Here is a 54,525-nt window from a genome sequence, read left to right as displayed (position 1 = left end):
AGCAAGATCGGCATCATTGATGACATCGCTTACCAGACCAACCTGCTGGCCCTCAATGCCGCCATTGAAGCCGCTCGTGCCGGCGATCATGGCAAGGGTTTCGCCGTCGTTGCCGCCGAAGTGCGCAAGCTGGCCGAACGCTCCCAGGTAGCCGCCCAGGAAATTGGTGGCCTGGCATCGTCCTCGGTCAAGCAGGCCGAGCGGGCTGGCACACTCTTGACCGAAATGGTTCCCACCATCCGAAAGACCTCGGATCTGGTTCAGGAAATCGCATCGGCCTCCAGCGAGCAGTCTTCCGGTGTCGCCCAGATCAACGGCGCCATGGGGCAACTCAACCAAGCCACCCAGCAGAATGCCTCGGCCTCGGAAGAACTGGCGGCAACGGCAGAAGAGCTAGGCTCACAAGCTGAACAACTGCAACAAACCATGATGTTCTTTCGGCTTGACGATAGTCAGCGAGGTCGAGCCGGCTGGTAATGCTGAGGCCAGTCTTGGCCGCAACACCTGAGGACACCATCGCTAGCCAGACGGGGGCAAACTGCCAGTAAACCAGAGTCAGGCGGCGACAACGAACTTGCAGGGCCTGCCGCACCCAGGAAGCATGGAAGCAAATGGATTACAGCAAACTTTCTACTCAGGAAATTGAGCGCCTCGCCCGGACCATTCATCCCGGGGCCTGGGCAATCGAACCTGATCGGCCGCTGGCCACGCTGCTTGGCTCCTGCGTTGCCGTTTGTCTGTTTGATCCGCAAGCTCGAGTCGGCGGACTCAATCATTTCATGCTGCCAAGCATCCGACGTAGCAGCAACGATGATATCGACTCGTTGCTGTCTGGCGCTTACGCCATGGAGTCGCTACTCAATGGACTGCTGCAAAAAGGGGCAAAGAAAGTGCGCTTACAGGCCAAGGCATTCGGGGGTGGAACCATCATTAACACGTCCGGACCATTGATGAGCATCGGTAGCCGAAACGCTGACTTCACCAAGGAATGGCTGAATCGCGAGGGTATCCCGCTACTCGCTTCGGATTTTCTCGGCCCTTGGTCGCGTAAAGTCCTTTTCGTTCCCACCACCGGCGATGCTTTCTGCCGGCGCATGGTCACGAACATGGCAACAGCAGAAGTCATTGCCAGAGAAGAAAAGAGCTACGCGGAGACTCTGGTTCAGAAACCCAAAACCTCTGAAAAGAAAATCGAGTTGTTCTGATGGCCGAACCCAGTCCCATCACCGACCAGGAATTTGCCCTTTTCCAGCGGCTGATCTACAAGATTGCCGGCATAAGCCTGAGCGATGCCAAAAAGATATTGCTCGTCGGTCGTCTGACCCGACGCCTCAAGGTTTATGAGCTTGGCAGTTTCACGCAGTATTACCGGATGCTGGCTACCGGCGAGCACCCTGAAGAACTGCAGACGATGGTCGATCTGCTGACCACCAACGAAACGTATTTTTTCCGTGAGCCCAAGCATTTCGCTTTTCTGCGCGATGAAATCATCCGCAAGCGCAACAGCCCCGCCAGCTTCCGAGTGTGGAGCGCGGCCAGTTCGAGTGGCGAGGAAGTCTACACACTAGCCATGGTGCTTGCCGACAACCTGCCCAACACGCCGTGGGAAATCGTCGGTTCCGACATCAGCACCCAGGTGCTGGCCAAGGCGGCGACCGGTCACTACTCACTGGCCCGCACCGAAGGCATTCCGCCGGGGTACCTGACGAAATACTGTCTGAAGGGCGTCCGCTCCCATGCCGGAACTTTCCTGATTGCCCCCGAGTTGCGAAAAAAGACGCACTTCTATCAAATCAACCTGATGAACCCGATTGATGCAGAAATTGGCGAATTCGAAGTCATTTTCCTGCGCAACGTCATGATTTACTTCGATCCACAGACCAAGACCAGAGTGGTGCACAATCTTCTGCCACGCCTCAAATCCGGTGGCTACCTGATTATCGGACATTCGGAAACACTGAACGGCATCACTGATCGCGTCGAAGCGATTCTTCCAACCATCTATCGAAAGCCATGAGTCAGCAAGCTGTCGGGATAAAAACGGTATTTCTCAACCCTGGAGACTTTTACTTCGGTGGGAAAGACGCGCGCATCTCGACTTTGCTCGGTTCATGTGTATCGATCACCCTGTGGCACCCAAGACGGCACATTGGCGGTATGTGTCACTACATGCTGACAGAGCGCAAGCGTCCGGCCAATGCCAAGTTGGACGGCCGCTTCGCCAGTGAGGCATTCGAACTTTTCCTGCAACACGTGGAGGCAGCAGGAACGCGGCCCAGTGAATATCAGGCCAAATTGTTCGGCGGCGCCAACATGCTGGCCGATCCATCCGGCAAGCAAATGGATATCGGCCCGCGTAATGTGGCCCACGGGCGACAACTGCTGGCCGCGAACCATATCGCGCTAATGGCCGAACATGTAGGGGGCAGCGGACGCCGAAAATTGCATTTCGACATCTGGAGTGGCGATGTTTGGCTGGCCTTCCCGCAAGGCTCGAATGCCGAGATCAGGAGCCCCTATGGCTGACAAGATCAAAGTCATGATCGTCGACGATTCGGCCCTGGTCCGTCAGGTCGTTGCCCAGGCGCTGGCCAGCGACCCCGGCATCGAGGTCATTGCAACGGCGGCCGACCCGCTCTTTGCGCTGCAAAAGATGAAAGTCGCCTGGCCGGATGTTCTGGTCATCGACATCGAGATGCCGCGTATGGATGGCATTACTTTCCTGAAAAAAATCATGGCCGAGCGCCCAACGCCGGTCGTCGTCTGCTCATCCCTGGCCGAAAATGGCGCCCTGGCGACATTCGAGGCGCTTGCAGCAGGGGCTGTGTCGATCATCACCAAGCCCAAGGTCGGGCTGAAAAGCTTCCTCGAAGATGCTTCGAACGATATCGTGCAGGCGGTGCGCAGCGCGGCCCGGGCCAACATGCGGGCAGTTCGCGCCACGGCCATCGACCGTCCAAAGCTGACGGCCGATGTCATGCTCAGCGCGGGCAGCAACCGGACACTCGAACGCACGACCGATCAGGTGGTTGCCATCGGTACCTCGACGGGTGGCACGCAGGCCCTGGAAGCAGTCCTGACCAAACTGCCAGCCACTTCGCTGGGCATTGTGATCGTCCAGCACATGCCGGAAAAATTCACGGCGATGTTCGCCGAGCGTCTGAACAGCCTCTGCCAGATCGAGGTGCGCGAAGCAAAAAATGGCGATCGGGTCATCCCCGGCCTGGCGCTGATTGCACCCGGCGGACGGCACATGATGCTCAAACGCAATGGCGCGCAATACGTCGTCGATGTCGCCGACGGGCCGCTGGTCAATCGCCACAAGCCCTCGGTCGATGTACTTTTTCGTTCCGTCGCCAAATTCGCCGGCGCCAATGCCCTTGGCATCATCATGACCGGAATGGGCGACGATGGCGCTCGCGGCATGAAGGAGATGCATGATGCAGGCGCCAGGACGATTGCCCAGGACGAAGCCAGCTGTGTCGTTTTCGGCATGCCCAAGGAGGCCATCAAACTGGGGGCCACGGATCAAACCATTCCGATCGACAACATCCCGGCTGCAATCATCAGCTACGGCGTGGGGCACTGAGAGAAAAGACATGGACAATCAGGTAGCGTTAGACGCACTGGTAGCGAAAGCTGCTCTCGGCGACATGGTGTTTCCCACCCATGCCGACATTGCATTGCGAGTTCGGCGCGCACTGGACAATCCGGATTGCGCCATCAGCGAATTGAGCAAGCTTATTTCGGCAGAGCCGATACTTTCCACGAAGGTGGTCAGTATCGCCAATTCGGTGGCCTACAACCCCTCCGGGCGTGCCGTCAGTGATGTGCGCAGTGCCGTGTCACGGCTTGGCTTCACGACCTTGCGCTCGATGGCTACGGCGGTCATCGTGCGCCAGATGGAGGGAATGGCGCACTCTTCCGAGCACCTTGCTCTGGCTCATCGACTGTGGGAACACTCGGCTAATGTTGCTGCACTGGCCAGGGTGATCGCACGCTATGTAACCAAGCAAGACCCTGAGGCGGCCTTTTTTGCCGGGATCGTGCATGAGGTCGGTGGCTTCTACCTGATCTCTAGAGCTGCGGAGTTTCCCGGACTGCTGGAGAACGGCCTTGAGGCCTGGCATAACGATACCGAAGCAAAACTGGGTCATATCGTATTGCGCGCACTGGATGTGCCTGAAAACATCCTCGGCGCAATCGAATCGCTCTGGGGTGGCTATCTTGCCATGCCCGCCACATCGCTCGGCGATACCCTGCTTCTGGCGGACCAGCTTTCACCAGTCGAGTCGCCATTGGCCCAACTCTCTGGAATGGGCAAGCAGGGAATGCTGGCTGACATTGAACTATTGGTCGATGGAGAAACACTGACAAGCATATTGGCAGATTCAGCTGAAGAGCTTGCATCGCTTACGGCCACCTTGAATAGCTAGTATACGATGGGTCGATTTCGCTAGATCGAAACGCCCAAATGGACCATTAATCTCGTCATAATCCATCTTTCCACCCGTCATCTCATGGCTTTGCCGAATTTCCTTTGAAGATGTTAGCTGAACGCAAAAAATTGATTCAGTCGCTGTTTGACGAATACATTGAGATGTACGCGTCACGGGATCAAAGGCTGGCGGCCCGTTTTAGCCAAAACTTTAGCGGCTACGCAGGAAGTAGTGACCAACTCATCACCGACACGGATGAGTGGATAAAGGTGACCCTGCTGGATTTTGAACAAATACCCCAGCGTATAGAAATTGAAATGCTCGACCTCTCGCTTCAGGATCTCAGCGACGATGTCGTATCGGCAACTGCCTTTTTTCACATTCATTTGCCAGTTCCCGAGTCGTTTTTGGCGCGGGAAACCGCCCGTCTGGTCCTTATTTTCAGGCGTGAAGATGGCAATTGGATGATCACGCATAGTGGCATTTCGATCCCGTTCGGTCTCGCTGAGCGTGGCGAGGTCTATCCGATGCAGCGCTTGAATGAACGGAATAGCGAACTTGAAGCGTTGATTGAGGAGCGCACCCACGAACTGAAAATAGCAATCGACGAGCTGGCTCAATCACATGAGCAATTACTTCAGTCGGAGAAGCTTGCCTCGATTGGCCTTCTGGCTGCTGGCGTGGCCCACGAAATCAATAACCCGATCGGCTATGTAACTTCCAATTTGGGAACATTGAATGCTTACACCAGGTTGCTCCTGGATATCGCTGTTGAGCTCGAATCGTGGATTGGGGCCGGTGCGCCACAGGGAGAAGCCCTTTTCGCGCTGAAACAGCGACTTGATGATGCCGAGCTTGACTACCTCAGTAATGATCTCGATTCCTTGATCAAGGAATCCCGCGATGGGCTAGAGCGCGTGCGGAAAATTGTTGCTGACCTTAAAAGTTTTGCGCGTCTTGATGGTACCGAACTGCAACTGGCTGATATCAACGTTGGGCTGGACACCACCCTTAATATTGTCTCGAACGAACTCAAGCAAAAGGCCAAGGTCGTATGCAATCTGGGCAAGCTTCCGCAGGTACGTTGCAATCCTGGCAAGATCAACCAGATATTTATGCACTTGCTGCTAAATGCAGCTCAATCGATTAGCCAGTTCGGGACAATAACCATCACGACGAAACATCAGAGTGACTGGGTCACGATCGCAGTTAGCGATACGGGAGTCGGCATACCCGACAAAAATATCAAACGAATTTTTGACCCGTTTTTTACAACCAAGCCGGTCGGCAAGGGGACTGGCCTTGGGTTGTCCATATCCTGGGGGATTGCGTGTGACCATGGCGGTCGCATTGAAGTGGATAGCACGCCAGGCGTTGGCAGCACCTTCACCCTTTATCTCCCAATATCTGGCCCGGATGTGGCTCCGGGTGAAGCCCTTAAGGACTCTCGTCAGTGAGTGTTTGGCGGTGGCAACATAGCCACGTGCTGCTCAATTCCGGGGGACATCAAAGCCGCTACGGCGCGGTGCCCAGAGTTCCCCGACCATCTCCCGGCAAGCCTTTCTGCAGCGTCATCTCGCCAGTTCAGCGCAACTCCCAATAGCTCGGCCGACTATAGGTTTCCTTGAGCAAATCAATGAATAGCCGTACCCGCAGCGGCAAATGCCGGCGCTGGGGAAAGACGGCGTAAATACCCATGGGCGGGGCTTGCCAGGCGTCGAGCACCGAGGTCAGTCGGCCTTCCTTCAAGTCCTGGCCGACTTCCCACAGCGAACGCCAGGCCAGACCTCGGCCGGCCAGCGCCCATTCGTGAAGGACGGCGCCATCATTGCATTCAAAACTGCCACCCACCTTGATGGTGTCGACCTGCTCACTGGCTGGATCGCGAAAGACCCAGCCGCGCTGCTGGCCGAGTGACAGGCATTCGTGCCCGACCAGATCGGCTGGCTCACGCGGCACGCCGTGAGTAACCAGATAGGCCGGGCTGGCGACGACCATGCGGCGCATTTCGCCGAGACGGACGCTGATCAGGCTGGAGTCGGTCAGCTCACCGATGCGGATGGCGCAGTCGATGTTTTCATTGACCAGATCGACCAGCCGGTCGCTCAGGTTGAGATTGACCCGGACTTCCGGGTTGGCCAGCATGAAATCGCCAACCAGCGGCGCCACGTGCTGCCGCCCGAAGCCGGATGGCGCCGAGATGCGCAGCTGGCCGCTGGCCTTGACGCTGCCAAGCGACACGGCCGCTTCGGCATTGGCCAGATCGTTGAGGGTCTTCTGGCAATCTTCCAGGAAGGCCTGGCCCTCGAAGGTAATGGTCAGCTTGCGCGTGGTGCGCAGCAATAATTTGACGCCGAGCCGCGCCTCCAGAGCATCGAGACGGCGACCGATAATCGCCGGGGTGACGCCCTCGACCCGGGCCGCCGCCGATAGACTGCCCCGAGTAGCGGCCGAAACGAAGGCTTCGATCTGTTTTAGGCGGTCCATTTCATACTTTAAGTAAAAGATGAATTGATTCTATCCGCCTTTCAAGTCTTATAGAAGAGTCTTAGAATTCGCTGCAGCGCAACATCCATTCATCACTCACTCAGGAGTTCTTCATGGCCCTCAACCTGCCCCAAGGCGTGCAAATCACCGGCCCGATCAAGCCGGGTTACGAATCGGTCCTCACTTTCGAAGCCCTCGAACTGGTCGCCAAGCTGCACCGCGCCTTCGAAGCCCGTCGCCAGGAACTCCTGAAAGCCCGCGTTGCCCGCCAGGCCCGCATTGACGCCGGCGAAATGCCTGACTTCCTGCCGGAAACCAAGGCCATCCGCGAAGGCGACTGGAAGATCGCCCCGCTGCCCAAGGCCCTGGAGCGCCGCCGCACTGAAATCACCGGCCCGGTCGAAGCCAAGATGATCATCAACGCCTTCAACTCCGGTGCTGATTCCTACATGACCGACTTCGAAGACTCGAATTCGCCCAACTGGGACAACCAGATCGTCGGCCAGATGAACCTGTACAAGGCCATCCGGCGCGAACTGTCGTTCAAGAACGAGAACGGCAAGGAATACAAGCTCAACGACCAGATCGCCACCCTGCAGATTCGTCCGCGCGGCTGGCACCTCGATGAAAAGCATGTGCTGGTCGACGGTCAGCGCGTCGGCGGCGGTATTTTCGACTTCGCCGTCGTCTTCTTCCACAACGCCAAGGAGCAGATCGCCCGCGGCGCCGGTCCCTTCTACTATCTGCCGAAGATGGAAAGCCACCTCGAAGCCCGTCTGTGGAACGACATCTTCGTCATGGCCCAGGACCATATCGGTCTGCCCCAGGGCACCATCAAGGCCACCGTGCTGATCGAAACCATCCTCGCCACCTTCGAGATGGAAGAAATCCTCTACGAACTGCGCAACCACTCGGCCGGCCTCAACGCCGGTCGCTGGGACTACATCTTCTCGTGCATCAAGAAGTTCAAGAAGAACAAGGACTTCTGCCTCGCCCAGCGCAGCGCCATCACGATGGAAGTGCCCTTCATGCGCGGCTACGCCCTCGCCCTCGTCCAGGCCTGCCACAAGCGCGGCGCCCCGGCCATGGGCGGCATGTCGGCCCTGATCCCGATCAAGAACGACCCGGTGGCCAACGAAAAGGCGCTGGCCGGCATCCGCCACGACAAGACCCGCGACGCCAACGACGGCTTCGACGGCGGCTGGGTTGCCCACCCGGGCCTCGTGCCGATCGCCATGGAAGAATTCGTCAAGGTGCTGGGCGACAAGCCGAACCAGTGGGAAAAGCAGGTCAGCGGCAACTTCGGCCCGGCCCAGTGGCTCGACTTCCAGCCGGAAACCCCGATCACCGAAGCCGGCCTGCGCAACAACATCAACGTCGGCATCCATTACCTCGGCTCCTGGCTGGCTGGTAACGGCTGCGTGCCCATCCACAACCTGATGGAAGATGCGGCTACCGCCGAAATCTCCCGCTCGCAGGTCTGGCAGTGGGTGGTTTCGCCCAAGGGCATCCTCGACGACGGCCGCAAGGTCACCGTTGAGATGGTTCGTCCGATGATCGCCGAGGAACTGGCCAAGGTGAAGGCCTTCGTCGCTGCCCAGGGCGAAGACACCGCCAGCTACGAACAGGCTGCCGTGATTTTCGACGACATGTCGCTGACCCCGGAATACCCGGAGTTCCTGACCCTGCCGCTGTACGAAGCGATGGCCTAAGCTGTCCGACAGGCACAATCGACCGCAAAGCCGGTCAACATCGAGAAAACGCCGGGACTCCCCGGCGTTTTTTTATGGCCGCAATTTTCTGCGCGGGACACGCCAATCGGCGGCGCCCCTGAGACGCTATCGATGCGCCCGTTCTGAGACCGGCAAGGGTTGTTAAGCCCTCTATCCAATACCAGCTGTACAAGATCAATCGACTTTTTGATCCATTATCAAAACATAAATTGAGCAATACACTGAACGCCTTCTGAAACATCGTGAAGGCTGCCCGTGATTTCCGCCCTCTCTGCCCTGCTCGTCTTTCAGCTCGCTGGCGAAGTACTGGCCCGCTCGCTCAACCTGCCCATTCCCGGCCCGGTCATCGGCATGCTCTTGCTGTTTCTGGCTCTGGTGCTGCGTGGCGGCCCGACGGAAGGACTGCAGACAACCAGCCAGAACCTCCTGCAACATTTGTCGCTGCTCTTCGTGCCGGCCGGCACCGGGATCATGGTGCATCTCCACCGGGTATCCGACGAATGGCTGCCACTATTGGCGTCTCTCGTTATCAGCACCCTTGCCACCCTGATTGTCACGGCACTGGTCATGAAGCTATGTCAACGCACACCAGCCACCGGAGAGCCGTCATGACCGACGAGATCAGCCAGATCTGGGTCTATCTCTCAGCCTCGCCACTGCTCGGCTTGACCATCACCCTGCTCGCCTATCAGGGTGCCTTCGCGATCTACCAACGTACCGGCAACAATCCGCTGGCCAATCCCGTGCTGATCGCCGTTTCCGCTTTGGTGATTTTTTGACCATCACCGGAACCAGCTACGAGACCTACTTCGCCGGCGCCCAGTTCGTTCATTTCCTGCTCGGCCCAGCCACCGTTGCCCTGGCTATCCCGTTGTACCTGCAATTCCGGCGGGTTCGTTCGATGCTGCTGCCGGTCCTCGCCGGCCTTCTCGTCGGCAGCCTGACCGCCATTATTTCAGCCGTCCTGGTTGCCCGCCTTCTCGGCGCCAGCACGTCCACCCAGCTTTCGCTCGCTCCCAAGTCAGTGACGACACCAATCGCCATGGGCATCGCCGAACGGATTGGCGGCATTCCGTCGCTGACGGCCGTGCTCGTCATCATCACAGGCATCCTTGGCGCTGTCGGCGCACGCTATATATTCGATGCCATCAAGGTGCGCGACCCGGCGATTCGCGGCTTTGCCATCGGCATCGCCTCGCATGGCATCGGCACCGCGCGAGCTTTTCAGGTCAATGAGCAAAGCGGTGCCTTTGCCGCGCTGGCCATGGGCATGAATGGGGCGCTCACCGCCTTGCTGGTGCCGTGGATCGCCAGCTGGCTCATATGAATGCGCCAAACCTAGGGTAAGTACCTATGGCCGATGCACGCCGGGGAGCGAAGAATTTGAGCATGCTCTTGCGCCCTCCTTCTCCGCAGCCGAAAAACACCCGGCTCTGGCTCGCCCCCTATGTCGCGATCGGCGTTTTTGCCCTGGCCATGCTCGTGCTCACCGCTCTCCTCCAATGGCGAGAGCTGGATACCGCCCGTTCTGCCCTCGAAGGTGACATGCACTGGGCAGAACGGACCATCGAAAACCGCCTGCGGGCGCATCAGGACTTCCTCGCCGAACTGGGACGTGATCAGGAGTTCAAGCAACTCACCTACGAGTCCTTCCAGGTCCGGGCCGGGCGCTATACCCGCGAAGCGCCTGAAATCCAGGCGATCATCTGGGTCGATACGGATGGCAAGGTGGAATGGGTCGCTCCCAACGAATCAACCGCTGTTTTCGTCGGCGAACAACTGACCGGCGAGCGCCTGGCCGCCCTTCAGGAAGCCATGCGCATCCGCCGACAGGTCGTTTCGGCCGACTATCGCGACGCCACCCAGCGCCCGGCGCACGACATTGTCCACCCGGTACAGCGTGGCAGCGGCGATCTCGGTGCCTTCATCGCCCTGCAATCGCTGGAAACCTTGCTGCGCACGACCTTGCCCACCGTCTTCACGACCCGCTACAACCTGACCGTGGTTGACGCACAAAACCGCGAGGTTTTGAGCAACACCTCGGTCAAGCCAACCGACCGACAGATTTCCGGCCAGATCAGTCTTGAACTGCCGAACAACCGCCTCGGCCTGAATATTGTTGCCTACCGCGCCGGCGGTGCCTGGTTGCCCTATGTTCCGGTGACGCTGATTCTCGTCCTGACGCTGATCGCCACCGTGACGCTGATCCAGCTCCGCCGGCATGCCAAGCGCCGGGCTGCTACCGAAGAGGAACTGCGCGCTGCCTACGCCTTTCGCCAGGCCATGTCGCAATCGCTCATCACCGGCCTGCGCGCCATTGACCTGGAGGGCCGGATCACCTTCGTCAATTCGGCCTTTTGCCGGATGACCGGCTATGAAGAAAGTGAGCTGGTCGGCATCAAGCCCCCCTATCCCTACTGGCCGCCGGAGGAGTTCGACCATCTGCAGCACAACATCGATACTGCCCTCGCCGGGCTGGCGCCGGCCAGCGGCTTCGAGATGCGCATCATGCGCCGGAACGGTGAGCGCTTCGACGTCCGCCTTTACTTCTCGCCCCTGATTGGCACCGATGGCCAGCAAATCGGCTGGATGGCCTCGATGAACGACATCACCGAGCCAAAGCGGGTTCGTGTTGAGCTGGAGCGCGCCCACGAACGCTTTGTCACGGTCATCGACGGCCTAGATTCCGCGGTACATGTCGCCGATGTGCAGAGCGGCGAAATCCTCTTCGCCAACCGTGCCTTCCAGAATATTTTCGGCTTCGACAGCGTCGGCCTCGACTCGGCCGAGGTCACTGCTGCCTGCCGCCCATCAGCCGATATGCTGGTTCGCGATCCGAATGAGCTGGTAGTCGACGAACTACCCTGCGAGATCTACGACGGAGAGCTCCAGCATGCTCTTTCTGGCCACTGGTACCATCTCCACGAACGCGCCATCCGTTGGGTGGACGGCCGCATTGTGCGGGTCCAGATCGGGGCCGACATTACCGACCGCAAGCACATTGACGAGGTCAACCTGCAACAGCAAAAACGCCTCGAACAGACCTCGCGGCTGATTACCATGGGTGAAATGGCCTCCTCGCTGGCCCATGAACTGAACCAGCCGTTATCGGCCATTGCCAATTACTGCGCCGGCTGCGTCAAACGCATGCAGGCCGGCAACTACAAGCTCGAAGATCTGCTGGCCGCCATGCAGAAGGCTTCAGACCAGGCCGAGCGGGCCGGCAAGATCATTCGCCGGATGCGCGACATGGTCAAAAAAGGCGACCCCAACCGGCAACCCATTGCCCTCGAAGAACTGGTCGATGAAACCCGTGCCTTCGCTGACATTGACGCCCAGCGAACCGGAACACAAATCGTCGTCGACCTGCCGGAAAATTTGCCGAAAATTGTCGTCGACCGCATCATGATCGAACAGGTACTGCTCAATCTCTTCAAAAACGGCATTGAGGCCATGAGCGATGTGCCGGTCGAACGCCGGCAGCTGACCTTGCAGGCGCATCGCCTGGACGAACGCCTACTGGAGATCACCGTGGCTGACCATGGGCATGGGTTGGATGAGGCGGACTGTGAAAAGATTTTCGCCCCCTTCTACACCACCAAGGCGGAAGGCATGGGCATTGGACTGGCGATCTGCCGTTCGATCATCGAGTTTCATCAAGGCCGACTGTGGGTAGAACCTCGTCGCGAAGGAGGCTCCATATTCCATTTCACCGTCCCGATCGAGGAAGAAAACGAGGATAACGATGAGTGAACTGAAGCAAACGATTTACGTCGTCGATGACGACGAGGCCATGCGCGACTCGATGACCTGGCTGCTGGAAGGCGAAGGCTACGTCGTGGCCTGTTTCGACTCGGCCGAGAGTTTTCTCGGTGCCCGACATGACGGGATGCGTGGCTGCCTGATCCTCGATGTCCGGATGCCGGAAATGAGCGGCCTCGAACTGCACGAAAAACTGGATGCCCTCGGCTCGCAACTACCGGTCATCTTCGTGACCGGACATGGCGATGTGCCGATGGCCGTCTCCGCCCTGCAGCGGGGGGCCTGCGATTTCATTGAAAAACCCTTCCACAACGAAGACCTGCTGTCACGCATCGTCCGGGCGCTCGAACTCGACCGCCAGCTATCCGCCCGCCGTCAGCGCGACGGGGCGATCAGCCACCGCCTCGATCAGCTGACCCAGCGCGAACGTGAGGTCATGAAACTGGTCGTCGCCGGCAAGCTCAACAAGCAGATCGCCGATGAACTCAACATCAGCATGAAAACGGTCGAGGCCCACCGGGCGAGGGTCATGGAAAAAATGGGGGTGCGGACCCTGGCCGAACTGGTCAAGTCCGTGATGACCATCAACTAGTCGGGCAAAAGGGCGAAGAAATCAGAGGGGAATGATGTCGTCGCCGCCAGCGCCGAAATTACCCTCGAACTGCTTCAACTGACGCACTTCCTTGCGACGCATCAGCTTGTCCTGGACCTTGGGCGGCAGATCGGTAAACAGGATGAGATCCTTGGCGATGAGCAGTTCGATGGTGTCCTCGATGACCCGGACGAAATCCCGGTCCAGCACATCGAGTTCATTCTGTCGCCAGCGCTCGTGAATGAATTGCAAGACCTCGGGATTATCGGCCGACATGGCTTCTCTGGCCTCACCCAGCGGCATGGGATGCAATTCACAGACTTTGCCTCTACCATCTCGCGCCACGTAAAGCATGCCGACTCCCCTCTCTGTTATTCGACCAAGTCTGCATGAGCTGATCGCAATTTGCAATTAAACCCAGCTGGCGCGACAAAAACTCAATAATTTTTGACCGGCACTTTGGCTGGCATTTTTGGTGTCCCGAAATAGGTCGCAGGCGGCGCTTTGAAACCCGCCGGCTTGCCACTGTCATCATACACGATGGTCGCCGATTGCTCCTGCGGCTTCTTGCGGCTGGCGGTAATTTCCATCGTCGCAGCCCGCGCCGGCTTGGCGCGATCCATTTCAGCGCGCACGATACGCATCCGCTCGGTGGCGATACGCTTGTCGATGGCGGTCGGCGACATACCGCGTTCAACCAGTTTCTCGCGCATGCTCAGCAATTCCTCCAATTCCTTCGAGCTGCGCATTGAACGGACTGGCTCCCCCCATTTTTCCTTGGGCTGGCTCACCGCAATATTGAACTCCTCGGGATTGCTGACCATGCGGGCGATTTCCAGACGATCATGGCGCATCGCCCACTCCAGTGCGCCATCACCCCAGTCGTTCCGGGGCGTGCGATCAGCCCCTTTTTCGATCAGTTTGCGGGCGAGTGCTGTCTTGCCTTCATAGACCGCCATCATCAGCACCGACGAACCATTGGTGCTCTGGGCATTGATGTCAGCCCCCTGGGCGATGAGAAAATCGGACACCTCGGCATGCCCGGCAAATACCGCGTAATGCAGGGCCGACCATTTCCGGCGCGGTGCATTGATGCGGGCACCATTGTCGAGCAACCACTTGACCACCTCGAGATTGCCGCGCCAGGCAGCCAGCGCAATGGCCGATTCGCCATTGGCGTTCAACTTGTTGATATCAGCGCCACGTGCCAAGAACAGGCGCATCAGATCGAGTTTGCCTTCCCAGGCACCGATCATCAGACCCGTGCCGATTCGGCTACCCATGAAATCAGGCGACATACCCTCATCGAGCCAGCGTTCCGCCTGCCTGACATCGCCAAGTTCCATGTTGATGGTAAAAGCCACCGGGTCCGGCAAGGCTGAAAAAACCGGTAGCGAAGCCGTCAGCAGCAGCCCCATCGCGCTTATCATTGCAAACCGTCTTTTTACAGTTAGTCTCATTGCGAGTCTCATTGCTTTTCCATTGCCTCTGGCCAGCCCTCATTTTCTCATGACCCGGATCGATTACCGGCTTTTTGCGGCGCTGGCGTTGTCGCTGCTCCTGCATATATTGCCCCTGTTGCCAGCCATTGACTTTGGTCCGAAGCCGCCACCCTCGCCCCCCCCGATGAACGCCGAGCTACGGACGCCCGCTGCAACCCCACCGCTGAGCCTGCCGGAGCAACCCAAACCAAACAGCGAAGCGCCGACCAGAGAAGCCAAACCGCCTGCCAAATCAAGTAACAAAGCGGCCAACCTGCCGGCAAAGACGTGGCCCCAAGCCGTCCGTGAACATCTCAAGAAACTCGACCAGGCCGGCCAGTTCTATCCACCCGAAGCCATCGCCCGAGGACTGGAAGGCGAAGTGCAGATCCTGCTCATCATCGATGAAGCCGGCAAGGTCAGTGCCGCCCGGGTTGAACAGGGTAGCGGCCACCCCCTGCTCGATGAGGCCGCGTTGCGCGCCGTCCGTTCGCTCCAGTCCCTGCCGGCCGACGCGCCGCGTCAGGTCGTCCTGCCCGTCCGTTTCCGGCTGCGCTAGGGGCGGCTAAACCGCACCGACGGCCCGCAAGGTGACAATGCTTTCCGGCGAATAGCCGAGACTGCCCAGCACTTCATCGGTATGTGCGCCGAGCGCAGCCCCCAGCCATTCGGTACTACCCGGCGTTTCCGACAGTTTCGGCACGATGCCGGGAATCCTGAACTCCTTGCCGTCCGGCAGGCTGGCCGATTCAAACATCTGACGGGCGATGAATTGGGGATCGGCAAACATGTCCACTGCCGAATAAACGCGGGACGAAGGCACTTCCGCCGCCGCCAGGATGGTCAGCACCTCGGCTTCGTCGTGCTCGGCAGCCCAGCTGTCGATCAGTGCGTAAATCTCGTCGCGCCGAGCATCGCGCCCGGCATTGTCAGCCAGTGCCGAATCATCGGCCAGATCAGCGCGACCGATGGCCCGCATGAAACGCCGGAAGATAGCGTCGCCATTGGCCCCAATCGTCACATGCTTGCCATCCCTGGTGGTATGGGTACTTGATGGGGTGATGCCCGGCATGATGTTGCCGGTTCGCTCGCGCACGAAGCCGAAGACGTCGAACTCCGGGACCATCGACTCCATCATGGCGAAAACCGCCTCGTAGAGGGCCACATCAACCACCTGCCCGGCCCCGCCATTGACTTCGCGATGACGGAGCGCCATCAATGCGCCAATCGCCCCCCACAGCGCAGCAATCGAATCACCGATGGAAATCCCGGTGCGCACCGGCGGACGGTCGGGAAAGCCGGTGATGTAGCGCAGACCGCCCATCGACTCGCCAACCGCACCGAAACCCGGCTGATCCTTGTACGGCCCGGTCTGCCCGAAGCCGGAAAGACGGACCATGACCAGCCCCGGATTGTCGGCTTTCAGGGCCTCCCAGCTAAGACCGAGCTTTTCCAGCACGCCTGGTCGAAAATTTTCGACCAGGATATCGGCCCCGGCGATGAGTTGGCGGACAAATTCACGCCCCTCGGGATGTTTGAGATTGGCCGTCACCGATTTCTTGTTGCGTCCCTGCACCGCCCACCACAAGGACGTACCTTCGTAGAGCTTGCGCCACTTGCGCAGCGGGTCGCCACCATCGGGAGACTCGACCTTGATCACCTCGGCACCAAACTCGCCCATGATGCGGGTACAGAACGGCCCGGCAATCAGCGTCCCGAGTTCGACCACCTTGAGGCCGGCCAGCGGCTTTTGCCCCCCATCTCCTTGCGCCCCTGTCATCTCAAGGCTCCCAGTGTTCTATGTTCAGTTTGTGCCCGAACAGGCGGTCGACCGTGGCGATCACCGTGGCCGGCGCACCGCTCGTCGCCACCGTCATGCGGCCTTCGCCGCCGCCGAGCAGGCTGCCCGCTGCCAGCAGGCGTTCAAGCTGACGCGCCACTGGCTCGCCGGTATCAAGCAAGGTCGTCCCGACCGGCATGCGCTGGGCAATCGCCGCTGCCACCCACGGGTAATGCGTGCAGCCGAGCACCACGACATCCGCCGCCGCAGCGGCCAGCGGTGCCACAAATGTATCGAGCAAGCTGGCTACCCGCGGGCTGTCCGGCCCCTCGGCCTCAATCGCTTCGGCCAGCCCCGGACAAGCCTGGGCAATCACCCGATGCTGGTTGGCATGGTTGCCGACCAGCCGCTGAAACCGCTCGCTCTCCAGTGTCCGCGTCGTCGCCAGCACCCCGATGACCCCACTTCGGGTCAGCGCCACCGCCGGCTTGACGCCCGGCTCCAGGGCCACGACAGGCAAATCGACGGCCGCCCGAATCGCCTCAGCGGCAGCTGCCGTCGCCGTATTGCAGGCAATCACCAGCGCCTTGGCCCCGCGCCGTACCAGCGCCCTGGCGATCAGCACACCACGGTCGCGCAGGAAGGCCTCGGGGCGGTCACCGTAGGGCAAAAACCGGGTATCGGCAAAATAGAAGAAATCTTCCTGCGGCAGCCGCTCGCGCAAGGCGCTTAGTACCGTCAGGCCGCCGAGACCGGAATCGAAAACGGCGATGGGATGGGAAGTCAAATGGGCATCCAGAAGTTGAACCAATGCCTGTTCATCAATATTGTCCGCTGACCATTCGAGGCAGACACTTGGGCTGGCGAAACCGCCCCATACCAGGGGCGATCATCGCCAGACACCGGCTTAGTAGGTCAACACCTTGACGTTGCCCTGCAGCATGTAAGCAGCCACTTCGGGCGGCTTGGCAACACTGATCCCCTCCAGCAGGTCAGTCGGCTTGAGATCAGCATTGGGCAGGAACAGGGCGCAGACTTCAACCTTGGCTCCGGCTTTCATCAAAGCCTGGAGCATCTGGTTGGGGGTAACGTTCCTCGGCTTGAGAACGGTGCCTTCCTTCCCCTTGACGGCGAGTTGCCCGCCTTCGCTGCAGAGCAATACGCGGACGCCAGATTTCTGCTCCTGTGCCTGGGTGGCCAAAACGAACGCCATGCCCTGGGTTTGCGCATTCCCCGAATTGACCATCACCAGCAAATCAGAAGGCGCATCGGCCAATACCGGCTGAGCAAAGGCAAACCCGACGGCCAGCGTGACAAACAGTTTTTTCATGGTGCACTCCCGTTGACTGAGAAAAAGATAAATGCCGTCGCCGATCATATGACATTTACCGGCAGAAATAGGCCGCGCTTCGACATTTTACGCCCCCCCGGATTCGGCTGTGAAGCGACGGCCAGCCGCCTTCAGCATGCGGTCATAAAGCACCACATTGACTGTCGCAGCGAGATTCATGCAGCCGTGCGTCGGAATGTACACAATATCGCGACACCACGAGGTAACGTTCTTTTTGAGGCTGCCATCCTCCGGGCCGAAGATGTAAAAGGCGCGTTCGGGGTGCTGATATTCGGTGAGCGGTTTGGCATCCGGATGCACTTCGATGGCGACCGGGACACAACCAAAGGGGATGACCTGCTGCAGGTCATCGACACCGATCAGCGGCAGTTGCAGGTGAACCTGCTTGGTGTCGGTACGAAACTCGACGGCGCGCTCATACCGTTTGCCGGTATAGAAAACACTATTGACGCCGTAGCAACCGGCGGCGCGCATGATCGAGCCGACGTTTTCCGGGCCTTTTGGGTTGTAAAGGCCGATGCATGAATAGCCGGTGTAGCTCTGCACGGCCTGTTTTCGGGTGATGGTTTCCATGTGCTTATTCGGGCTGGCGAAATTCGTCGGCAATCCAGGCTGTAGCGCTGGCAGAACTGAGCTTGAAGTTCGGCCCGACACGCACCGCAGCCAGTGGTTCACCATCGGCATCTTCGGCCGACAGCGTGGCGTAGGGATCATCTTCGTCGGGAACAATGTCAAGGCTGACCAGAATCGGCCGGCCGTCGGCCTCGATGGTAAGTTTTCGGTGCAGCTGCGCATAGAGCTGATGTTCGTGCCGGCGCAGGACCTCCGAGGCGGTCTTGATCAGGGTCTGAAAAGCCGAAACATCGAGCGGCTTGGGGTTTTTCTTGTCGCGCCCCATGGTCCACGGACCGACCAGGGCCGGTTCGGCCTCGCCGTCCTTGATCATTTCAACGGCCCAACCCTCGTCCTCTTCATTCTTGATGACGCGGGCCGTCCAGCCGTTGTTGCGCCACAGGCGCGGCTCATTGATGACGTCGGATGCTTCGGCGTCGACAGTTTCGATTGTTGCGATGTGAGTCATGCCCGAATTGTACGTCCCGACCGGGCGTCAACGCCCAACTACAGCGCGCGTGAAGCCTGACTCGCTTCGATTTCAAGATGACAGGGGGCCAGCAGCAGATGCGCCAGATGCTCCGGATCGTTGGAGCCCATGCGTTCGGCAAAAGCGCTCAGCCGTACATCGTTGGCCTCAGCCAGGGCGACCAGCAGCAATCGTGCAGCTTCGCGCGGATTCGCCCCACCCGGCAGGTAGCCCGGCCAGTCCTTGTAATGAGCCAGCAACTGGGCCTTGTGATCGAGATAGAGCGGAGAAGTCAGCGTGTAGTCGAATTCGGCCTGCCGGGCTGCGATCTCGGCATCGATTTCGGCATCGGTCTGCTGATAGCGGGCCTTTTCGGCGTCTGTCCAGTGTGGTTTTTCGCCGTGCTTTTCGCGCAGGGTGGCGAAAGTGCTGTCGAGGACGATCTGCGAATGGGTGGACGCATCCCGAAAGACATGCACCATGTCCTTGCCGTGTCCTTCCTTGCCCACATAGCGCATACCGGCCGTGATGCGCCGGGGATTGAAACGGAACTGACGGGCGCAGGCAGCCCGCAAGAGGTCGAACAGTTCGTTGATTTTGGCCGGATTCACGGATATTCCCCTGTATTTATTGACGACGGCAAGATACCGCCTGGTGGGCAAGCTGACCGGCCCATTGTCTGCCGACAGCATACGCTTCCGATCAGCCGCCCCGGACGCCAAGCCAAAAAAAAGCGAAGACCGGTCGGGTCTTCGCTTTTTCTGGTCCGGCGCGCCAGCGCCGGGAAAGTCTGCTCGCTTAGCCGCGAGCCGCCTTCAGTGCGGCATTCAGCGTCGGGCTCGGACGCATCACGGCCTTGCACTTCTCGGCATCAGCCTTGTAGTAGCCACCGATATCGACCGGCTTGCCCTGCACCGACTTCATCTCGGCAACGATCTGGCCTTCGTTGTCGGACAGCGTCTTGGCCAGCGTCGCAAACTTGGCGGCCAGTTCCTTGTCCTCGGTCTGAGCAGCCAGTTCCTGCGACCAGTACATGGCGAGGTAGAACTGCGAACCACGATTGTCCAGTTCGCCAGTCTTCGGCGACGGCGACTTGTTGTTGTCGAGCAGCTTGCCGGTAGCGGCGTCGAGGGTCTTGGCGAGAAGGACGGCGCGCTTGTTACCTTCCTTGATGCCGAGTTCTTCGAGCGAAACGGCGAGGGCCAGGAATTCGCCCAGCGAATCCCAACGCAGGTGGTTTTCCTGGGTCAGCTGCTGGACGTGCTTCGGAGCCGAACCGCCAGCACCGGTTTCGTACATGCCGCCGCCGTTCATCAGCGGAACGATGGAGAGCATCTTGGCCGAGGTGCCCAGTTCCATGATCGGGAACAGGTCGGTTAGGTAATCACGCAGGATGTTGCCGGTCACCGAGATGGTGTCAAGGCCACGGGCGACGCGCTCGAGGGTGTAACGCATGGCGCGAACCTGCGACATGATCTGAATGTCGAGACCGCTGGTGTCGTGATCCTTGAGGTACTTCTGGACCTTCTTGATCAGCTCGTTTTCGTGCGGACGATAGCTGTCCAGCCAGAAAATGGCCGGCATGCCGGACTGGCGGGCACGGGTCACGGCGAGCTTGACCCAATCGCGGATCGGCGCATCCTTGACCTGACACATACGCCAGATGTCGCCCTGTTCAACGTTTTGCGTCAGCAGCACTTCGCCGGTAGCGTTATCGACGATGTTGGCGATGCCGTCTTCAGCAATTTCGAAGGTCTTGTCGTGCGAGCCGTATTCTTCGGCCTGCTGGGCCATCAGGCCGACGTTGGGGACGGTGCCCATGGTCTTCGGATCGAAGTTGCCATGCCATTTGACGAAATTGATCATCTCCTGGTAAATGCGGGCAAAGGTCGATTCCGGCATGACGCACTTGCTGTCGTACTGCTTGCCGTCAGCGCCCCACATCTTGCCGCCCTGGCGGATCATGGCCGGCATCGAGGCGTCGACGATGATGTCGTTGGGCGAATGGAAGTTGGTGATGCCCTTGGCCGAATCGACCATGGCCAGACGCGGACGGTGTTCCTGACAGGCGTGCAGGTCGCGGATGATCTCGTCGCGCTTGGATTCCGGCAGGTTCTTGATCTTGTCGTACAGATCGACCATGCCGTTATTGACGTTGATGCCCAGCTCGGCAAAGGTCTTGCCATGCTTTTCGAAGGCTTCCTTGTAGTAAATCTTGACGCAATGGCCGAAAACGATGGGGTGCGAGACCTTCATCATCGTCGCCTTGACGTGCAGCGAGAAGAGGATGCCGGACTGGCGGCAGTCTTCCAGTTGGGCTTCGTAGAAGTCGCAGAGTGCCTTCTTGCTCATGAACATCGAGTCAATGATCTCGCCTTCAAGCAGGGAGAGCTTCGGCTTCAACACGGTGGTCTTGCCACCCTTGGCGATGATTTCCATGCGGACTTCACGGGCCTTGTCGAGGGTCATCGACTTTTCACCGTGGTAGAAGTCGCCGTGTTCCATGTGCGAAACGTGGGTCTGCGACCATTGTTTCCATTCGCCCATGGAGTGCGGACGCTTCTTGGCGTAATTCTTGACGGCGCCCGGAGCACGGCGGTCGGAGTTGCCTTCGCGCAGCACCGGATTGACTGCGGAGCCGAGACACTTGCCGAAGCGGGCCTTGAGGGCCTTTTCTTCGTCCGTATTGGCGCTTTCCGGGTAATCGGGGATCTTGTAGCCCTTTTCCTGCAGTTCCTTGACGCAGGCCTTGAGCTGCGCCACCGAAGCCGAGATGTTGGGCAGCTTGATGATGTTGGTTTCCGGCAGCAGGCAGCGCTTGCCCAACTCGCCAAGGGTATTCGGGACTTTCTGATCGTCCGGCAGGAACTCGGAGAATTCGGAGAGAACACGTGCCGACACGGAGATGTCAGCCTTCTCGATTTCGATGCCAGCCGGGGCTGTGAAACTGCGCACGATGGGCAGGAATGCACAGGTTGCCAGCAGCGGTGCCTCGTCCGTCAGCGTGTAAATGATCTTTGATTTTCCACCAGCCATGTATATCCCCTTGCAATGGATTGAGTTATTGGCGCCAGTCTTGCCGGCCCCTTATAAAAACCGAAGTACAGCAGGAAAACTTCAAGTATCGTCGCCCTGCGATTCTCAGTCAACGAAACGACATTTCACGTTGCGGTGCGGGCCTTTTTTGGCCGGCTCCATGCCCACTTATTCGGCACAGAGAACCCCATCGCCGGTGGGCGATGTCGGCGATTTTTCTTCTATTCACAGCACCTGCATTTATGTAATATTTTGTGCACTGCAAAACAGGCACAAATAAAAATATCATTATAGAATGTGCGGGATATTTTCCCGCACCAACAGGAGTAACAGCATGCCGTTAACCATAGCGGTCGTCAGCGAACGGGCACCAGGCGAAAGCCGGGTTGCTCTGGTTCCCGAGACGGCCAAGAAATTCGCCGCTTTAGGCGCCAAGCTCCTGATGGAACAAAGCGCTGGCACGGAAAGCCACTTCCTCGACTCGGCCTATCCGGAAGTCACCATGGTGGACGGCATTGCCCAAGCCTACGGCGCGGCTCAACTCATCTTGCGCGTGACGCCGCCGTCGCCTGAAGAGATTGCTGCATTGCCGGAGGGCTCGGTCCTCATCGGCTTGCTCAAACCCTTCGAAGACAAGGCCCGTCTGGCGGCGCTGAATGCCCGCAAGATCACCGCCTTTGCCCTTGAACTGCTGCCGCGCATCTCGCGCGCCCAGAGCATGGACGCCCTGTCCAGCCAGGGCGCCTGCGCCGGCTACCAGTGCGGCCTGATTGCGGCCGCCCGCTGTACCAAGTTCTTCCCGATGCTGACCACCGCTGCCGGCACCATCCGCCCGGCCCGCGTTCTTGTTATCGGTGCCGGCGTCGCCGGCCTCCAGGCGATTGCCACCTGCAAGCGCCTCGGTGCCATGGTCGAAGCCTACGACGTGCGCTCCGCCGCCCGTGAGCAGATCGAATCGCTCGGCGCCAAGTTCGTCGATACCGGCGTTGCTGCCGACGGTACGGGTGGTTACGCCCGCGAACTGACCGCCGAAGAGAAGGCCCAGCAGACCGAGAAGCTGGCCAAGGCCGTGGCCATGTCGGACGTGGTGATCACCACCGCCGCCATTCCCGGCAAGAAGGCGCCGATCATCATCACCACCGACATGATCGCCCGCATGAAGTACGGCGCCATCATTGTCGACATGGCGGCTGAATCGGGTGGCAACTGCGCCCTGACCCAGCCGGGCGAACACGTCGTCGCCAACGACGTGAACATCCACGGCCCGTTGAACCTGCCGTCGCGCATGCCGACCCACGCTTCCGAGCTGTACGCCAAGAACATCTACAACTTCATTTCGCCGTGGATCAAGGATGGCGAACTCAATTTCGACTGGAGCGATGACGTCGTCGCCGGCACCTTGCTCTGCAAGGATGGTGTCACTGTCCACAGCGTGGTCAAACAAGTGATGGGAGAAGCGTAATGGACGGCTTGCTCGCGCTGTATATCTTCATGCTCGCCGCCTTCACCGGCTACGAGATCATCGCCAAGGTGCCGGTCATCCTGCACACGCCGCTGATGTCCGGTTCCAACTTCGTCCATGGTGTCGTTGTCGTCGGCGCCATGATCATGCTCGGTTCGGCCGACACGCCCGTCCAGCAAGCCATCGGCTTCTTCGCCGTGGCCCTCGGCGCAGCCAATGCCGCCGGTGGTTACGTCGTGACCGAACGCATGCTCGCCATGTTCAAGAAAAAGGAAGGCTGATCATGACGATGCCTGTTTACGTTCAAGGTGCCTGGTTCCTCGGCGCGCTGCTCTTCATCTTCGGTCTCAAGGGCATGAGCTCGCCGGCCAGCGCCCGCAAGGGCATCATCATCGCCGGTTACGGCATGCTGATCGCCATTGCCGGCACCTTCTTCATTCCCGGCCTGCAGAACCTCGGCCTGATGGCCCTGGCCCTGGTCTTGGGCGGTGCCGCCGCCTGGATCTCCGGCCAGAAGGTCAAGATGACCGACATGCCGCAGATGGTCGCCATCTATAACGGCATGGGCGGCGGTGCTGCCGCCGCGATTGCCGCCATCGAGTTCGCCAAGGGCGACGCCCACAGCATGGCGACGACGATCCTCGCGGTCGTCGGTGCCCTGATCGGTGCCGTGTCCTTCACCGGCTCCTGCGTTGCCTGGGCCAAACTGCAAGGCGTGCTCAAGAAGGCCCATCGCCTGCCCGCCCAGAATGCGGTCAATGTCATCCTGGCCCTGATCGCCATCGGTCTCGGCGGCGCCATGGTCGTCATGGCCCCGGCCCAGCCCGAACTGATCTTCGGCTTCTTCATCGTCGCCCTGGTCCTCGGTCTGATCGTCACGCTGCCCATCGGCGGTGCCGACATGCCGGTCGTCATTTCGCTGTTCAATGCCTTCACGGGTCTGGCCGTGGGTTTCGAAGGCTATGTCCTGGGCAATCCGGCGCTGATCATTGCCGGTATCGTCGTCGGTGCGGCCGGTACGCTGCTTACCCAACTCATGGCCAAGGCAATGAACCGTCCGATCTCCAACATCCTGTTCACGCCGATGGTCGCCAGCGGCCCGGGTGAGGCCATCACCGGCAGCATGAAGGAACTCTCCGGTCTCGATGCGGCAGCCATGATGCGCTACGCCTCCAAGGTCATCATCGTGCCGGGTTACGGCATGGCCGTGGCGCATGCCCAGCACAAGGTATGGGAAATGACCTCGATCCTAGAAGAAGCCGGGGTCGAGGTGAAATTTGCCATCCACCCGGTGGCCGGGCGCATGCCGGGTCACATGAACGTGCTGCTGGCTGAAGCCGGTGTGCCGTACGACAAGATCATGGACCTGGAAGAAATCAACGGTGAATTCGCCCAGACCGACGTCGCACTGATCATCGGGGCAAATGACGTGGTCAACCCGAGCGCACGAACCGACAAGTCCAGTCCGATCTACGGCATGCCCATCCTCGATGCCGACAAGGCGCAGAACGTCATCGTCATCAAACGCGGCAAAGGCACGGGTTATTCCGGCGTCGAAAATGCGCTGTTTTACACCGACAATTGCCGCATGCTCTATGGCGATGCGCAACCGATGGCCGGCGAGATCATTCAGCATCTCAAGGCCATGGGCTAAAACCACCAAAAGTGATATTCAGCTCAAGAAACAGTATCAGATTTTTGTAACGGCCGGGCTCGCCCGGCCGTACAATATCGGGACATGACCTCCCCGAAAGCGTTGAATGAAGCGCATTGATGATCTTCTGGTCTGGCTTGCAGCAACCGTGTGCCTCGGACTCTGGCTGTGGTCGCTAATAGCCGGTCCGGTGTCGCCACACTTCCTCATGTTCCTTGCCATCCTGCTGGCCGGAACCATGATCTTTTCTCATGGCGAGCGACGCCGCTGGAAAGATAATCAGCAATCCTACGTTACCGAACTGAAGGATGTGATGTCCGAGTATCAGGTGCTCTCGGATGAAGCCATGTCGCATGCCGAACTGCAATTCACGGCACTTGAGAACGAGATGCGTGACGCTCAGGAAATCATCCGCGCGTCGGCCAACAAGATTTCCGGCAGCCTGAACGGCCTTCAGTCGCAGTCCTCCGACCAGCGACAAATCCTTCGGTCGCTGATCAGCGAAATGCTGAGCATGACCGGCGCCAGCGACAGCAGAACGCTTGAACAGGCCAGCCTGCAGCACTTCTTCGACGAAACGAACCGGCTGATTGCCGAATTCGTCAGCAAGATGTCGCAAGTGAAGGAAACCAGCCAGGGCATTTCTGCCAGCTTTGACGAAATGCAGGAACGCGTTTCCCGCATTTCCGGATCACTCAACGATATTGCCGCCATCACCAAGCAAACCGACCTGCTGGCGCTCAATGCGGCGATCGAAGCTGCGCGCGCCGGCGAAGCCGGGCGGGGCTTCGCTGTGGTCGCCGACGAAGTCCGCAATCTGGCAGCCCGCACTGGCGAATTCAATGTCGATATCCGCCAGTCGCTGACCAACATCATGAATTCGCTGCAGGAAGTCGGGACCCGCGTCAGCGATGCAACCAACATCGACATGACGCTGGCCGAGAAATCGCATGCCACCCTGCAGGAGCTTGGTGGCGAATTGCTCCAGCTGACCGGCAAGGCTCGCCAGCACTCCGACCACATCACGGCAATCACCGAACAGATGCAGGAGCTGACAGAGGAAAGCGTCATGGCCATGCAGTTCGAGGATATCGTCACCGAGATGATGTCGCGCATCAGCCAGCGCACCACCAACGTCGGGGAATACATGCATGCCTTCCTCGCCCTGCAGCACGACAACGAATCCGATGGAGTCCAGCGCTTCCGCTCGCGTAGCCAGAAACTCGTGGCCCTGTTGGTCAACTCGCAGGTCAAGGGTGATGCCATGAAGTCAGTCCAGGACAGCGCACAAGGCTGAGCCATCTTGTTTGCACTTTTCACCCTGCCGCCCGACGGTTCAGTTTGAGGCAACACTGATGGACCTGAATAGCCTGATTGAAGCGCTCGGCGAAAAAACCACGGTCACCCTGGCGGGACTGAGTATCGGCATACTCTTCGGCATTTTTGCCCAGCGCTCGCGCTTCTGCCTGCGCTCCGCCGTCGTCGAATTCTGGAACCGCGATGGCTGCAGCAAGCTGGCGGTCTGGCTGTTTGCCTTTTCATCGGCGGTTATCGCCACCCAGTTTTTCATTACCCAGGGCTGGCTCGATGTCTCACAAGCACGCCAGCTGGCAGCCCGAGGCAGCCTCTCGGGTGCCCTAATCGGGGGGCTCCTGTTCGGCGTTGGCATGATCCTGGCGCGCGGCTGCTCGTCGCGCATGCTGGTCCTCGCCGCCAACGGCAACCTGCGCGCCCTGCTTGCCGGGCTGATTTTCGCCGTGGCCTCCCAGGCCTCGCTGACCGGACTACTCTCCCCGCTGCGCACGGCAATTTCGGGCTGGCTGACGGTCGACGGCGGCACCACCCGCGACCTTCTGGCCGCCCTTCATCTCGGCAATCTTGGCGGGCTGGTCTTCGGCCTCGCCTGGCTGGCTGCCGCGATCCACTTCGCCCGTCGCAGCAAACTCACCCGCCGTGAATGGATCGGTGCCAGCGGCGTCGGTCTGATGGTCGCCCTGGCCTGGCTGATCACTTACCGGATCGGCACCCAGTCCTTCGAAATCATACCGGTACAGAGCCTGAGCTTTACCGGGCCATCGGCCGACGTGCTCATGCTCGTCCTCTCCCCGCCCGGCCAACCCTGGGATTTCAATATTGGTCTGGTTCCCGGCGTTGTCCTCGGTTCCTTCCTGGCCGCCCTGTGGGGCCGCGAACTGAAGCTGGAAGGCTTCAAGGACGGACATGGCATGCGGCGCTATATGGCTGGCGCTGTCCTGATGGGTTTCGGCGGCATGCTGGCCGGTGGCTGCGCGGTCGGCGCCGGCGTCTCGGGAGCGGCGATCTTCGCCCTGACCGCGTGGATTTCGCTGATCGGCATGTGGGCCGGAGCCGGATTGACCAATGCCCTCATCGACCGCCCGGCCCCACAAAAAAATTCGGCAACGCCTGAAATGAACGTTGCCGATCCGGCGATTCAACCCTGAAGCAAAAATTACTTCGGGAAATACATCTTTTCCTTGTCGAGCTTGTAGGTCCACGGCAGATTGGCATTTTTCCAGCCATTGACTGCCCGCTGTCCGGCTTTTGAACCCTCCTTGGCCATATCGCCCTCGAAACCCTCGGCAATGCTGTAAACCTTGGCGTAGCCTGACATCTGCAGGCGGTCAGCCGCCTTGGCGCTACGGTCGCCCGAGCGGCAGATCAGGATGATCGTCGCTGCCTTGCCCAAGCCTTTTTCGGCCAGACGGCGCTCCAGTTCGGCGACAAAATCAACGTTCGGCTCGACCTTGTACATGGTCCGCTTATCATCCCATTCGGTCATGATTTCGGCGTGCTCGACGTAGGGGACCAGCGCATCGGCATCACCTGGCCAGCCGACATACATGGCTTCGGCACGGGTGCGAATATCAAACAGCGCCACCGACTTCGGGTCGCGCTTCTTGAGGTCGTAGGCCTGCTGGGGCGTCAGGTAGAGTCCGAGCTTGCTCTGCTTGATCTCGGGCAGCTTGCTCCAGTCAGCACTACCCGACACCCAGTCAGCCGCAAAGCCCAGCGACGAAATGGCCAGCAAGCTGACCAACAGCGTACTTTTTAGCGCAAACGCAACTTTCATGCGATCCCCGGATTATTTGCTGCCCCCTTGAGCGTCGGCAGATTGAGGTTGACCGGTTTGACCGTCTTGATGTCGCGCAGATATTTGGCCACGACATCCCAGATCGGCTCGCCGGCGTTTTTCGCCTCTTCCGAGACGGGTGCCCAGCCAGCCACCTTGTAGGTCTTGGCGGGATCGATCAGTTGGCCCTTGAGCATCATGTTCTGGATGCGGCTACCCATTTTGGCGGTCGGGTCACAGGTCCATTGCAGGCCACCGACACGCACCATGTCGCCGCCCTGCTGATAGTAAGGATCGGGGTTGAACAGGTTGTCGCAGACATCTTCTAGCACCGTCTTGATCATCTCGCCGCTCATGTTGGTCACCGTCGTCCATGGGTAGGTGATCGCCGTCTGGTCGAGCACGTGCTCCATCAGGATGGACTGCCCCGGCAACAGGGAAGTACCCCAGCGAAAACCCGGCGAGAAGGCGATTTCGGCATCCTTGACCTTGAGCAGGGCATCAAGGATGACCTGATCGAAGGTGCCGTTGAAGTTGCCACGGCGATACAGCGTGCCTTCCGAAACAGCCAGCTTTTCGTTGAGTTTGGAAAGATACGGGGCACGAGCCTTGTCGATCAGCGCCTGCATATCCTTGTCGGCCGGCAGCAGGTTGGCGAAGACCGGCAACAGCTTGTAGCGGTAGTCGGCAATCTTGCCGTTCTTGACATCGAAATCGAGCACACCAAGGTATTTGCCATTGGAGCCGGCATTGGTCACCAGCGTCTGGCCGCCGGCATTCTTGACGACCACCGGGGCCGGCATGCCGTCATGGGTATGGCCACCGAGAATGGCATCAATGCCCTTGACCCGCGAAGCCATCTTCAGGTCAACGTCCATGCCGTTGTGCGACAGAACGACAACGACCTGCGCGCCGGCTGCGCGGGCGGCATCGACCGTTTTCTGCATGTTCTCTTCCTGAATGCCGAAGCTCCAGTTCGGCGTCTGCCAGCGCGGGTTGGCAATCGGCGTGTAGGGGAAGGCCTGACCGATGATGGCGACCGGCACGCCGTTCATGTTCTTCATGACAAAGGGCTTGAAGACGGCGTCGCCGAAATCGGTGGTCTTGACGTTCTGGGCGACGATGTCGATGTGGCCGGCGAAATCCTTTTCCTCGATTTCCTTGACCCGCTCCTCGCCGTAGGTCGATTCCCAGTGCAGGGTCATCACATTGACACCGAGGGCCTTGCAGGCGTCGACCATATCCTGGGCGTTGCTCCACAGGGCCGTGCCGGAACCCTGCCAGGTGTCGCCGCCATCAAGCAGCAGAGAGCCGGGGCGGGTCGCCTTCATACGCTTAACGAGCGTAGCCAGATGGGCAAAACCACCCACCTTGCCGTAGGTCTCGGCGGCCTTTTCAAAATTCAGATAGGTGTAGGCGTGCGCCTCGATGCTGTTCGGCTTGAAACCGAAGTGCTTGAGCAGATTGGCGCCCACCAGATGGGGCACCTTGCCGTACTGGTCACCAAAACCGAGATTGACATTCGGCTCGCGGAAATAGATGGGCAACAACTGGGCATGACAGTCGGTGATATGCAACAGGCTGACGTTGCCGAACTTGGGCAGGTCGTACAGCTTGGCGGCGCCCTTTTCAGCCAGGGCCAATTCGCTGTGCAAGGACATGCCACCGGCCGCCGCAACGGCCATGACCTGAAGAAATTCCCGACGATTCATGCTCATGTTTATTCCTTGAATGAAATTCAACTTATTAGTCGCTAGCTGCTGGTCGCTAGCAAGAAACTGCCAACGACCAGGGACTATGGACTAGTCCTTGTTGACCGGCGATGCCGGATCGATCAGGAAGGCCACGATATGGGTGATCTGCTCCGGCGTCAGCCAGCTGTGCAGGCCAAAACGCGGCATGTTGGTACAGGCCGTAAAGGCATTGGAGTTGTAGATCTTGTCGTAGGCGTACTTGATGATGTCATCGGAATTGCCGCGGATCTTGCCGAAATTCTGCAGGCTCGGGCCGATCGTGCCGTAAGCCAGTTCCTTCTTGGCCAACTGGTGACAGGCATAGCAGTTGCCACCGCGCACACGCCCGGCCGGATCCGGCTGGATAAATCCGATGTGGCCACCAGTGCCGACTGCGGCAAGCTTTTCGCCTTCCTTCCAGTCACCGATCAGCTTGCCATCCACCGGATAGCGGATGGTTGCAGCGTTCAGCTTTTCGAACTTTTCGCCGAGTTTACGCGGCGGATTATCGCGGAACTGGGCGCACATCTTCATCGTCTCGTCCTGCTCCAGGCGCTTCATCCAGTAGCTCGGATTATCGGCGCGGAAAGACGACAGGAACATCTGCTCGGCTTCCTTGGCGAACTTGCCGCCCGGTGCTTCTACGGCTTTCTCGGCAAAAGCCGGGGCAGCGATGGCGATGGTCACCCCGAAAAAGAGGGCAAATTTGAAATTCATGGTCGTCCCCTTGTTCAGCGTTTGATGCCCGGCGTTTCCATGACGGTGCCGGTCGCATTCTTTTGCAGGTAGGTTTCCAGCGCGATCACCGAATCGGCCAGATAGTTCGGCTCAGGCCAGCGGGCCTGGCGCATGCAGTCGATCAGACGACGCTGCATGGTCCACACCGTACCTTGCGAAACCCGATAGGACGGCCAGGTCTTCATGGCCACGCCGGCACCTTCCTTGGTCGTCAGGTTGCCGAGTTCCTGCAGGCGAATCCGCTTGCCGTCCTGGCCATGACAGATCGAGCAGGAGAAATCCTGCGGACCAGCCCGACGATAGAAAATGTATTCGCCCATCTTGGCCATTTTTGCCTCGGCCGGATGCGTCGCCGGCACGTTGATCGGCTTGCCGTTCGATTTGCCACCAATATAGGTGATCAGCGCCTCGATATCGGAATCATTACCGGGGGTCGAATACCAGTTTTTCAAGTCACTTGCCTTGAAACCCTGCAGGGTAATCATGCAATGAATAAGGCGGGACTCGGCGTCCATCACCTTGTTGGTGTCCTTGAAATACTTTGGCAACTGGGCATAGGCGCCATCCAGCTTGCCGGGGCCGAGGCCCATGTCGCACTGTTCAAGCGAGGCATTCTTCGGACCGCGCTTTTCCGTCCACAGGCCTTCACCCTTTACTTCGAACAGGTCGGCCGGATTGCCGTCAGCCAGAGCCTCGCGGTACTTGGCCAGTTCGTCGGCGACCTTGCTGTCCTGAGCCAGGACGGGGCCGGCGAATGCCGCGATAAAGACCGCGCCAACCAGCGTTTTAGTCAAACGTTGGATCATTGATTACTCCTCCACGGGGTAAAGACGACGGCAGCGGCGTTCTGCGCCGCCTGACTGCCGTCTTGAATGCTGTCGACGATCAGTTGATGGCTGCTTCGTCGGTACGGGTATCGCCCTTGTTGTCCTTCCAGCTGACGGTGATCTTGTCACCCTTCGCACCACCCTTAAACTTGAAAGCGAGGTAGGGGTTCTTCGAGATCGAAGTCCCGAAATCGCTGGTCAGAACCACCTTGTCGTTGTGCTTGGCGACCAGTTCGGTAATAAACCAGGCCGGCACGACGGCGCCAGCAGCATCCTTGCGCTGGCCGGTTTCCATTTCGTGGCTAACCAGAACCTTCACTTCAGTAACGCCGTCCTTGTTGGCGGCGCGGATTTTCATTGGATTGCCCATGTTTCTTTCTCCTTAATTCAATGTATACAAACGGGGAATGAAGCGTCGCAAGCGATGACAGGACAAGGCGCGTTTGCGAGACAGTGCAATTTGCACGGCGAGCAAGCGCAACGAAGTCATGTCGAGCGCAGTAGCTTCGAACCCGTTTTAGCCGCCGCAGCCACCCAGGGTGACCTTGATTTCCTTGGTCGCCATGAAGAACTTGCCATCCGACTTGACGATGGCGTAGATGTTGGAGGTCTGACCCATCTTGACGCGCGTCTGGACGTTGGCTTCGGTGCCTTCCGGCAACACGAAGGAGGCGGCCAGCGCATTCGGATTTTTCTCGATCAGGATGGCAACCATGCTGATATTGGGCAGGCTGGAAGCGACGCCGACCGGGACGACAGCGCCGTTTTCGGCGATATCCGGACCGGTGACCTGAACATCCTTGCTGTCGGTCGAGCCGGCAATACCGAGCGCCTTCAGCGTGTCTGCCATGCTCTTGGCCTCAAAGGCAGCCTTGTTCCAGTCAGCCAGGGCCATACCCGGGGTGATGATGCCGGCAGAAGCGAGCACGCCCAGCAGGGCGGCCCCGGAGCCGGATTTCAGTACGGTGCGTCGTTGATTGTTCATGACTTCTCCTCTGTAGAAATTGGGATTACTTGGAACCATTAAGAATCCACTGAACCAGTGTCTTCAGGTCTTCGTCCTTGACGTGCGTATTTGGCGGCATCGGGATCGAGCCCCAGACGCCCTGACCACCGGCCTTGACCTTGGCAATCAGGCGCGACTCGGCATCGGTCTGATCCTTGTAGCGGGCCAGCACTTCGCTATAGCCGGGACCAACGATCTTGCTCTTCATGCCGTGACAGGCCATGCAGCCGCTCTTCGTCGCCAGTTCCAGCGTACCGGCATCGGCCGCTTTTTTGGCGGCTTCCGGGCCGAGCGTGCGCGTACCGCGCACCGGGCCGAAACTGCGATTCTGGTCGGCCAGCTCACCGTGCGCGGTGCGGGCGTATTCGGGCAAGGTCGAACCGATCAGCACTTCCGGCTTGCAGTTCTTCATGCATGCCTTGTTGGCCGTATCCGGCTTGCCGCCGTTGCCGATGCCACCCTTCTTGGCCGGCGCACCCGGCCACATGCCGTGCTCGGTGGTCATGCCGTTACGGTTAGGCAGCAGCTTCTGCACATCGGCAATATTCTTGTCGGACAGCACGAAGTCAGCCGGCACGATTTCCTGCAGATTAAGCAGATAGGCGAGGATGGCAAACACATCATCCGGCTTGAGCGACTTCGGCGCCGTCCACGGCATGGCGCGCTGGATGTAGTCAAAGACCGTCGAGATCGTCGCCACCTTGGTGAAGGTCGTACGCTGTGGCAGCTCACCGGAAGACAGGCCCCTGACGCGCCCGTTCTTGACGTCGTCCTTGGTGGTGCCGCCGGCCAGCGGGGTGAACACCTCGTTCGACTCACCGAAGGAGCCGTGACACGAGGCGCACTTTTCCTCAAACAGTTCATTACCGCGGTCGACACTGCCCGATCCCTTGGGCAGACCCTTGAAGTCGGGACGGACGTCAATATCCCAGGCTTTCACTTCGGCAGTGGTCGCCGGACGGCCGACACCCTGATAGTTCTCGAAGGCGACGGCGGCTGTGGCCGCAGAGGCAAGCGCCAGAACGAGAATGGTCTTAGAGAACCTGAACATTGCTGACCTCCCCGCTTTCGATGACTTTCCACGACTGGATGGCATTGTTGTGATAGATCGACTTGGTGCCCCGCACGGCGCGCAACTGGCCATAGCTCGGCTGGACAAAGCCGGTTTCGTCGATGGCCCGCGACTGGAGGATGGCCGGACTGCCGTCCCACACCCAGTTGATGTTGAAGCGGGTCAGCGCCTTGTTCTGGATCGGCCCTTCGAGACGTGCCGTCTGCCAGTTGATGCCACCATCGAAGGAGACATCGACCTGCTTGATCTTGCCGCGCCCCGACCAGGCGAGGCCGGAGACGTTGTAGAAACCCTTGTCGAGCAAGGTCTGGCCGCCGGACGGCGTGGTGATGACCGACTTGGCTTCCTGAATCGAGCTGTACTGGCGATGCAAGCCGCTCGGCAGGAGGTCGATGTAGTGCACTGCCTCATCCTTGGTGGCGTAGGGCTTGTCGCCGACTTCGATGCGACGCAGCCACTTGACCCAGGAAACGCCCTGGACGCCAGGCACGACGAGACGCAGTGGGTAGCCGTTTTCCGGACGCAGCATTTCTCCGTTCTGGCCGTAGGCGACAAAGACTTCACCCGACTCGACCATTTCCATCGGAATGGTGCGTGTCATCGAGGAGCCGTCAGCCCCCTCGGCCAGCACGTAACGGGCCTTCTTGTAATCGACGCCGCAATCCTCGAGCAGCACCTTGAGCGGCACGCCAGTAAATTCGGAACAGGACAGCATGCCGTGCGTGTATTGCACGGTGGGCACGGCCACATTGCCCCATTCGAGGCCGGTGTTGGCCCCGCACTCAATGAAGTGGATGCGTGACACCGACGGCAGACGCATCAGTTCGTCGAGGGTATAGACCTTGGCCTTCTTGAGCAGCGAATCGTCTGATCCATTGACCATCAGGCGATGCTTGGAGGGATCAATATCGTGCCAGCCCTGGTGGTGGCGCTCGAAATGCAGGCCGGACGGCGTGATGATGCCGAACAGGCCCTGCAACGGCGCGAATGATACCGAGGCGCCGCCGACGCGGGCCAGGCCCGGCGACTCACGGCGCAGCAATTGGCTCTCGTACTTGGACGGCAGACCGTACGGATTGGTCGCCACCGGCTGGCCGAGCGAGGTCGTCCAGGCAGGGTTTTCAAGAATATTCGGGTCGCCTTCGCTGGCCCGTACCATCTTCGGCACGGCCAGTGCAGCGCCTGCGGCAAACAGGCTCTTGCGCAGAAAATCGCGGCGTCCGGCACCAACGGCCTGAACCTGCTCTTCCGTCAGGAAGTTTTCCGGTGCGGGCCGCAGACGCCCCGGTTGTTTGACGATGTCACCCATATGGATCAACCCCTCTGATTATTTGACGTCAGTACTGCAATTCACCGTCTTCACCCCCAACTCGTCACCCAGGTCACGGCTGGCTACCGTGATGCTGACCGTGCGGCAGATGTCGACAAAATTTGGATCCACGACCCGGTACATGACCGAGGTGCCCTCGCGCCGCCGGTCGACAACCCCGGCCCGGTAAAGAATGTTGAGATGGCGCGAGATGTTGGCCTGCGTCAGGCCAATTTTTTCCACCACCTCATGGACCGGGCGCTCTTCAGCGCACAGACAGGAAAGAATGCGCAAACGCGTCGGATCGGCCAGCAATCCGAAGTAATGCGCGACCTGCTCGAAAACCTGTAGTGTCTCGTCCATGGTTTTTTAATTTCGATCAATAGCCAATGTATAACTGGTCGTTTATATAGTCAACCCCTAATATTGGTGCGGCGCAGCATGCAATTTTTCGCAAAGGCTTATAACCTAGGCACCACGCTGATCCGGGCAAATCAACAGCAATCTTGGTGAGTTGGCGTACCGACAACATTTGAGGAGATGTCCCGATGAAACTGTTTGCTCCCTTCGCAGCCTTGTGTCTTTTGGCTGCCGCTGGCACCGCGCAGGCTGCCGACCCCTACCTGGCCCGCAATCTGGCCGCTACCTGCGCCAACTGCCACGGCACCAACGGCAACACCGTCAAGGGCTCCGGCATGGATGCCCTGGCCGGCATGGACAAGGCCAAGATCCTGCAGAAACTGGCCGACTACAAGAGCGGCGACAAGCCCGCGTCGATCATGCATCAGATTTCCAAGGGCTACACGGAAGCCCAGCTTGATCTGATCGCCGGCTATTTCGCCGCACAAAAATAAGGGGAGACCAGCATGATGCTCATGAAAAGACGTGATTTCCTGAAAGTCGGTGCCGCGGCGGGCGCCATGGCTTCTCTGTACGGCTGTGCCGCTGGTGCCAAGAAGGCCGGCGGCCATGTCGTGGTCGTCGGCGGTGGCTACGGTGGTGCCACCATCGCCAAATACCTGCGCATGTGGAGCGAAGGCGGTGTCCAGGTAACACTGATCGAACGCAATCCGACCTTCATTTCCTGCCCGATCTCCAATCTGGTCATCGGCGGCATGAAGACCATGGAAGACATCACCATCAGCTATGACGGCCTGAAGAGCACCTGGGGCGTGCGCGTCGTCCAGGATGACGTGATCGCCGTCGATGCGGCGAAGAAGACGATTTCCCTGAAGGCTGGTGGCGCCATGAGTTACGACCGCCTGGTCCTGTCACCGGGTGTCGATTTCATGTTCGACCAGATCCCCGGCCTCAACAATGGCGATGCCCAGTCAAAGATTCTCCATGCCTGGAAGGCCGGCCCCCAGACCGTCGCCCTGCGCAAGCAACTTGAGTCGATGAAAGATGGCGGCACCTACGCCATTTCCATCCCCAAAGCCCCCTACCGCTGCCCGCCCGGACCCTACGAGCGCGCCTGTCTGGTCGCCGACTATTTCAAGAAGCACAAGCCCAAGTCAAAGGTCGTCATCCTCGACGCCAACGAGGACGTGATGTCCAAGAAGGCCCTGTTCACGAAGGCCTGGGCCGATCTCTACAAAGGCATCATTGACTATCGCAACAACAGCGAAGTGAAGGATGTCGAAGCCGGCACCAACACGGCCGTCCTCGAGTTCGACAAGTTCAAGGCCGATGTGCTCAACATCATTCCGCCGCACCGGGCCGGCGACATTGCGGCCAAATCCGGCATCAAGCTGATCAACAACCGCTGGGTGGATGTTAACTGGCTGACCATGGAATCTACCAACACCCCGGGCATCCATATCCTTGGCGACGCTGTTTTCCCGGCACCGACCATGCCGAAGTCCGGCCACATGGCCAACCAGCATGGCAAACTCGCCACGGCAGCCATCCTCAACATGCTCGCCGGGCAGGAAGCCAACCCGGAACCGGTGGTCATGAACACCTGCTACAGCTTCGTTGATAGCAAGAGTGCCATCCACGTTTCATCGGTTCACCAGTACGACCTTGCAACCAAGACCATGCAACCGGTCAAGGGCGCTGGCGGCGTGTCGGTGGCACGCAATGAACCGGAAGGCAAGATCGCTCTGGGCTGGGCCAAGAATATCTGGGCCGACATGCTGGTCTGATTTTTCTTCGCGCAAATAAACAAAGGCCGCATTAGCGGCCTTTGTTCATGGTGCAGCCAATCTCTGATCAATCGAGCGTTGCGATGAACTCCGCCACAGCATGGGTTTCCAGCTCGGACAGTTTGGAGGCAATGGTATGCATGATGGCATTGTCATTAGTCCGCTCGCGCTTGTTGAACTGCTTGATCTGATCCTCGATATAGCGTGGATGCTGCCCGGCCAGACGCGGCAACTGGGGAGTCCCCAGTCCCTTGGCTCCATGGCAGGTGGAACAGGCAGGCAGGCCGGAGAACTGGTTGCCGCGCATGAAGACAAACTTGCCGACGGCGAGCAACTCGGGATCCTTGGCCGGACGAGCACCAACCACCTTGGCCTGGAAGAACGCGCCAAGCGCCTTCATTTCGGCCGGCGTCAGCTCTTCCGCCTGCGGCTTCATGGTGTCGCTGTTACGCTTGCCGGACTTGAAATCACCCAGTTGCTTGGCAATGTAGTCCGCATGCTGCCCGGCCAGACGCGGAAAAACCGGGCTCGCCGATTCACCTTCCATGCCATGACAGAGAAAGCAGCGGCCGGAAACAATCTCTTCGGCACGGGCCAGATCGACCGCTTCGGCAGCCCCGATGGGCAGAGCGAAGGTGGCCGCCAACATGACCCCAGCCAGTTGCATTCCGATGCTCCTCATTTCCCAACCCTCCCGGCTCAAAGTAAATAATTAAATCGTAATTTTCTTACACAGCGCTTTCAAGGCTCAGGCGTGACCGGTACTGCCAAAACCGCCTTCACCACGATGGCTGGCATCGAAGTCATCGACGATGTTGAAGCCGACTTGCAACACCGGCACGACAACAAGTTGCGCGATACGGTCGAGCGGATTCAGGGTAAAAGCAGCATGACCGCGATTCCACACCGAGACCATCAATTCGCCTTGATAGTCGCTATCAATCAGCCCGACCAGATTGCCAAGCACGATACCGTGTTTGTGGCCGAGACCGGAGCGCGGCAGGATCATCGCGGCCAGACCCGGATCGGCGAGATGGATAGCCATGCCGGTCGGCACCAGCGTCGTCTGGCCCGGTGCGACATGCAGCGGCGTTTCGATGCAGGCACGCAAATCGAGCCCGGCCGAACCGGGCGTGGCGTATTCCGGCGGGCTGTCGCGCAGGCGGTTGTCGAGAATTTTTACGTCAATTCGATGCATCAGTCTTTCCTCGTCAAAGTTGCAATGTGTTCTATCAACTGCCGGGCCAAAACAGATTTTGCCGCCGGCGTCAGCGGATGGACCCCGGCATCGTCGAACAGCACCAGCCGGTTATCGTCACCGCCAAAACCGTCCTGAATCAGATTGCCGGCAATCAGCGGTATATTCTTCTTGCGCCGCTTGGTCTGGGCGTACTCCTCCAGATTGCGGCTCTCGGCGGCAAAACCGACGCAGAACGGGGCATTGGCCAGCGCCGCGACCTCGGCCAGGATGTCCGGATTCTCGATCAGCTCGATCGGCGGAATCCCCCCCGTGTCCTTTTTGAGCTTGTGTTCAGCCGCATTGGCGACGCGGTAATCGGCTACCGCTGCCACACCGATGAATACATCGCTGATGGCGGCCCGCGACATCACCGCCTCGTGCATATCTAGGGCGCTGTGCACATTGATGCGCTCGACACCCTGTGGCGCTGCCAAGCCGACCGGCCCCGACACCAGCGTCACCTCAGCCCCGGCCTGCCTTGCCGCGCGGGCCACGGCGTAACCCATTCGCCCGGAAGACAGATTGGTTATGCCGCGCACCGGATCGATGGCTTCGAAGGTTGGCCCCGCAGTGATCAGCACCTTGCGGCCGGCCAGCACCTTGGGTGCGAAGAAGGAAATGACCTCTTCGAGAATTTCCTCCGGTTCCAGCATGCGACCGGCACCGATCTCGCCACAGGCCTGCTCGCCACTGGCCGGACCAAGAATCCGTACCCCGTCCGCATCCAATTGCGAAACGTTGCGTTGCGTCGCGGGGTTTTCCCACATCTGGCGATTCATCGCCGGCGCCACCAGCAAGGGGCAATCGCGCGCCAGCACCATGGTCGCCAGCAGGTCGTCGGCCATTCCATGGGCGATGCGCGCCAGAAAGTCGGCCGAAGCTGGCGCCACAACGATGAGATCGGCCTGACGCGACAGGTCTATATGAGCCATCGCGTTGGGCATCCGGCTATCCCACTGATCAAGATAGACCGGCTGCCCGGACAGCGCCTGAAAGGTGGTCGCCGTGACGAAATGGGTCGCCCCCTCGGTCATCGCCACTTGCACCTCGGCGCCCTGCTTGCCGAGCAGGCGGACCAGTTCGGCTGCCTTATAGGCGGCAATACCGCCAGTCACGCCAAGAACGATGCGTTTTCCCTGTAATTCCATTGTCATACCATTAGAATTGGACTTGGCTCATTCTAACGGAAAAGAATATGGCGATTACTGACAGGCCCGAAGGCGAGCGTCCGCGCGAGCGATTGCTGGCGCACGGCCCCGCCGCCCTGTCTGATGCCGAACTGCTGGCCATCTACTTGCGGGTTGGCGTGCGCGGCAAAAGCGCCGTCGATCTGGCGCGCGATCTCCTGAAGCGCTTCGATAGCCAGCTCGGCATCCTGGCCGAAGCTTCGCTTGATGAACTGGCCAGCGTTTCCGGCATCGGCCTGGCCAAGGCGGCGCAGCTTAAAGCCAGTTTTGAGCTGGCCCGCCGGGCGCTGCTGCAAGACATGAGCAGCCGCGACAGCTTCACTTCACCCGGCAAGGTCCGCGACTGGCTACGCCTCAAACTGGCCAGGCGGGGCAACGAAGTATTCATGGCGCTGTGGCTGGATGCCCAGAATCGTCTACTGAAGGACGACGAACTGTTCGTCGGCACGCTGAACCAGACTTCGGTCTACCCGCGTGAAGTGGTCAAGGCCGCCCTCGCCCACAACGCTGCCGCCGTCATCCTGGCGCACAACCACCCATCAGGCATTGCCGAACCCTCACGGGCCGACGAAATGCTTACCCGATCACTGAAGGAGGCCCTTAGTCTGGTCGATGTGAGGGTACTGGACCACTTCATCGTGGCCGGAAATTCCCCGCCACTTTCTTTCGCTGAACGCGGTTTACTATAAAGTTCAACAAACCTCTTGAAACAAATAAGGACTTTTGGTTATACTTGCGGGCTCTCTTCTAGCGAATTCTGGAGCACCATCATGGCGCGAGTCTGCCAAGTAACGGGTAAAGGCCCGATGGTTGGGAACAAGGTTTCCCATGCCAACAATAGAACCAAACGCCGCTTCCTGCCGAACTTGCAGTACCGTCGTTTCTGGGTCGAATCTGAAAACCGCTTCCTGCGCCTGCGTGTTTCCAACGCCGGTCTGCGCCTGATCGACAAGAACGGCATCGACGCCGTCCTGGCTGACCTGCGCGCTCGCGGCGAAGTCTGATAAAGAAGGAAAAATAAAATGGCTAAAGGCGGTCGCGAAAAAATCAAGCTGGAATCCACAGCTGGCACCGGTCACTTCTATACCACCTCCAAGAACAAGCGCACGACGCCTGAAAAACTGGAGTTCATGAAGTACGACCCGAAGGCTCGTAAGCACGTTGCTTACAAGGAAGTTAAGCTGAAGTAATTCAGCTTTCTCCGGCATTCGACAAACCCGCCTTTCGGCGGGTTTTGTTTTTTCCGGCTAGTGCTTTTGCCGGAACAGCAGTGCGGCATAGACCACGATACCGGCAAAGATCAGCACCGACCAGTTGGCCATCGACAGGCCGAACAACTCCCAGTCACGACTGGCGCAAAAGCCAGTCGCCAGGAACATCGATGACCAGGCCATGCCCAGCCAGTCGACCAGTCGTTCGATGGCATTCGGATTGGTGAAACTGCACTCCGGCGCAAGATGCGGAAAAGCCTGCATCCAGGTCTGGTAGCCGGCAACACCCGTGCCGAGCAGACCGAGACCACCAGCGAGCACCGCCCACAGCATGCGTCCAGCCGGCCAAATGAAGCCAGCCAGGCCGATCAGACCGATCACGATGTAGAGCAGTCGCTGAAAGATGCAGAGCGGACAGGGTGCCAGGCGCAACAGGGTCTGCAATTCCATGCCGACAGCGACGAGACCCAGGCAGCCCAGGCTCAATGTCGCGAAGCAGGCCCGCAGGGGTACTTTTGACCAATTCATCAAGACCATTCCTCAAAAGACGATGAGCCGGGATTCTATGCCATCACTCCCGACTGTTGAAATTTGCGCGGAGGCCTGTCCGCAGGAAAGTGGACCGCCGCCCGGCAGGTGGTTAAGATTGGCGGATGAATACACGCATCCTGCTCGTCGAAGACGATGAACGCCTGGCCGAACTGACGGCCGAATACCTGACCAAGAACGATCTGCAAGTCAGCATCGAACCCCGCGGTGACACTGCCGAGGCGCGTATCCTGGCCGAACAGCCCGACCTGGTCATTCTCGATGTCATGCTGCCCGGCAAGGACGGCTTCGAAGTCTGCCGCGCCGTGCGTTCCCAGTATCGCGGCGTGATCCTCATGCTGACGGCGCGGGACGAGGACTTCGACCAGATTCTCGGTCTCGAGATGGGGGCCGACGACTACATCGCCAAACCCGTCCAGCCGCGCGTCCTGCTCGCCCGAATCAAGGCCCTGCTGCGCCGGCTGCCGACAGCCGCCGATGCCAGCAACGGCGAATCGGAGAGCATGGTGTTCGGCCAGTTCCGGATCAGTCAGGCGACGCGGACGGCCTCGCTGAATGGCCAGACCATCGACCTGACCACGGCCGAGTTCGACCTCCTCTGGTTGCTCGCCACGCATGCCGGCAATGTGCTGTCACGCGACGACCTGCTGCAGGAACTGCGTGGCATCGGCTTCGATGGCCTGGATCGCTCGATCGATGCGCGTATTTCCCGCCTGCGCAAGAAGCTCAACGACGATCCCGAGAATCCGACACGGATCAAGACGGTGCGTGGCAAGGGCTACCTGTTCAGCAAGCATGACTGGAACTGAAACACCTGGCGGCGAAGCCAGGCCGAAGGAACACAACCAGGGCCTCGCCCGCTCACTGATCCGGGTTGCCCTGCCGCGTTGGCGGGGCGGGCGCTACAGCCTGTCCAAGCTGTTCTTCAATTTCTACCTGCTGGCGATGGGCTCCTTCGTCGCCATCGCCTTTACCGCCGACTTTGTCATTTCGACCGCCCAGCGCGGCATTACTGACGACTATGCCCGTCGTTTCATGCGCGGCACGATTACCCTGATCGAGGATGAACTGTTCCGGCAACCGCGCCGCGACTGGCAAAAGCGGGTCAAGGAACTCGACGAAAAGTTTTCGTACGACCTCGATATTGTCGAGCGCATCACCCTCGACCGGACGCTCACGCCCAGCCAGGTCATCAAGCTTGATGCCGGCGACATTGCCATCGACCACGATGGCGACATCATGTACCACCGCCTGGGCACATCCAATCAGGTGCTGGTGGTTGGCCCGCTGGCCTCGAACCGCAACCCGGAACTGAAAGACCGCCTGCCGCTCGAACTACGTCTGCGCCTGCTGACCTGGAGCCTGATCGGGCTTATTTTTGCAGTCGCCCTGTGGTTCTGGATACGCCCCGTCTGGCGCGACCTTGAAGGCCTTCGTCAAACTGCACTCGATCTCGGCGACGGCCATTTCGAGGCAATTTCGCCGCCCGTCCGCACCCAGCTTTTTGCCCCGCTCTCGGACACCATGAACAGCATGGCGGAACGCATCCGCCAACTGCTGGCCACCCACCGCGAACTGTCCTGTGGCATTTCCCATGAGTTGCGCACACCGATCGCCCGCATGCGCTTCGCCCTCGAAATGCTCTCCGAAACGACTGAACCCGACGAGCGTGACCGCCTGTGGGCAATGATGGAAGCCGATCTCGACGAACTCGACCAACTCATCGACACCAGCCTGACCTATGCCCGCTTCGAGCGCGAAGCCCCGCAAGCGCACTTTTCCAGCGTCAAAGCCGCCGAATGGTTAAGTGACGAGGTTGATGCGGTCCGTCTGCTCGGTCGCCAGCTTGAGGTCAACGTCGACACCGCCAGGCTGCCCGAAAACCTCTGCATTGACCTCGACCGCAAAGCCATGCCCTACGCCCTGCGCAACCTGCTGCGCAACGCCTTCAAGTACGCCAGCAAGCGAATCACGGTCAACGCCGAACTGGTTGGCGACAACATGCTGATCCACGTAGACGACGACGGTATCGGCATTCCGCCTGAAGAGCGCGAACACATCTTCTCGGCCTTCACCCGCCTCGACCGGTCACGCGACCGGTCAACCGGCGGCTACGGCCTCGGCCTGGCCATTGCCCGCCGGGTCCTTGAGCTGCATGGCGGCACCGCCACGGCGGACGCCTCGCCACTCGGCGGCGCCCGCTTTACGCTGACCTGGAAAGCCCACCAATAGGGATTTCTGGCGCCGTTACAAAGCGTCACACAAGATCAATACCTGTTACTACCCGGCCACGCTTGCGCCACAGACGGCAACCCCGGTCGTCCCTACAATGCGAGGCATGGAAGAAAAGCAATCCCGCCAAGAGGACAACGAGGAAATGATCAAAATGAACATCAAACAATTTATCGAAGCCACCCGCCAGTATCTGTTCGACATGGCAGCCACCCAACCTGCACTGGCCAACATGCCGGTCAGCGGGAATCATTAATGGCCTTTGCCGACAACCTGCCGATCAGCGAATCACTCGGTGTCTTCATCGGCATCACCGGATTCGACTGGCTTGCTGAAGGCCAGGCTGAGCCGTTCAAGGCTGCCGCCACCGCCCTCGCTGCCGGCGCAGCCATTACCCTCGCCCGCCTGTGGCTGAAGAAGCGGCAAAAGGACTGAACCAGTTTACCCTCCTCTCGAAATCCCCCGATTCGAGAACTCCCTGTTACCCCGCCCATGTGGCGGGGTTTTTTTTGTCCCTGCTACACTATCCTTGGCAGAAACCGGATAATCCCCGGATAACCATCTGGCCGCACTGTAAAGCTGCCATCATTTCGCAAAAACCCATTCCCAATCCCAGAGCACAAACCGCATGAAGCCAGCCCCCCTCCCGGCCACCCCATTACTGACCGGCACCGATACCGAACAGAAGCGGCGGGAGATCCTCGATTACTTTCACGCCACCTTTGATCGCTACGAACAGTTGTTCGAAGTCCTCAGCTGCCCCGAAGCCTATTACATCAAGCCGATCGCCTTGCGCCATCCGCTGATTTTCTACTTTGGGCACACCGCCACCTTTTTCATTAACAAACTTCTCCTCGCCGGCCTGATCGAAGAACGCGTCAATCCTGGCTTCGAGTCGATGTTCGCCATCGGCGTCGACGAAATGAGCTGGGATGACCTCAGCGATGTCCGTTACGACTGGCCGGGCGTCGATGACGTACGCGCCTATCGTCGACAGGTGCGAGCCGTGGTCGACCACCTCATTCGCAGCCGCCCCCTGACCCTGCCCATCGGCTGGGAGGATCCGTTCTGGATCATACTGATGGGCATCGAGCACGAGCGCATCCATCTCGAAACCTCGTCGGTACTGATTCGCCAACACGCCCTCAACTTTGTACGGCCACACCCGGCCTGGCCCCCCTGTGACGACCGAGGCGAGGCACCGGACAACGAACTGGTCAGCATTCCACCCTGCCAACTGCGTATTGGACGCGACCGGAGTGCCCCGACCATCTACGGATGGGACAACGAATTCGGTTGCCACGAGACATCGACCGCGGCCTTTCAGGCCAGCCGAAGCCTCGTCTCCAATCGGGAGTTCCTGGCCTTTGTCGAAGCTGGCGGCTATGCCGACGAATCGCTGTGGCAGGAAGAAGGCGCTGCCTGGAAGAAATTCTCCCGGGCCGAGTATCCGACCTTCTGGGTCAGGCAGTCGGGGCAGTGGCATCTGCGCCTGATGCTCGAAGAGATTGCCATGCCCTGGAACTGGCCGGTCGAAACCAATTACCACGAAGCGGCCGCCTTCTGCCGCTGGAAAGCCCGCAGCACCGGCCAACCGGTACGCCTGCCGAGCGAAGACGAGTGGCAGTCGCTGCGCCATTTTGCGGGCGTCGATGATCTGCCCGGCGAGTCGACCGCCAACATTGGCCTTGGCTATGCCGCCTCCAGTTGCCCGGTCAACCGCTACGCCCACGGCCCACTTTTCGACGTCATCGGCAATGTCTGGCAGTGGCTGGAAACGCCGATCTATCCCTTCCCCGGCTTTGCAGTTCATCCCATCTACGACGACTTTACGACACCGACCTTTGACCAGCGACATAACCTGATCAAGGGAGGATCGTGGATTTCCTGCGGCAACGAAGCCGCACCGGTCTCACGCTACGCCTTCCGCCGCCACTTCTTCCAGCATGCCGGCTTCCGTTATGTCGTCGCCGACCAGCCGATCACCCAACCCGCCTCGCACTACGAAAGCGACCGGCTGATCTCGGAATACATCGAATTTCATTACGGCGATGAATATTTCGGCGTCGCCAATTTCCCGCTCCGCCTGACCGAACTCGCCATCGAGGCCATGGGCCAACGACCGGCCGGCAAGGCTCTCGATCTCGGCTGTGCCACCGGGCGGGCAACTTTTGAGCTGGCCCGCCATTTCGACCATGTTACCGGCCTCGACTTCTCGGCCCGCTTCATCGGCGTCGGCACCCAGCTGGCGGAACGCGGCCACCTGCGCTACACCCTGACCGAAGAAGGTGAACTGGTCAGTTACAAGGAATGCTCACTGACCGCCCTGGGCCTCGCCGAGGTTGCCCCCAAGGTCGAATTCTTCCAGGGCGATGCCTGCAATCTGAAGGCTGTTTTCTCGGGCTACGACCTGATACTTGCCGCCAATCTGATCGACCGCCTGTACAGCCCGGCCGTCTTCCTCGACAGCGTTCACCAGCGTCTTAATCCGGGTGGCCTGCTGATGCTGACCTCGCCCTACACCTGGTTGCCGGAACATACTAAACGCGAGGAATGGATCGGCGGTTTCAAGAAGGATGGCGAAAATTTCACCACGCTCGATGGCTTGAAAGCCATACTCGGCAAGCACTTCCGCCTGCTCAAAGGCCCCCTGGCTGTCCCCTTCGTCATCCGGGAAACCAAGCGAAAATTCCAGCACACGCTATCGGAAGTCACTATCTGGGAAAAAATGTAGCGCCCTGATACGGGCTTGCCATGACTCGTCGCTGACTGGCCTCAGGCGGCTTCGCCGAACCAGTTGGCTCCGAGGCAGGCACGCAGCGCGAGGCGGGCCCGGTGCAACTGGACAAAGCAGTTGTTGCTGGTGATCGCCAGGGTCTGGCAGATTTCGTCGGTATCAAAGCCAAGCACCTCACGCATGGTGAAGATGCGGCCGGTGGCCTCGGGCAGGCGATAGAGACAGGCTTCGAAGACTTCCCAGAACTGCTTGTTTTCCATCGACTGCTGGGGCGTTTGCCATTCCGATGGACGCGTATCCTCGGCCCAATGCTGGCGGTCATCGAAGAAAGCGTTCAAGTCGTCGTCGTTGTCGCTGGTGACCACAGCGTTCTCCCGAACCTTGCGGCGCAGGACATCGATAATCTTGTTTTCAGAATGGCCAGCACCCAGGTACGCAGCGAGGCACGCGAGGAAAACTTCTCCTTCCCCATCAGGGCACCGGTCAACGCCTCCTGCACCGCGTCCTCGGCCTGCGCCCGGTCGCGCAACTGCATTTCGGCAAAGCGCAACATGTCGCGCCGTAATCCTGTGAGAAACTCCGGGTCGTGCAGGGGGTCTATAGCCATAGCAATTTTTCGTAGGTATGGCGCAGAATCATACTGTAAAAAATTTTGTAAGATTTAAATGACACGACCGACTAATGCATCAGGCCCCCAAGCCGAAGACGCAAAACAGGAATTGACATGATCAGTTGCAAGGAAGCCACCCGCCTCGCCTCGCTACAAATGGAACGCAAGCTCAGCTGGCTCGAGCGTCTGCAGTTTCGTTTGCATCTGGTGATTTGTGTCGGCTGCCGTCGGACTGAAAAGCAGTTTGCCTTCATGCGTCAGGCGATGGGAACCTGGATGAATCAGACAGACTGATCGCAGCACCTCAATCTCAACGGAGAAAATCATGAAAAAGCAAAATTTCGTATCCCTGGCCGTCGGTTCTGCCTTTGCCGCTGCCGCCCTGAGCCCGCTCGCCCACGCCGGCGAAAACCCGTTTGGTGCGACCAAACTGCAAGCCGGCTACCAGCTTGCCGAGGCCGACACCAAGATGAAGGATGGCAGTTGCGGTGGCGACAAGAAGATGGAAGGAAAATGCGGCGGCGACAAGAAGGCGGCCGAAGCAAAATGCGGTGCTGACAAGAAAATGGATGCCAAGTGCGGCGCCAAGAAGAAAGCTGCAGAAGGCAAGTGCGGCGGCGACAAGAAGATGGATGCAGCCTGCGGCGCCAAGAAATAACCACGCCCTCGAAAATGGCGGCGCACGGTTCGCCCTGCCCGCCCTGCTTCCCCGACCAGACCTGACCCCATGCTGCCTCGCCATGCTCAGGGTGCCGGCCTCGGTTTTCGCCGCGAGCTGATTGCCGCACTGAAAGCCGGCGTACCCGACGCCATCCGATTTTTTGAACTGGCCCCGGAAAACTGGGCTGGCATGGGTGGGCGTTCGGCCAGGGATCTGCATCACTTCACTGAACGTTATCCTTTCGTCTGTCACGGCCTGTCGCTGTCGCTCGGCGGCCCGGGCCGGCTCGACGAGGCGCTCCTCCGACGCATCAAGCGTTTCATGACCGAACATGGCATGACGCTCTATACCGAACACCTGTCATGGTCTGCCGACGACCACCACCTCTATGACCTGCTACCCATCCCGCTGACCGAACAGGCCGTCAAGTGGACGGTCGAGCGCATCCGCCGGACACAGGATATTCTCGGCATGCGCATCGGCCTGGAGAACGCCTCGTACTATGTCGCGCCGCCGGGGGCCGAGATGACCGAGGCCGAATTCATCACGCGCATCGTGCGTGAGGCCGACTGTCTGCTCCATCTCGACGTCAACAACATCTACGTCAATAGTCAGAATTTTGCCTTCGACCCGTTCGCCTTCATGGCCGCGCTGCCCCTCGAACGTACCTGCTACGTCCATGTCGCCGGCCACTATGTCGAAGCGGACGGCCTGCTCATCGACACCCACGGGTCCGAGGTCATCGACCCGGTATGGTCGCTGCTTGAAGCTGCCTACACGCAGATCGGGGGCAACGTACCAACTTGCCTGGAGCGCGACTTCAATATTCCCGACCTGGCCCGCCTGACAGTCGAAATCGAACAAATCGCGCGCCTCCAGGCTGCAGGCCACAGGAAAGCTGCTTGATGACGAGCGACTTCCAGGCCTTTCAGCAGGCCTTCGCCAGACACCTGCGCGACCCACGGCATGCCCCCGCCCGGCCGGGGTACCAGCCCGGCGCATGGCGGTATACACCGAGTTGCTCTTCAACAACATTTGCGGCTTTGTCGACACCTGTTTCCCGGTCTGCCGGGCCATTCTGGGTGAAGTGCGCTGGCGCCGCCTGATCCGGCGCTTTTACCGCGACTGGCCGCTGGATACCCCGTGGTTCCGGGAAATTCCGCATCAATTGGTCGACTACCTGACGACCGCCCAGATCCGCCAGCCGCTCCCGGCCTGGCTGGCCGACCTCGCCCATTACGAATGGGCAGAACTGGCCGTCGATGTCATGGCTACGTCTAGTCCGGCTCATGATCCGGATGGCGACCTGCTGCACCATCCCGTCGCCCTCAATCCGGCACTGCTCAATCTCGCCTACACCTGGCCGGTGCATCGCATCGGTCCGGACTACCGGCCCCGCAAGGCGCAGCCGACTTACCTCGCCGTCTACCGCGATGCCAATGATGCCGTGCAGTTCACCCAGATCAACGCCGTCACCGGACGGCTGCTCGACCTGCTCACCGCCATGCCGACTTCCGGCGACGCGGCCATCCGGCAGATTGCCGCCGAACTGCAGCACCCCGCACCAGAACAGCTGCTGGGCTACGGCCGCGCGCTACTCGAGGACCTGCGCCGGCAAGGCATCATTCTGGGCACACTGGCCTGAAGCGAACGCGATCAAGTCTCTCCCCCCCGACTCGTTCGCCTGGTTCATCCACGACTGCACGTAAGAAGCCCCGATAAAGGGGGTCAGCGTGACATGCTGCGACGCCAGGATAGGACGGGATAATTTCAGCGCGGCGTACGCACCATTCGACTGGTACTGGCTTTTCGCCGTGCCGCCTGTGAAATTGCCGATATCCGGATTGGCGCGCGCGGCGGTTGAATCGCTATAGACGTAACCGGCTGCCCCTAAGAGCTTGAAGTCATTCGACAGGTACTTGCCGCCATAGAGACCGAGGTAATAATTGGTTGACGAGAAACTTTGCACCACCTGGTCCATTTGCGTCATCGTCGTATAGCCAACGCCACCGAATACGCCAAACCCACCCGACGGGTCACGCAAGAGATCGCGCCCCAGAACAATGCTGGAGAGTTGGTAGCCGAACCCGGCCAGATTGTCGTAGCTATCGACGCCCCCTTTCATCGTGCTGGCGTCTATCCAGAAATAGCGCCCCTGATCAACTTCATAGGCGGCTGAAGTGGCCGTCTTTCCGGAAACCGGGGCATGGATGCGGTCCATCACCGTATTGGTAACATGCCCCAACTGCTCAAGATTGATCGTCATGTTCGACGAATAGCCTTCGGCATGAACACTTGAAAACGAATTCACTTGCGCCGGCGTTAGCGCCTGGACAGCCCCGATGAAACTGGTGCCGCTCACCACGATGGTTGAGCTTGGCGCAAAGCTGTAAGCATAGGAAATGGCACCGCCAAGCTTGTTGCCAGAATTAGAACCTGTGCTGGGGGCAACAGTTGCCGAAGTTGCCACCAGATCCCATTGGGTGCCGGATCTATTGGTCAGTTGCCAGTTGTTCCGGTAATGCTGTTGGTAATGCCGTGAGCCGAATTGCCGGCATTACCACTGGTCAGGTTGCCCTGATTGGTAATCGTGCCGATGCTGCCGCCAGTATTACTGATGGCAGCGTAGCAGGTTCCACCGGCATCACAAACACTATGGTCGATCGTGCCACTGTTAATGATCGTGCCAATCGAATTGCCCGGCCCCAGTTCAATGGCACTGGCAAACGTTGATAATCCACTACCGTTAATACCGCCTTGAATTGTTCCCGAATTAATCAGGGTGTCTATTCTGGCGTTAAAACCCGGCTGGAAATAGATCGCCGCATTTTGGGCGGAAATAGTGCCTGAGTTGGCAAGCCTTTGCTCTAAAAAACGCGGCAGCCCAATTCCTGGCAATGCCGTCCCAGAGGTGTTCATCCGAAAAATTTCTGTTGAACGGTAAGTTTCCCGCCATAGCGGCGACTAATGATTACCCAACCCCAACGGAGACTATTCATGAAAATCGCCCACATCCTCATCGGTCTGGCCCTGTCGGCAACGACCAGCCTCGGGCTGGCACTGGACATCCAGCCCTACTCGGCAGAAGCGCTGAGCACCCGGCAGAAGGCGGGCGAATCGGTGGCCCTGCACTTCCACGCCGACTGGTGTCCGACCTGCCGAGCCCAGGAAAAAGTGTTCAAGGGCTGGCAGGGCGACGCTGCCGTTGCCGGAACACTACTCGTCGTCAATTACGACAAGGAGCGCGAACTTAAACGCCAGCTTGGGGTGCGCACCCAATCGACCCTTATCGTCTACAAGGGCAGCAAGGAAACCGGACGACTGGCCGGAGACACCGACCCGATAGCCCTGCGTAGCGTCCTCGGCAGCGCAAAGTAGACATCATGGATATCCCTCTCTCCCACCTTGGGCTTAGCCTGGTTGCCGGCAGCCTGACCACGCTGTCTCCGTGTGTCTTTCCCATTCTGCCTCTGGTCATCGGGGGCGCCGTCCAGGCCAACCGTATGGCGCCGGTTGCCATGGGCACCGGCATGGCACTTTCTTTCGCCCTGATCGGCATTATCCTCGGTGCGCTCGGCCCGGCGCTCGGCATCGATTCGGACAGCGTCCGCCTGTTCGGTGCCGGGATGCTGATCGTCTTTGGCCTGGTCATGCTGGTGCCGATACTCAACCGCCGCTTCACCGAATGGATGCTGCCTATCGCTTCAAGCGCCAACCATGCATCAGCCAAGCTGGATGCTGGCTCGCTAAGCGGCGCCCTGCTTCTCGGTGGCGTACTCGGCCTGGTGTGGAGCCCATGCTCCGGCCCCTTGCTTGCGTCAGCCCTGAGTCTGGTCGCCAGCGAAGGGGGAGCGCTGCGCGGCGGCACCATCCTCGGTCTGTTCGGCATCGGTGCAGCCATTCCGCTGGTGGCCGTCGCCTATGCCTCACGCCGGGGATTCAACGCGGCGCGGGGCTGGGTCATGCAGCGTATCGATGCGATCAAGAAAGGCTTTGGCGTAATTATCCTGCTCACAGGGTTGGCCATTCTGTCGGGTGCCGACAAATGGCTGGAAGCACAGGTGGTCAGCCTGTTACCCGACGCCTGGATTCAGGCGACGACCCTGTTTTAAATCGGCGTATTGAGCAGCCGAACATCCCGCTGCGGGAACGGGATGTTCACGCCGCGCGCCTTGAACGCACGCCAGACAGCGAAATTGACGTCAGAAACAATATTGCCCCGGCCCTCTTCCGGGTCGGCGATCCAGAAACCAAGTTCGAGATTGATGCTGCTATCGCCAAACTGGGTCAGGAAAACCTTAGGCGCCGGCTCGGCGAGAACGCGCGAATGGGCGGCAGCGGCATCGGTCATCAGGCGGCAGGCCAGTTCGAGATCGCTATCGTAGGCGACGCCTACCAGGGTCGTCAGGCGAATGCGCGTATCCGAATAAGTCTGGTTCTGTACCGTCGTCCCGATCAGCGTTTCGTTGGGCACGATGAACTCGCTGCCGCCGGGATGCTTGAGCACGGTGTAGCGCGTCGTGATCTGCGTCACTTCGCCGCTGTCGCTCCCCACCTGAATAATGTTGCCGATGCGGATCGAGCGGTCAAGAAGGATGATGAAGCCGGAAACATAGTTGCTGGCAATTTTCTGCAGGCCAAAACCGAGGCCAACGCCGAGCGCGCCGGTAAACACCGAGAGCGCCGTCATGTCGATGCCGACCAGCGCCAGACTGGCCAAAATCGCGATCACCGTCAGACCGGCCTTGGCGACACGAACACCGACGATGCGCAGATTGGCATCGAGGGTATGGAGGCGCATCAGGTGCACCTCGATGACACCGGCGACCCACAGCGCAAAGACAACCGTCAGAAAAATGGTGGCAAGGCCACGCAAAACCGTCCACAAGTCGACGTGCTGCTTGCCAACATGGAACTCAACCTGCTCCATCGTATCGATCACATACGGCGCCAGATCGGTGATGTAGAGCGCCAGCCAGCCCCAGACAGTGGCCGCGATGATGCGCTCCCAGGTGGTCAGCCAGGTGGCCCGCGGAAAAGCCTGGCGGAGAACAAAAACCACCCCGCGCACCAAGGCCATCGAGCCGAACAGCGGCATCGCCAGCTTGAGCAGGTTGACGTGGATGAGCGAATCGAGCGAAGCAATGGTGAGTCCGGTCAATAGCACGCCAATCAGCGGAAAGGCCAGGCGGGCACTGGCATCGGACAGACGGCCGGTACCTTCGGTGCGGCTCCGCCGCCACCAGCCGGCGATCAGCACAGCCAGGCCGATACAGGTGACGAGCGCCACCACCTGCCAGATAAAGCCCGGATCGCTGAAATCCGCCAGCAGGTCGTTGATCAGGCGCAGGGCCGGGCTTTTTTCCCTCATGCCTTGCGTTCCATCGCAGCGGCAAAGAAACCGTCGGTGTTGTGCTGGTTCGGCAGCAGGCGCAGCAGGTCGCCATCGAAGGCAATGCCCTGTTTGGCCAGAATGGCCGAGGCCGGGAGCAGGGTGAATTCGGGATGGCTGGCGAGGAAAGCAGAGACGATCTCGTCGTTTTCTGCCGTCAGCAGGCTGCACGTGGCATAGACCAGACGACCGCCAGGACGGACCATGGTCGCGGCGGCAGAAAGAATCGACGCCTGCTTGACGGTCAATTCGGCCACCGAGGCTTCATCCTGGCGCCACTTGAGATCGGGATTACGGCGCAGGGTGCCAAGACCAGAACAGGGGGCGTCGACCAGCACCCGGTCGGCCTTGCCGGACAGACGCTTGATCTTGGTGTCACGCTCGTGTTCGATGCGGGCCGGATGGACGTTGGACAGCCCGGAACGGGCGAGGCGTGGCTTGAGATTGGCCAGACGCTTGTCGGAAACATCATAGGCATAGAGTCGGCCGGTATTGCGCATCAGCGCGCCGAGCAGGAGCGTCTTGCCGCCCGCCCCGGCGCAGAAATCAACGACCATTTCGCCGCGTTTCGGCTCAAGCAGGAAGCCGAGCAACTGACTGCCTTCATCCTGCACCTCGACCGCCCCTTCAATGAACAGCGGATGCTTGGCCAGTGCCGGCTTGTCGCGCAGGCGGATGGCGATGGGCGAGAGCGGACCGGGGATGGCAGCGATGTCGTCGGCAGCCAGTCGGGCCAGCACATCGTCACGGTTGGCCTTCAGCGTATTGACGCGCAGATCAAGCGGCGCCGGCTGGTTGAGCGCCTGCGACAGGGCCAAGGTTTGCTCGGCTCCGAATTGTGTTTCGAGGCGGGAATACAGCCAGTCCGGCAAGTCGCAGCGCACAGCCGGCGAAAACTCGGCTTCCGGCATGGCCTTGGCCGCAGCCAGCCATTCTTCTTCGCTGGCCTTCAGCACCGGCGCCAGTTCGCGCTGGCTCCAGCCGCGCGTCACGGCGAGCGCGGCAAGCAGGCGGCGACGGTCCGATAGTTTGCCAGCGCACCGCGCCTCAAGGCTACGTCCGCGCCGCAGCACGGCAAAGACCGTTTCGGCAACAAAGGCGCGGTCAGCGTGGCCGAGCTGGCGATTTTCCCGGAAATAGCGAGACACCACGGCATCGGCCGGGTAGTCGAAACGCAGCAGGAGGCCGAGAACGGCTTCGGCGTGGGCAAACAGGGCGGGTGTGAAGCGGGCTTTCATGGTGATCCTATTTCAGTAGCGACTTGCTCGAAGATGTCGCCTTTTTTATCGGTGTAGCGGATTTTAACCGGCAAGCGGTGTCGATCGAGGGCAATCCAGATTTCAGTGACGGTATCGCCCATGGCGCGCAAATGCAGCGTACGGAAATGACCGGCGGCAATGTCGATTTCTTCCTCGCCCAGCGCATCAAGGGCAAAGCGGTCGTATTTCTTGCCGGTGACCACACCGACCGTCGCTCCCGCCTCCGGCTGGCGCAGGTAGCCAAGCTGGTAATTGAGCGACAGGATGTCTTGCGCCCCGAGGCTGATGGCCTGGGTAGCACCACTACGCGACAGGCAGACTTCGCCGGCGGCCCAGTCGAAATCGGCATTTTCGTTGGCGTCCTTGCCGTTCTTGCGCGTCCGGTAGGTTTCCGGCTGCAGGCCACCCGCAACCAGGCGGCCGCTGCTCTCGGTCTCGAACACGAGCGGCTTGATCAGCGCCGCCAGGCCGCTTGTTTTAGTCATGCCGCTCAGGTGGTAGCGGCCGTCTTCAGTGAATTCCCAGGTGTGCTCGGCCCGACCGATCTGGAAGCCCTGGGCACCATAGAAAATGGCGAAACGAATCGTCCCCCTGGCCGGCAGCAAAGGCTTGGCAGCAGGCATGTCAGGTAATTCCCTGACCGCCGGATTGCTGGTCGGTAGCGAC

The 54,525-nt window shown here is 59.6% G+C and carries 62 protein-coding genes and 1 pseudogene (2 of these 63 only partly in view); 33 read left to right on the top strand and 30 right to left on the bottom strand.

Annotation, left to right across the window (positions count from 1 at the left end; genetic code table 11):
* The 7 genes from HYN24_RS04530 to HYN24_RS04500 form a co-directional block, all read left to right on the top strand.
* Window positions 1-477 carry the end of a methyl-accepting chemotaxis protein gene (locus tag HYN24_RS04530; protein WP_117608153.1) on the top strand. The gene continues 1,050 nt to the left of window position 1, outside the view, so 477 of the gene's 1,527 nt are visible here — the last part of the coding sequence; the start codon falls outside the window, past its left edge; its stop codon occupies window positions 475-477.
* A gap of 134 nt (window positions 478-611) precedes the next feature.
* Entirely contained in the window at window positions 612-1,205 is a 594-nt protein-coding gene (locus tag HYN24_RS04525) for a chemotaxis protein CheD (protein ID WP_117608152.1), read from the top strand.
* Window positions 1,205-2,017 carry a protein-glutamate O-methyltransferase CheR gene (locus HYN24_RS04520; protein WP_117608151.1) on the top strand — a complete coding sequence of 271 codons (813 nt, stop codon included), beginning with the start codon at window positions 1,205-1,207 and terminating at the stop codon, window positions 2,015-2,017. The genes HYN24_RS04525 and HYN24_RS04520 overlap by 1 nt, the downstream gene beginning before the upstream one ends.
* Window positions 2,014-2,526, top strand: a complete 513-nt coding sequence (locus HYN24_RS04515) for a chemotaxis protein CheD (protein ID WP_117608150.1) — start codon at window positions 2,014-2,016, stop codon at window positions 2,524-2,526. The genes HYN24_RS04520 and HYN24_RS04515 overlap by 4 nt, the downstream gene beginning before the upstream one ends.
* Entirely contained in the window at window positions 2,519-3,589 is a 1,071-nt protein-coding gene (locus HYN24_RS04510) for a chemotaxis response regulator protein-glutamate methylesterase (RefSeq protein WP_117608149.1), read from the top strand. Before HYN24_RS04515 ends, HYN24_RS04510 begins: the two co-directional genes overlap by 8 nt.
* 10 nt (window positions 3,590-3,599) lie before the next feature.
* On the top strand, window positions 3,600-4,436 hold the full coding sequence (locus HYN24_RS04505) for an HDOD domain-containing protein (protein WP_117608148.1): 837 nt from the start codon (window positions 3,600-3,602) through the stop codon (window positions 4,434-4,436).
* 110 nt (window positions 4,437-4,546) lie between these two features.
* Window positions 4,547-5,896 (top strand): ATP-binding protein, encoded by a 1,350-nt coding sequence (locus HYN24_RS04500; protein WP_117608147.1) that lies wholly within the window; start codon window positions 4,547-4,549, stop codon window positions 5,894-5,896.
* A 127-nt stretch (window positions 5,897-6,023) separates the two neighbouring features.
* Here the strand turns inward: HYN24_RS04500 and HYN24_RS04495 are convergent, their stop codons facing one another.
* Window positions 6,024-6,926, bottom strand: a complete 903-nt coding sequence (locus tag HYN24_RS04495) for a LysR family transcriptional regulator (protein WP_117608146.1) — start codon at window positions 6,924-6,926, stop codon at window positions 6,024-6,026.
* 113 nt (window positions 6,927-7,039) lie between these two features.
* On the opposite strand from HYN24_RS04495, the gene aceB reads away from it, so the two are divergent.
* The 5 genes and pseudogenes from aceB to HYN24_RS04470 all read left to right on the top strand — a co-directional run bounded on the left by aceB (window position 7,040) and on the right by HYN24_RS04470 (window position 13,013).
* Window positions 7,040-8,638, top strand: coding sequence for a malate synthase A (gene aceB, locus HYN24_RS04490; RefSeq protein WP_117608145.1), 1,599 nt, complete (start codon window positions 7,040-7,042; stop codon window positions 8,636-8,638).
* A gap of 276 nt (window positions 8,639-8,914) precedes the next feature.
* A complete protein-coding gene (locus HYN24_RS04485) occupies window positions 8,915-9,271 on the top strand; it encodes a CidA/LrgA family protein (RefSeq protein WP_117608144.1) in 357 nt (118 codons plus the stop codon).
* Window positions 9,268-9,986, top strand: a pseudogene (locus HYN24_RS04480) (LrgB family protein). Before HYN24_RS04485 ends, HYN24_RS04480 begins: the two are co-directional and overlap by 4 nt.
* 62 nt (window positions 9,987-10,048) lie before the next feature.
* Complete coding sequence (locus HYN24_RS04475; protein WP_117608143.1) at window positions 10,049-12,412, top strand: PAS domain S-box protein; 2,364 nt, start codon at window positions 10,049-10,051, stop codon at window positions 12,410-12,412.
* Entirely contained in the window at window positions 12,405-13,013 is a 609-nt protein-coding gene (locus HYN24_RS04470; RefSeq protein WP_117608142.1) for a response regulator transcription factor, read from the top strand. The genes HYN24_RS04475 and HYN24_RS04470 overlap by 8 nt, the downstream gene beginning before the upstream one ends.
* A gap of 21 nt (window positions 13,014-13,034) precedes the next feature.
* Here HYN24_RS04470 and HYN24_RS04465 read toward each other — a convergent pair whose 3' ends face one another.
* Together HYN24_RS04465 and HYN24_RS04460 are read right to left on the bottom strand one after the other, a co-directional pair.
* Window positions 13,035-13,316, bottom strand: coding sequence for a tryptophan synthase subunit beta like protein (locus HYN24_RS04465; RefSeq protein ID WP_117608141.1), 282 nt, complete (start codon window positions 13,314-13,316; stop codon window positions 13,035-13,037).
* 134 nt (window positions 13,317-13,450) lie between these two features.
* Window positions 13,451-14,431 carry an ankyrin repeat domain-containing protein gene (locus HYN24_RS04460; RefSeq protein ID WP_162888590.1) on the bottom strand — a complete coding sequence of 327 codons (981 nt, stop codon included), beginning with the start codon at window positions 14,429-14,431 and terminating at the stop codon, window positions 13,451-13,453.
* A 91-nt stretch (window positions 14,432-14,522) separates the two neighbouring features.
* On the opposite strand from HYN24_RS04460, the gene HYN24_RS15770 reads away from it, so the two are divergent.
* Window positions 14,523-15,053, top strand: a complete 531-nt coding sequence (locus tag HYN24_RS15770; RefSeq protein ID WP_162888589.1) for an energy transducer TonB — start codon at window positions 14,523-14,525, stop codon at window positions 15,051-15,053.
* A gap of 6 nt (window positions 15,054-15,059) precedes the next feature.
* On the opposite strand, the gene HYN24_RS04450 is transcribed toward HYN24_RS15770, so the two are convergent.
* From HYN24_RS04450 to HYN24_RS04420, 7 genes are all read right to left on the bottom strand, one after another.
* Window positions 15,060-16,274, bottom strand: a complete 1,215-nt coding sequence (locus HYN24_RS04450; RefSeq protein WP_117608139.1) for a CaiB/BaiF CoA-transferase family protein — start codon at window positions 16,272-16,274, stop codon at window positions 15,060-15,062.
* Between the two features lies 1 nt (window position 16,275).
* Entirely contained in the window at window positions 16,276-17,061 is a 786-nt protein-coding gene (gene murI, locus HYN24_RS04445) for a glutamate racemase (RefSeq protein ID WP_240327730.1), read from the bottom strand.
* 120 nt (window positions 17,062-17,181) lie between these two features.
* Window positions 17,182-17,604 carry a DsrE family protein gene (locus HYN24_RS04440; RefSeq protein WP_117610198.1) on the bottom strand — a complete coding sequence of 141 codons (423 nt, stop codon included), beginning with the start codon at window positions 17,602-17,604 and terminating at the stop codon, window positions 17,182-17,184.
* 87 nt (window positions 17,605-17,691) lie between these two features.
* Window positions 17,692-18,198, bottom strand: coding sequence for an RNA methyltransferase (locus HYN24_RS04435; RefSeq protein ID WP_117608137.1), 507 nt, complete (start codon window positions 18,196-18,198; stop codon window positions 17,692-17,694).
* A 4-nt stretch (window positions 18,199-18,202) separates the two neighbouring features.
* The gene (locus tag HYN24_RS04430; protein WP_117608136.1) at window positions 18,203-18,706 is read right to left on the bottom strand and encodes a hypothetical protein; all 504 of its coding nucleotides are present in this window, start codon (window positions 18,704-18,706) and stop codon (window positions 18,203-18,205) included.
* 38 nt (window positions 18,707-18,744) lie between these two features.
* Window positions 18,745-19,317: a hypothetical protein gene (locus tag HYN24_RS04425; RefSeq protein ID WP_117608135.1), complete on the bottom strand. Its 573-nt coding sequence runs from the start codon at window positions 19,315-19,317 to the stop codon at window positions 18,745-18,747.
* Window positions 19,318-19,504: 187 nt separating this feature from the next.
* Window positions 19,505-21,742 carry an NADP-dependent isocitrate dehydrogenase gene (locus tag HYN24_RS04420; RefSeq protein WP_117608134.1) on the bottom strand — a complete coding sequence of 746 codons (2,238 nt, stop codon included), beginning with the start codon at window positions 21,740-21,742 and terminating at the stop codon, window positions 19,505-19,507.
* Window positions 21,743-22,076: 334 nt separating this feature from the next.
* Here HYN24_RS04420 and HYN24_RS04415 point away from each other — a divergent pair, with 334 nt between their 5' ends.
* The 5 genes from HYN24_RS04415 (at window position 22,077) to HYN24_RS04395 (ending at window position 27,320) form a co-directional block, all read left to right on the top strand.
* The gene (locus tag HYN24_RS04415; protein ID WP_117608133.1) at window positions 22,077-23,204 is read left to right on the top strand and encodes an NAD(P) transhydrogenase subunit alpha; all 1,128 of its coding nucleotides are present in this window, start codon (window positions 22,077-22,079) and stop codon (window positions 23,202-23,204) included.
* Window positions 23,204-23,485 (top strand): NAD(P) transhydrogenase subunit alpha, encoded by a 282-nt coding sequence (locus tag HYN24_RS04410; protein WP_117608132.1) that lies wholly within the window; start codon window positions 23,204-23,206, stop codon window positions 23,483-23,485. Before HYN24_RS04415 ends, HYN24_RS04410 begins: the two co-directional genes overlap by 1 nt.
* Window positions 23,486-23,487: 2 nt before the next feature.
* On the top strand, window positions 23,488-24,858 hold the full coding sequence (locus HYN24_RS04405; RefSeq protein ID WP_117608131.1) for an NAD(P)(+) transhydrogenase (Re/Si-specific) subunit beta: 1,371 nt from the start codon (window positions 23,488-23,490) through the stop codon (window positions 24,856-24,858).
* A 106-nt stretch (window positions 24,859-24,964) separates the two neighbouring features.
* The gene (locus tag HYN24_RS04400) at window positions 24,965-26,155 is read left to right on the top strand and encodes a methyl-accepting chemotaxis protein (RefSeq protein ID WP_117608130.1); all 1,191 of its coding nucleotides are present in this window, start codon (window positions 24,965-24,967) and stop codon (window positions 26,153-26,155) included.
* A 58-nt stretch (window positions 26,156-26,213) separates the two neighbouring features.
* Complete coding sequence (locus HYN24_RS04395; RefSeq protein ID WP_162888588.1) at window positions 26,214-27,320, top strand: YeeE/YedE family protein; 1,107 nt, start codon at window positions 26,214-26,216, stop codon at window positions 27,318-27,320.
* 8 nt (window positions 27,321-27,328) lie between these two features.
* Here HYN24_RS04395 and HYN24_RS04390 read toward each other — a convergent pair whose 3' ends face one another.
* The 9 genes from HYN24_RS04390 to HYN24_RS04350 all read right to left on the bottom strand — a co-directional run bounded on the left by HYN24_RS04390 (window position 27,329) and on the right by HYN24_RS04350 (window position 34,997).
* On the bottom strand, window positions 27,329-27,949 hold the full coding sequence (locus HYN24_RS04390) for a rhodanese-like domain-containing protein (protein ID WP_117608129.1): 621 nt from the start codon (window positions 27,947-27,949) through the stop codon (window positions 27,329-27,331).
* Window positions 27,946-29,667, bottom strand: coding sequence for a thiosulfohydrolase SoxB (soxB, locus tag HYN24_RS04385; protein WP_117608128.1), 1,722 nt, complete (start codon window positions 29,665-29,667; stop codon window positions 27,946-27,948). Before soxB ends, HYN24_RS04390 begins: the two co-directional genes overlap by 4 nt.
* Before the next feature lie 84 nt (window positions 29,668-29,751).
* A complete protein-coding gene (gene soxX, locus HYN24_RS04380; protein WP_117608127.1) occupies window positions 29,752-30,399 on the bottom strand; it encodes a sulfur oxidation c-type cytochrome SoxX in 648 nt (215 codons plus the stop codon).
* A 14-nt stretch (window positions 30,400-30,413) separates the two neighbouring features.
* Window positions 30,414-31,226 carry a sulfur oxidation c-type cytochrome SoxA gene (gene soxA, locus HYN24_RS04375; RefSeq protein ID WP_117608126.1) on the bottom strand — a complete coding sequence of 271 codons (813 nt, stop codon included), beginning with the start codon at window positions 31,224-31,226 and terminating at the stop codon, window positions 30,414-30,416.
* A 79-nt stretch (window positions 31,227-31,305) separates the two neighbouring features.
* Window positions 31,306-31,617, bottom strand: coding sequence for a thiosulfate oxidation carrier complex protein SoxZ (gene soxZ / locus HYN24_RS04370; RefSeq protein ID WP_117608125.1), 312 nt, complete (start codon window positions 31,615-31,617; stop codon window positions 31,306-31,308).
* Window positions 31,618-31,764: 147 nt separating this feature from the next.
* Window positions 31,765-32,232 (bottom strand): thiosulfate oxidation carrier protein SoxY, encoded by a 468-nt coding sequence (soxY, locus tag HYN24_RS04365; protein WP_117608124.1) that lies wholly within the window; start codon window positions 32,230-32,232, stop codon window positions 31,765-31,767.
* A 25-nt stretch (window positions 32,233-32,257) separates the two neighbouring features.
* The gene (locus tag HYN24_RS04360) at window positions 32,258-33,304 is read right to left on the bottom strand and encodes a c-type cytochrome (protein WP_117608123.1); all 1,047 of its coding nucleotides are present in this window, start codon (window positions 33,302-33,304) and stop codon (window positions 32,258-32,260) included.
* Window positions 33,288-34,634 (bottom strand): sulfite dehydrogenase, encoded by a 1,347-nt coding sequence (gene soxC, locus HYN24_RS04355; protein WP_117608122.1) that lies wholly within the window; start codon window positions 34,632-34,634, stop codon window positions 33,288-33,290. The genes HYN24_RS04360 and soxC overlap by 17 nt, the downstream gene beginning before the upstream one ends.
* Window positions 34,635-34,652: 18 nt before the next feature.
* Entirely contained in the window at window positions 34,653-34,997 is a 345-nt protein-coding gene (locus HYN24_RS04350; RefSeq protein ID WP_117608121.1) for a helix-turn-helix transcriptional regulator, read from the bottom strand.
* Between the two features lie 185 nt (window positions 34,998-35,182).
* On the opposite strand from HYN24_RS04350, the gene HYN24_RS04345 reads away from it, so the two are divergent.
* Window positions 35,183-35,488 (top strand): c-type cytochrome, encoded by a 306-nt coding sequence (locus HYN24_RS04345; RefSeq protein ID WP_117608120.1) that lies wholly within the window; start codon window positions 35,183-35,185, stop codon window positions 35,486-35,488.
* Between the two features lie 12 nt (window positions 35,489-35,500).
* Window positions 35,501-36,781: an FCSD flavin-binding domain-containing protein gene (locus HYN24_RS04340; RefSeq protein WP_117608119.1), complete on the top strand. Its 1,281-nt coding sequence runs from the start codon at window positions 35,501-35,503 to the stop codon at window positions 36,779-36,781.
* A 67-nt stretch (window positions 36,782-36,848) separates the two neighbouring features.
* Here the strand turns inward: HYN24_RS04340 and HYN24_RS04335 are convergent, their stop codons facing one another.
* The 3 genes from HYN24_RS04335 to coaBC form a co-directional block, all read right to left on the bottom strand.
* On the bottom strand, window positions 36,849-37,463 hold the full coding sequence (locus HYN24_RS04335) for a cytochrome c (protein ID WP_117608118.1): 615 nt from the start codon (window positions 37,461-37,463) through the stop codon (window positions 36,849-36,851).
* Window positions 37,464-37,529: 66 nt separating this feature from the next.
* Window positions 37,530-37,979 carry a dUTP diphosphatase gene (gene dut / locus HYN24_RS04330; protein WP_117608117.1) on the bottom strand — a complete coding sequence of 150 codons (450 nt, stop codon included), beginning with the start codon at window positions 37,977-37,979 and terminating at the stop codon, window positions 37,530-37,532.
* On the bottom strand, window positions 37,979-39,169 hold the full coding sequence (gene coaBC, locus HYN24_RS04325) for a bifunctional phosphopantothenoylcysteine decarboxylase/phosphopantothenate--cysteine ligase CoaBC (protein WP_117608116.1): 1,191 nt from the start codon (window positions 39,167-39,169) through the stop codon (window positions 37,979-37,981). Before coaBC ends, dut begins: the two co-directional genes overlap by 1 nt.
* Window positions 39,170-39,216: 47 nt before the next feature.
* Between coaBC and radC the strand changes: the two genes are divergently transcribed.
* From radC to rpmG, 3 genes are all read left to right on the top strand, one after another.
* Window positions 39,217-39,897 carry a DNA repair protein RadC gene (gene radC / locus HYN24_RS04320; protein WP_117608115.1) on the top strand — a complete coding sequence of 227 codons (681 nt, stop codon included), beginning with the start codon at window positions 39,217-39,219 and terminating at the stop codon, window positions 39,895-39,897.
* Window positions 39,898-39,978: 81 nt separating this feature from the next.
* On the top strand, window positions 39,979-40,212 hold the full coding sequence (gene rpmB, locus HYN24_RS04315) for a 50S ribosomal protein L28 (RefSeq protein ID WP_117608114.1): 234 nt from the start codon (window positions 39,979-39,981) through the stop codon (window positions 40,210-40,212).
* An 18-nt stretch (window positions 40,213-40,230) separates the two neighbouring features.
* Entirely contained in the window at window positions 40,231-40,398 is a 168-nt protein-coding gene (rpmG, locus tag HYN24_RS04310) for a 50S ribosomal protein L33 (RefSeq protein WP_011288870.1), read from the top strand.
* Between the two features lie 57 nt (window positions 40,399-40,455).
* Here the strand turns inward: rpmG and HYN24_RS04305 are convergent, their stop codons facing one another.
* Window positions 40,456-40,947, bottom strand: a complete 492-nt coding sequence (locus tag HYN24_RS04305; protein WP_117610196.1) for a disulfide bond formation protein B — start codon at window positions 40,945-40,947, stop codon at window positions 40,456-40,458.
* 125 nt (window positions 40,948-41,072) lie between these two features.
* Here HYN24_RS04305 and HYN24_RS04300 point away from each other — a divergent pair, with 125 nt between their 5' ends.
* The 4 genes from HYN24_RS04300 (at window position 41,073) to ovoA (ending at window position 45,934) form a co-directional block, all read left to right on the top strand.
* The gene (locus HYN24_RS04300; protein ID WP_117608113.1) at window positions 41,073-41,777 is read left to right on the top strand and encodes a winged helix-turn-helix domain-containing protein; all 705 of its coding nucleotides are present in this window, start codon (window positions 41,073-41,075) and stop codon (window positions 41,775-41,777) included.
* Complete coding sequence (locus HYN24_RS04295) at window positions 41,764-43,200, top strand: ATP-binding protein (protein WP_117608112.1); 1,437 nt, start codon at window positions 41,764-41,766, stop codon at window positions 43,198-43,200. The genes HYN24_RS04300 and HYN24_RS04295 overlap by 14 nt, the downstream gene beginning before the upstream one ends.
* Window positions 43,201-43,455: 255 nt before the next feature.
* Complete coding sequence (locus HYN24_RS04290) at window positions 43,456-43,635, top strand: hypothetical protein (RefSeq protein ID WP_117608111.1); 180 nt, start codon at window positions 43,456-43,458, stop codon at window positions 43,633-43,635.
* Between the two features lie 193 nt (window positions 43,636-43,828).
* Complete coding sequence (ovoA, locus tag HYN24_RS04285) at window positions 43,829-45,934, top strand: 5-histidylcysteine sulfoxide synthase (RefSeq protein WP_117608110.1); 2,106 nt, start codon at window positions 43,829-43,831, stop codon at window positions 45,932-45,934.
* Window positions 45,935-45,975: 41 nt separating this feature from the next.
* On the opposite strand, the gene HYN24_RS16340 is transcribed toward ovoA, so the two are convergent.
* Window positions 45,976-46,302, bottom strand: a complete 327-nt coding sequence (locus HYN24_RS16340; RefSeq protein ID WP_371413227.1) for a sigma factor-like helix-turn-helix DNA-binding protein — start codon at window positions 46,300-46,302, stop codon at window positions 45,976-45,978.
* Entirely contained in the window at window positions 46,272-46,544 is a 273-nt protein-coding gene (locus tag HYN24_RS16335) for a sigma factor (protein WP_371413226.1), read from the bottom strand. The genes HYN24_RS16340 and HYN24_RS16335 overlap by 31 nt, the downstream gene beginning before the upstream one ends.
* A gap of 117 nt (window positions 46,545-46,661) precedes the next feature.
* Here HYN24_RS16335 and HYN24_RS04275 point away from each other — a divergent pair, with 117 nt between their 5' ends.
* The 4 genes from HYN24_RS04275 to HYN24_RS04260 all read left to right on the top strand — a co-directional run bounded on the left by HYN24_RS04275 (window position 46,662) and on the right by HYN24_RS04260 (window position 48,853).
* Complete coding sequence (locus tag HYN24_RS04275) at window positions 46,662-46,841, top strand: zf-HC2 domain-containing protein (protein ID WP_162888587.1); 180 nt, start codon at window positions 46,662-46,664, stop codon at window positions 46,839-46,841.
* A 31-nt stretch (window positions 46,842-46,872) separates the two neighbouring features.
* Window positions 46,873-47,205 (top strand): hypothetical protein, encoded by a 333-nt coding sequence (locus HYN24_RS04270; RefSeq protein WP_117608109.1) that lies wholly within the window; start codon window positions 46,873-46,875, stop codon window positions 47,203-47,205.
* A 69-nt stretch (window positions 47,206-47,274) separates the two neighbouring features.
* Window positions 47,275-48,114 carry a DUF692 domain-containing protein gene (locus HYN24_RS04265; RefSeq protein WP_117608108.1) on the top strand — a complete coding sequence of 280 codons (840 nt, stop codon included), beginning with the start codon at window positions 47,275-47,277 and terminating at the stop codon, window positions 48,112-48,114.
* 94 nt (window positions 48,115-48,208) lie between these two features.
* Complete coding sequence (locus HYN24_RS04260) at window positions 48,209-48,853, top strand: DUF2063 domain-containing protein (protein WP_205421475.1); 645 nt, start codon at window positions 48,209-48,211, stop codon at window positions 48,851-48,853.
* Here the strand turns inward: HYN24_RS04260 and HYN24_RS04255 are convergent.
* On the bottom strand, window positions 48,803-49,678 hold the full coding sequence (locus HYN24_RS04255) for an autotransporter outer membrane beta-barrel domain-containing protein (RefSeq protein ID WP_162888586.1): 876 nt from the start codon (window positions 49,676-49,678) through the stop codon (window positions 48,803-48,805). The genes HYN24_RS04260 and HYN24_RS04255 overlap by 51 nt on opposite strands.
* A 29-nt stretch (window positions 49,679-49,707) precedes the next feature.
* Window positions 49,708-50,127 carry a hypothetical protein gene (locus HYN24_RS04250; RefSeq protein WP_117608106.1) on the bottom strand — a complete coding sequence of 140 codons (420 nt, stop codon included), beginning with the start codon at window positions 50,125-50,127 and terminating at the stop codon, window positions 49,708-49,710.
* A gap of 78 nt (window positions 50,128-50,205) precedes the next feature.
* On the opposite strand from HYN24_RS04250, the gene HYN24_RS04245 reads away from it, so the two are divergent.
* Window positions 50,206-50,586 (top strand): thioredoxin family protein, encoded by a 381-nt coding sequence (locus tag HYN24_RS04245; protein WP_117608105.1) that lies wholly within the window; start codon window positions 50,206-50,208, stop codon window positions 50,584-50,586.
* 5 nt (window positions 50,587-50,591) lie between these two features.
* Window positions 50,592-51,320: a cytochrome c biogenesis CcdA family protein gene (locus tag HYN24_RS04240; RefSeq protein ID WP_117608104.1), complete on the top strand. Its 729-nt coding sequence runs from the start codon at window positions 50,592-50,594 to the stop codon at window positions 51,318-51,320.
* On the opposite strand, the gene HYN24_RS04235 is transcribed toward HYN24_RS04240, so the two are convergent.
* The 3 genes in view from HYN24_RS04235 to HYN24_RS04225 are tightly spaced (each overlapping or abutting the next) and all read right to left on the bottom strand, a layout consistent with a single transcriptional unit that may run on beyond the window.
* Complete coding sequence (locus tag HYN24_RS04235) at window positions 51,317-52,579, bottom strand: mechanosensitive ion channel family protein (RefSeq protein WP_117608103.1); 1,263 nt, start codon at window positions 52,577-52,579, stop codon at window positions 51,317-51,319. The two genes, HYN24_RS04240 and HYN24_RS04235, sit on opposite strands and share 4 nt — an antisense overlap.
* Window positions 52,576-53,838, bottom strand: coding sequence for an RsmB/NOP family class I SAM-dependent RNA methyltransferase (locus HYN24_RS04230; RefSeq protein ID WP_117608102.1), 1,263 nt, complete (start codon window positions 53,836-53,838; stop codon window positions 52,576-52,578). The genes HYN24_RS04235 and HYN24_RS04230 overlap by 4 nt, the downstream gene beginning before the upstream one ends.
* A protein-coding gene (locus tag HYN24_RS04225) for a DUF3108 domain-containing protein (protein ID WP_117608101.1) crosses the window boundary here: on the bottom strand, window positions 53,835-54,525 show its 3' portion. Its footprint extends 272 nt past the window's final position; the window shows 691 of its 963 coding nt (coding positions 273-963); its start codon lies beyond the right edge, outside the window; its stop codon occupies window positions 53,835-53,837. The genes HYN24_RS04230 and HYN24_RS04225 overlap by 4 nt, the downstream gene beginning before the upstream one ends.

Origin of the sequence: Dechloromonas sp. HYN0024, assembly GCF_003441615.1 — a bacterium.
Classification (GTDB): domain Bacteria; phylum Pseudomonadota; class Gammaproteobacteria; order Burkholderiales; family Rhodocyclaceae; genus Azonexus.
Note: the sequence above shows the minus strand (reverse complement) of the source record. Positions and strands in the feature narration are given on the sequence as shown.

Coding starts and splice junctions, on each gene's coding strand:
- soxZ (WP_117608125.1), bottom strand. CDS start 31,617: ATGGGCAATCCAATGAAAATCCGCGCCGCCAACAAGGACGGCGTTACT.
- HYN24_RS04430 (WP_117608136.1), bottom strand. CDS start 18,706: ATGACTCACATCGCAACAATCGAAACTGTCGACGCCGAAGCATCCGAC.
- HYN24_RS04235 (WP_117608103.1), bottom strand. CDS start 52,579: ATGAGGGAAAAAAGCCCGGCCCTGCGCCTGATCAACGACCTGCTGGCG.
- HYN24_RS04260 (WP_205421475.1), top strand. CDS start 48,209: ATGGCGGTATACACCGAGTTGCTCTTCAACAACATTTGCGGCTTTGTC.
- HYN24_RS04520 (WP_117608151.1), top strand. CDS start 1,205: ATGGCCGAACCCAGTCCCATCACCGACCAGGAATTTGCCCTTTTCCAG.
- HYN24_RS04305 (WP_117610196.1), bottom strand. CDS start 40,947: ATGAATTGGTCAAAAGTACCCCTGCGGGCCTGCTTCGCGACATTGAGC.
- HYN24_RS04240 (WP_117608104.1), top strand. CDS start 50,592: ATGGATATCCCTCTCTCCCACCTTGGGCTTAGCCTGGTTGCCGGCAGC.
- aceB (WP_117608145.1), top strand. CDS start 7,040: ATGGCCCTCAACCTGCCCCAAGGCGTGCAAATCACCGGCCCGATCAAG.
- HYN24_RS04265 (WP_117608108.1), top strand. CDS start 47,275: ATGCTGCCTCGCCATGCTCAGGGTGCCGGCCTCGGTTTTCGCCGCGAG.
- HYN24_RS04250 (WP_117608106.1), bottom strand. CDS start 50,127: ATGAACACCTCTGGGACGGCATTGCCAGGAATTGGGCTGCCGCGTTTT.
- HYN24_RS04460 (WP_162888590.1), bottom strand. CDS start 14,431: ATGGGGCTGCTGCTGACGGCTTCGCTACCGGTTTTTTCAGCCTTGCCG.
- HYN24_RS04230 (WP_117608102.1), bottom strand. CDS start 53,838: ATGAAAGCCCGCTTCACACCCGCCCTGTTTGCCCACGCCGAAGCCGTT.
- rpmG (WP_011288870.1), top strand. CDS start 40,231: ATGGCTAAAGGCGGTCGCGAAAAAATCAAGCTGGAATCCACAGCTGGC.
- HYN24_RS04505 (WP_117608148.1), top strand. CDS start 3,600: ATGGACAATCAGGTAGCGTTAGACGCACTGGTAGCGAAAGCTGCTCTC.
- HYN24_RS04525 (WP_117608152.1), top strand. CDS start 612: ATGGATTACAGCAAACTTTCTACTCAGGAAATTGAGCGCCTCGCCCGG.
- HYN24_RS04420 (WP_117608134.1), bottom strand. CDS start 21,742: ATGGCTGGTGGAAAATCAAAGATCATTTACACGCTGACGGACGAGGCA.
- HYN24_RS04245 (WP_117608105.1), top strand. CDS start 50,206: ATGAAAATCGCCCACATCCTCATCGGTCTGGCCCTGTCGGCAACGACC.
- soxB (WP_117608128.1), bottom strand. CDS start 29,667: ATGAGCATGAATCGTCGGGAATTTCTTCAGGTCATGGCCGTTGCGGCG.
- HYN24_RS04440 (WP_117610198.1), bottom strand. CDS start 17,604: ATGAAAAAACTGTTTGTCACGCTGGCCGTCGGGTTTGCCTTTGCTCAG.
- HYN24_RS04270 (WP_117608109.1), top strand. CDS start 46,873: ATGAAAAAGCAAAATTTCGTATCCCTGGCCGTCGGTTCTGCCTTTGCC.
- HYN24_RS04495 (WP_117608146.1), bottom strand. CDS start 6,926: ATGGACCGCCTAAAACAGATCGAAGCCTTCGTTTCGGCCGCTACTCGG.
- HYN24_RS04295 (WP_117608112.1), top strand. CDS start 41,764: ATGACTGGAACTGAAACACCTGGCGGCGAAGCCAGGCCGAAGGAACAC.
- HYN24_RS04290 (WP_117608111.1), top strand. CDS start 43,456: ATGGCCTTTGCCGACAACCTGCCGATCAGCGAATCACTCGGTGTCTTC.
- soxX (WP_117608127.1), bottom strand. CDS start 30,399: ATGAATTTCAAATTTGCCCTCTTTTTCGGGGTGACCATCGCCATCGCT.
- HYN24_RS15770 (WP_162888589.1), top strand. CDS start 14,523: ATGACCCGGATCGATTACCGGCTTTTTGCGGCGCTGGCGTTGTCGCTG.
- HYN24_RS04340 (WP_117608119.1), top strand. CDS start 35,501: ATGATGCTCATGAAAAGACGTGATTTCCTGAAAGTCGGTGCCGCGGCG.
- HYN24_RS04465 (WP_117608141.1), bottom strand. CDS start 13,316: ATGCCGCTGGGTGAGGCCAGAGAAGCCATGTCGGCCGATAATCCCGAG.
- HYN24_RS04515 (WP_117608150.1), top strand. CDS start 2,014: ATGAGTCAGCAAGCTGTCGGGATAAAAACGGTATTTCTCAACCCTGGA.
- HYN24_RS04475 (WP_117608143.1), top strand. CDS start 10,049: ATGCTCTTGCGCCCTCCTTCTCCGCAGCCGAAAAACACCCGGCTCTGG.
- soxA (WP_117608126.1), bottom strand. CDS start 31,226: ATGATCCAACGTTTGACTAAAACGCTGGTTGGCGCGGTCTTTATCGCG.
- coaBC (WP_117608116.1), bottom strand. CDS start 39,169: ATGGAATTACAGGGAAAACGCATCGTTCTTGGCGTGACTGGCGGTATT.
- HYN24_RS04500 (WP_117608147.1), top strand. CDS start 4,547: ATGTTAGCTGAACGCAAAAAATTGATTCAGTCGCTGTTTGACGAATAC.
- ovoA (WP_117608110.1), top strand. CDS start 43,829: ATGAAGCCAGCCCCCCTCCCGGCCACCCCATTACTGACCGGCACCGAT.
- HYN24_RS04450 (WP_117608139.1), bottom strand. CDS start 16,274: ATGACAGGGGCGCAAGGAGATGGGGGGCAAAAGCCGCTGGCCGGCCTC.
- HYN24_RS04300 (WP_117608113.1), top strand. CDS start 41,073: ATGAATACACGCATCCTGCTCGTCGAAGACGATGAACGCCTGGCCGAA.
- HYN24_RS04400 (WP_117608130.1), top strand. CDS start 24,965: ATGAAGCGCATTGATGATCTTCTGGTCTGGCTTGCAGCAACCGTGTGC.
- dut (WP_117608117.1), bottom strand. CDS start 37,979: ATGCATCGAATTGACGTAAAAATTCTCGACAACCGCCTGCGCGACAGC.
- soxC (WP_117608122.1), bottom strand. CDS start 34,634: ATGGGTGACATCGTCAAACAACCGGGGCGTCTGCGGCCCGCACCGGAA.
- HYN24_RS04275 (WP_162888587.1), top strand. CDS start 46,662: ATGATCAGTTGCAAGGAAGCCACCCGCCTCGCCTCGCTACAAATGGAA.
- HYN24_RS16335 (WP_371413226.1), bottom strand. CDS start 46,544: ATGGCTATAGACCCCCTGCACGACCCGGAGTTTCTCACAGGATTACGG.
- HYN24_RS04415 (WP_117608133.1), top strand. CDS start 22,077: ATGCCGTTAACCATAGCGGTCGTCAGCGAACGGGCACCAGGCGAAAGC.
- HYN24_RS04335 (WP_117608118.1), bottom strand. CDS start 37,463: ATGAGGAGCATCGGAATGCAACTGGCTGGGGTCATGTTGGCGGCCACC.
- HYN24_RS04510 (WP_117608149.1), top strand. CDS start 2,519: ATGGCTGACAAGATCAAAGTCATGATCGTCGACGATTCGGCCCTGGTC.
- rpmB (WP_117608114.1), top strand. CDS start 39,979: ATGGCGCGAGTCTGCCAAGTAACGGGTAAAGGCCCGATGGTTGGGAAC.
- soxY (WP_117608124.1), bottom strand. CDS start 32,232: ATGAACAATCAACGACGCACCGTACTGAAATCCGGCTCCGGGGCCGCC.
- HYN24_RS04470 (WP_117608142.1), top strand. CDS start 12,405: ATGAGTGAACTGAAGCAAACGATTTACGTCGTCGATGACGACGAGGCC.
- HYN24_RS04390 (WP_117608129.1), bottom strand. CDS start 27,949: ATGAAAGTTGCGTTTGCGCTAAAAAGTACGCTGTTGGTCAGCTTGCTG.
- radC (WP_117608115.1), top strand. CDS start 39,217: ATGGCGATTACTGACAGGCCCGAAGGCGAGCGTCCGCGCGAGCGATTG.
- HYN24_RS04395 (WP_162888588.1), top strand. CDS start 26,214: ATGGACCTGAATAGCCTGATTGAAGCGCTCGGCGAAAAAACCACGGTC.
- HYN24_RS04350 (WP_117608121.1), bottom strand. CDS start 34,997: ATGGACGAGACACTACAGGTTTTCGAGCAGGTCGCGCATTACTTCGGA.
- HYN24_RS04435 (WP_117608137.1), bottom strand. CDS start 18,198: ATGGAAACCATCACCCGAAAACAGGCCGTGCAGAGCTACACCGGCTAT.
- HYN24_RS04360 (WP_117608123.1), bottom strand. CDS start 33,304: ATGTTCAGGTTCTCTAAGACCATTCTCGTTCTGGCGCTTGCCTCTGCG.
- HYN24_RS04345 (WP_117608120.1), top strand. CDS start 35,183: ATGAAACTGTTTGCTCCCTTCGCAGCCTTGTGTCTTTTGGCTGCCGCT.
- HYN24_RS04410 (WP_117608132.1), top strand. CDS start 23,204: ATGGACGGCTTGCTCGCGCTGTATATCTTCATGCTCGCCGCCTTCACC.
- HYN24_RS04405 (WP_117608131.1), top strand. CDS start 23,488: ATGACGATGCCTGTTTACGTTCAAGGTGCCTGGTTCCTCGGCGCGCTG.